Annotated in this window: 48 protein-coding genes, 9 tRNA genes and 6 rRNA genes (2 of these 63 running past the window's edge); 61 read left to right on the top strand and 2 right to left on the bottom strand. The window is 38.6% G+C overall.

From position 1 onward, the window contains the following. The 28 genes from ruvA to tuf form a co-directional block, all read left to right on the top strand. Positions 1–466: the 3' portion of a Holliday junction branch migration protein RuvA gene (ruvA, locus tag AC3B5D_RS04965; protein WP_489841105.1), read on the top strand. 122 nt of this gene lie to the left of the window's left edge; the window shows 466 of its 588 coding nt (coding positions 123–588); its start codon lies off the left edge, out of view; it ends in the stop codon at positions 464–466. Between the two features lie 15 nt (positions 467–481). Next, a complete protein-coding gene (gene ruvB, locus AC3B5D_RS04960; RefSeq protein WP_489841106.1) occupies positions 482–1,489 on the top strand; it encodes a Holliday junction branch migration DNA helicase RuvB in 1,008 nt (335 codons plus the stop codon). A gap of 15 nt (positions 1,490–1,504) precedes the next feature. Beyond that, positions 1,505–2,551: a tRNA preQ1(34) S-adenosylmethionine ribosyltransferase-isomerase QueA gene (gene queA, locus AC3B5D_RS04955; RefSeq protein ID WP_489841107.1), complete on the top strand. Its 1,047-nt coding sequence runs from the start codon at positions 1,505–1,507 to the stop codon at positions 2,549–2,551. 112 nt (positions 2,552–2,663) lie between these two features. After that, positions 2,664–2,735, top strand: a tRNA-Gly gene (locus tag AC3B5D_RS04950). A gap of 178 nt (positions 2,736–2,913) precedes the next feature. Further along, a 16S ribosomal RNA gene (locus AC3B5D_RS04945) occupies positions 2,914–4,488 on the top strand. A gap of 70 nt (positions 4,489–4,558) precedes the next feature. Continuing rightward, a tRNA-Ala gene (locus AC3B5D_RS04940) sits at positions 4,559–4,631 on the top strand. Positions 4,632–4,834: 203 nt separating this feature from the next. Beyond that, positions 4,835–7,750: ribosomal RNA gene (locus AC3B5D_RS04935) — 23S ribosomal RNA — on the top strand. A 74-nt stretch (positions 7,751–7,824) separates the two neighbouring features. After that, positions 7,825–7,941, top strand: a 5S ribosomal RNA gene (rrf, locus tag AC3B5D_RS04930). The 16S, 23S and 5S rRNA genes sit together here with 3 tRNA genes alongside, the layout of an rRNA operon. Positions 7,942–7,945: 4 nt before the next feature. After that, positions 7,946–8,018, top strand: a tRNA-Val gene (locus AC3B5D_RS04925). A 220-nt stretch (positions 8,019–8,238) separates the two neighbouring features. Further along, a complete protein-coding gene (gene tgt / locus AC3B5D_RS04920; protein ID WP_489841108.1) occupies positions 8,239–9,384 on the top strand; it encodes a tRNA guanosine(34) transglycosylase Tgt in 1,146 nt (381 codons plus the stop codon). Positions 9,385–9,418: 34 nt separating this feature from the next. After that, a complete protein-coding gene (gene yajC / locus AC3B5D_RS04915; protein ID WP_489841109.1) occupies positions 9,419–9,814 on the top strand; it encodes a preprotein translocase subunit YajC in 396 nt (131 codons plus the stop codon). Positions 9,815–9,934: 120 nt separating this feature from the next. Then, positions 9,935–11,050 carry a DNA polymerase IV gene (gene dinB / locus AC3B5D_RS04910; protein ID WP_489841110.1) on the top strand — a complete coding sequence of 372 codons (1,116 nt, stop codon included), beginning with the start codon at positions 9,935–9,937 and terminating at the stop codon, positions 11,048–11,050. Positions 11,051–11,158: 108 nt separating this feature from the next. After that, positions 11,159–12,109: a DHH family phosphoesterase gene (locus AC3B5D_RS04905; protein ID WP_489841111.1), complete on the top strand. Its 951-nt coding sequence runs from the start codon at positions 11,159–11,161 to the stop codon at positions 12,107–12,109. Continuing rightward, complete coding sequence (locus AC3B5D_RS04900) at positions 12,109–13,467, top strand: DEAD/DEAH box helicase (protein ID WP_489841112.1); 1,359 nt, start codon at positions 12,109–12,111, stop codon at positions 13,465–13,467. The genes AC3B5D_RS04905 and AC3B5D_RS04900 overlap by 1 nt, the downstream gene beginning before the upstream one ends. A 332-nt stretch (positions 13,468–13,799) precedes the next feature. Continuing rightward, positions 13,800–16,448 (top strand): alanine--tRNA ligase, encoded by a 2,649-nt coding sequence (gene alaS / locus AC3B5D_RS04895; protein ID WP_489841113.1) that lies wholly within the window; start codon positions 13,800–13,802, stop codon positions 16,446–16,448. 42 nt (positions 16,449–16,490) lie between these two features. Continuing rightward, entirely contained in the window at positions 16,491–16,742 is a 252-nt protein-coding gene (locus AC3B5D_RS04890; protein WP_489841114.1) for an IreB family regulatory phosphoprotein, read from the top strand. Between the two features lie 37 nt (positions 16,743–16,779). Continuing rightward, positions 16,780–17,214, top strand: coding sequence for a Holliday junction resolvase RuvX (ruvX, locus tag AC3B5D_RS04885; RefSeq protein ID WP_489841115.1), 435 nt, complete (start codon positions 16,780–16,782; stop codon positions 17,212–17,214). An 11-nt stretch (positions 17,215–17,225) separates the two neighbouring features. Then, positions 17,226–17,510 carry a DUF1292 domain-containing protein gene (locus AC3B5D_RS04880; RefSeq protein ID WP_489841116.1) on the top strand — a complete coding sequence of 95 codons (285 nt, stop codon included), beginning with the start codon at positions 17,226–17,228 and terminating at the stop codon, positions 17,508–17,510. 71 nt (positions 17,511–17,581) lie between these two features. Further along, the gene (locus AC3B5D_RS04875) at positions 17,582–17,854 is read left to right on the top strand and encodes a DUF1292 domain-containing protein (RefSeq protein ID WP_489841117.1); all 273 of its coding nucleotides are present in this window, start codon (positions 17,582–17,584) and stop codon (positions 17,852–17,854) included. A gap of 241 nt (positions 17,855–18,095) precedes the next feature. Next, complete coding sequence (locus tag AC3B5D_RS04870) at positions 18,096–18,779, top strand: helix-hairpin-helix domain-containing protein (RefSeq protein WP_489841118.1); 684 nt, start codon at positions 18,096–18,098, stop codon at positions 18,777–18,779. A gap of 230 nt (positions 18,780–19,009) precedes the next feature. Further along, positions 19,010–20,428: a ComEC/Rec2 family competence protein gene (locus AC3B5D_RS04865; protein ID WP_489841119.1), complete on the top strand. Its 1,419-nt coding sequence runs from the start codon at positions 19,010–19,012 to the stop codon at positions 20,426–20,428. A 17-nt stretch (positions 20,429–20,445) separates the two neighbouring features. Next, positions 20,446–21,024 (top strand): ComEC/Rec2 family competence protein, encoded by a 579-nt coding sequence (locus AC3B5D_RS04860; RefSeq protein ID WP_489841191.1) that lies wholly within the window; start codon positions 20,446–20,448, stop codon positions 21,022–21,024. Between the two features lie 67 nt (positions 21,025–21,091). Further along, positions 21,092–22,117, top strand: a complete 1,026-nt coding sequence (gene holA, locus AC3B5D_RS04855; RefSeq protein WP_489841120.1) for a DNA polymerase III subunit delta — start codon at positions 21,092–21,094, stop codon at positions 22,115–22,117. 133 nt (positions 22,118–22,250) lie between these two features. Continuing rightward, positions 22,251–22,520, top strand: coding sequence for a 30S ribosomal protein S15 (gene rpsO, locus AC3B5D_RS04850; protein WP_489841192.1), 270 nt, complete (start codon positions 22,251–22,253; stop codon positions 22,518–22,520). A gap of 54 nt (positions 22,521–22,574) precedes the next feature. Beyond that, the gene (gene rpsT / locus AC3B5D_RS04845) at positions 22,575–22,829 is read left to right on the top strand and encodes a 30S ribosomal protein S20 (RefSeq protein WP_489841121.1); all 255 of its coding nucleotides are present in this window, start codon (positions 22,575–22,577) and stop codon (positions 22,827–22,829) included. Positions 22,830–23,076: 247 nt separating this feature from the next. Further along, positions 23,077–24,960 carry a ribonuclease J gene (locus AC3B5D_RS04840; protein ID WP_489841122.1) on the top strand — a complete coding sequence of 628 codons (1,884 nt, stop codon included), beginning with the start codon at positions 23,077–23,079 and terminating at the stop codon, positions 24,958–24,960. An 81-nt stretch (positions 24,961–25,041) separates the two neighbouring features. Further along, positions 25,042–25,977, top strand: coding sequence for a hypothetical protein (locus tag AC3B5D_RS04835; protein WP_489841123.1), 936 nt, complete (start codon positions 25,042–25,044; stop codon positions 25,975–25,977). Between the two features lie 191 nt (positions 25,978–26,168). Next, positions 26,169–27,356, top strand: coding sequence for an elongation factor Tu (gene tuf, locus AC3B5D_RS04830; protein ID WP_489841124.1), 1,188 nt, complete (start codon positions 26,169–26,171; stop codon positions 27,354–27,356). Between the two features lie 99 nt (positions 27,357–27,455). Here the strand turns inward: tuf and AC3B5D_RS04825 are convergent, their stop codons facing one another. Further along, entirely contained in the window at positions 27,456–28,790 is a 1,335-nt protein-coding gene (locus AC3B5D_RS04825; RefSeq protein ID WP_489839388.1) for an ISL3 family transposase, read from the bottom strand. Positions 28,791–29,135: 345 nt separating this feature from the next. On the opposite strand from AC3B5D_RS04825, the gene tig reads away from it, so the two are divergent. From tig to AC3B5D_RS04725, 20 genes are all read left to right on the top strand, one after another. Further along, positions 29,136–30,425: a trigger factor gene (tig, locus tag AC3B5D_RS04820; protein WP_489841125.1), complete on the top strand. Its 1,290-nt coding sequence runs from the start codon at positions 29,136–29,138 to the stop codon at positions 30,423–30,425. A 133-nt stretch (positions 30,426–30,558) separates the two neighbouring features. Beyond that, positions 30,559–31,806 carry an ATP-dependent Clp protease ATP-binding subunit ClpX gene (clpX, locus tag AC3B5D_RS04815; protein WP_489841126.1) on the top strand — a complete coding sequence of 416 codons (1,248 nt, stop codon included), beginning with the start codon at positions 30,559–30,561 and terminating at the stop codon, positions 31,804–31,806. A 12-nt stretch (positions 31,807–31,818) separates the two neighbouring features. Then, complete coding sequence (gene yihA / locus AC3B5D_RS04810; protein WP_489841127.1) at positions 31,819–32,445, top strand: ribosome biogenesis GTP-binding protein YihA/YsxC; 627 nt, start codon at positions 31,819–31,821, stop codon at positions 32,443–32,445. 197 nt (positions 32,446–32,642) lie between these two features. Beyond that, positions 32,643–32,873 (top strand): cell division protein ZapA, encoded by a 231-nt coding sequence (gene zapA, locus AC3B5D_RS04805; protein WP_489841128.1) that lies wholly within the window; start codon positions 32,643–32,645, stop codon positions 32,871–32,873. Next, complete coding sequence (locus AC3B5D_RS04800; RefSeq protein ID WP_489841129.1) at positions 32,873–33,412, top strand: CvpA family protein; 540 nt, start codon at positions 32,873–32,875, stop codon at positions 33,410–33,412. Before zapA ends, AC3B5D_RS04800 begins: the two co-directional genes overlap by 1 nt. A gap of 42 nt (positions 33,413–33,454) precedes the next feature. Then, positions 33,455–35,842 carry an endonuclease MutS2 gene (locus tag AC3B5D_RS04795; RefSeq protein WP_489841130.1) on the top strand — a complete coding sequence of 796 codons (2,388 nt, stop codon included), beginning with the start codon at positions 33,455–33,457 and terminating at the stop codon, positions 35,840–35,842. A 69-nt stretch (positions 35,843–35,911) separates the two neighbouring features. Continuing rightward, positions 35,912–36,226, top strand: coding sequence for a thioredoxin (gene trxA, locus AC3B5D_RS04790; RefSeq protein ID WP_489841131.1), 315 nt, complete (start codon positions 35,912–35,914; stop codon positions 36,224–36,226). A gap of 431 nt (positions 36,227–36,657) precedes the next feature. Next, positions 36,658–38,232: ribosomal RNA gene (locus AC3B5D_RS04785) — 16S ribosomal RNA — on the top strand. Between the two features lie 250 nt (positions 38,233–38,482). Next, positions 38,483–41,398, top strand: a 23S ribosomal RNA gene (locus AC3B5D_RS04780). Between the two features lie 74 nt (positions 41,399–41,472). Beyond that, positions 41,473–41,589 (top strand): 5S ribosomal RNA (gene rrf, locus AC3B5D_RS04775). 4 nt (positions 41,590–41,593) lie between these two features. Further along, positions 41,594–41,666: transfer RNA gene (locus AC3B5D_RS04770), tRNA-Val, on the top strand. A 2-nt stretch (positions 41,667–41,668) separates the two neighbouring features. Beyond that, positions 41,669–41,741 (top strand) — tRNA-Lys (locus AC3B5D_RS04765). A 9-nt stretch (positions 41,742–41,750) separates the two neighbouring features. Further along, positions 41,751–41,824 (top strand) — tRNA-Arg (locus tag AC3B5D_RS04760). 44 nt (positions 41,825–41,868) lie between these two features. Continuing rightward, positions 41,869–41,942, top strand: a tRNA-Pro gene (locus tag AC3B5D_RS04755). A gap of 8 nt (positions 41,943–41,950) precedes the next feature. Next, positions 41,951–42,024 (top strand) — tRNA-Met (locus tag AC3B5D_RS04750). A gap of 10 nt (positions 42,025–42,034) precedes the next feature. Further along, positions 42,035–42,106: transfer RNA gene (locus tag AC3B5D_RS04745), tRNA-Gly, on the top strand. Positions 42,107–42,276: 170 nt separating this feature from the next. Then, entirely contained in the window at positions 42,277–42,906 is a 630-nt protein-coding gene (locus AC3B5D_RS04740) for an HAD family hydrolase (RefSeq protein WP_489841132.1), read from the top strand. A gap of 51 nt (positions 42,907–42,957) precedes the next feature. Next, positions 42,958–43,794 carry a glutamate racemase gene (murI, locus tag AC3B5D_RS04735; RefSeq protein ID WP_489841133.1) on the top strand — a complete coding sequence of 279 codons (837 nt, stop codon included), beginning with the start codon at positions 42,958–42,960 and terminating at the stop codon, positions 43,792–43,794. Positions 43,795–43,810: 16 nt separating this feature from the next. Continuing rightward, the gene (locus AC3B5D_RS04730; protein ID WP_489841134.1) at positions 43,811–44,407 is read left to right on the top strand and encodes an XTP/dITP diphosphatase; all 597 of its coding nucleotides are present in this window, start codon (positions 43,811–43,813) and stop codon (positions 44,405–44,407) included. Continuing rightward, complete coding sequence (locus AC3B5D_RS04725) at positions 44,407–44,931, top strand: YfcE family phosphodiesterase (RefSeq protein WP_489841135.1); 525 nt, start codon at positions 44,407–44,409, stop codon at positions 44,929–44,931. Before AC3B5D_RS04730 ends, AC3B5D_RS04725 begins: the two co-directional genes overlap by 1 nt. A 141-nt stretch (positions 44,932–45,072) precedes the next feature. On the opposite strand, the gene AC3B5D_RS04720 is transcribed toward AC3B5D_RS04725, so the two are convergent. Then, positions 45,073–45,684 (bottom strand): DsbA family protein, encoded by a 612-nt coding sequence (locus tag AC3B5D_RS04720; protein ID WP_489841136.1) that lies wholly within the window; start codon positions 45,682–45,684, stop codon positions 45,073–45,075. 372 nt (positions 45,685–46,056) lie between these two features. Here AC3B5D_RS04720 and AC3B5D_RS04715 point away from each other — a divergent pair, with 372 nt between their 5' ends. The 13 genes from AC3B5D_RS04715 to AC3B5D_RS04655 form a co-directional block, all read left to right on the top strand. Continuing rightward, a complete protein-coding gene (locus tag AC3B5D_RS04715; protein ID WP_489841137.1) occupies positions 46,057–46,671 on the top strand; it encodes a GTP pyrophosphokinase in 615 nt (204 codons plus the stop codon). Positions 46,672–46,694: 23 nt separating this feature from the next. Next, positions 46,695–47,513 (top strand): NAD kinase, encoded by an 819-nt coding sequence (locus AC3B5D_RS04710; RefSeq protein ID WP_489841138.1) that lies wholly within the window; start codon positions 46,695–46,697, stop codon positions 47,511–47,513. After that, positions 47,514–48,431, top strand: coding sequence for an RluA family pseudouridine synthase (locus AC3B5D_RS04705; RefSeq protein ID WP_489841139.1), 918 nt, complete (start codon positions 47,514–47,516; stop codon positions 48,429–48,431). It begins immediately after the preceding gene. A gap of 23 nt (positions 48,432–48,454) precedes the next feature. Beyond that, positions 48,455–49,840, top strand: a complete 1,386-nt coding sequence (gene mgtE / locus AC3B5D_RS04700) for a magnesium transporter (RefSeq protein ID WP_489841140.1) — start codon at positions 48,455–48,457, stop codon at positions 49,838–49,840. 158 nt (positions 49,841–49,998) lie between these two features. Beyond that, complete coding sequence (locus AC3B5D_RS04695) at positions 49,999–50,685, top strand: ribosome maturation factor (protein WP_489841141.1); 687 nt, start codon at positions 49,999–50,001, stop codon at positions 50,683–50,685. An 18-nt stretch (positions 50,686–50,703) separates the two neighbouring features. Then, a complete protein-coding gene (gene nusA / locus AC3B5D_RS04690; protein WP_489841142.1) occupies positions 50,704–51,837 on the top strand; it encodes a transcription termination factor NusA in 1,134 nt (377 codons plus the stop codon). 12 nt (positions 51,838–51,849) lie between these two features. Next, the gene (rnpM, locus tag AC3B5D_RS04685; RefSeq protein WP_489841143.1) at positions 51,850–52,149 is read left to right on the top strand and encodes an RNase P modulator RnpM; all 300 of its coding nucleotides are present in this window, start codon (positions 51,850–51,852) and stop codon (positions 52,147–52,149) included. Then, positions 52,139–52,444 carry a L7Ae/L30e/S12e/Gadd45 family ribosomal protein gene (locus AC3B5D_RS04680; RefSeq protein WP_489841144.1) on the top strand — a complete coding sequence of 102 codons (306 nt, stop codon included), beginning with the start codon at positions 52,139–52,141 and terminating at the stop codon, positions 52,442–52,444. Before rnpM ends, AC3B5D_RS04680 begins: the two co-directional genes overlap by 11 nt. A gap of 11 nt (positions 52,445–52,455) precedes the next feature. After that, on the top strand, positions 52,456–54,672 hold the full coding sequence (gene infB / locus AC3B5D_RS04675; RefSeq protein ID WP_489841145.1) for a translation initiation factor IF-2: 2,217 nt from the start codon (positions 52,456–52,458) through the stop codon (positions 54,670–54,672). A 42-nt stretch (positions 54,673–54,714) separates the two neighbouring features. After that, positions 54,715–55,068: a 30S ribosome-binding factor RbfA gene (rbfA, locus tag AC3B5D_RS04670; protein WP_489841146.1), complete on the top strand. Its 354-nt coding sequence runs from the start codon at positions 54,715–54,717 to the stop codon at positions 55,066–55,068. A 108-nt stretch (positions 55,069–55,176) separates the two neighbouring features. Beyond that, positions 55,177–56,088 carry a tRNA pseudouridine(55) synthase TruB gene (gene truB / locus AC3B5D_RS04665; RefSeq protein WP_489841147.1) on the top strand — a complete coding sequence of 304 codons (912 nt, stop codon included), beginning with the start codon at positions 55,177–55,179 and terminating at the stop codon, positions 56,086–56,088. A gap of 65 nt (positions 56,089–56,153) precedes the next feature. Beyond that, positions 56,154–57,104 carry a riboflavin biosynthesis protein RibF gene (gene ribF / locus AC3B5D_RS04660; RefSeq protein WP_489841193.1) on the top strand — a complete coding sequence of 317 codons (951 nt, stop codon included), beginning with the start codon at positions 56,154–56,156 and terminating at the stop codon, positions 57,102–57,104. Positions 57,105–57,106: 2 nt separating this feature from the next. Further along, a protein-coding gene (locus tag AC3B5D_RS04655; protein WP_489841148.1) for an NFACT RNA binding domain-containing protein crosses the window boundary here: on the top strand, positions 57,107–57,671 show its 5' end (the start). Its footprint extends 1,130 nt past the window's final position; only the first 565 of its 1,695 coding nucleotides appear in the window; its start codon is at positions 57,107–57,109; its stop codon lies beyond the right edge, outside the window.

The following is a 57,671-nucleotide window of genomic DNA, read 5'->3' as shown; positions in this document are numbered from 1 at the left end:
AATGACAGTTTATGTTGAACAGATTATTCGTGATAATGATCAAGCATTGTATGGCTTTTTGGATAAAGCCGATAAGAACTTGTTTCAAAAATTGTTAAATGTTTCAGGCATTGGTCCAAAATCAGCGTTAGCAATATTAGCCAACAGTGATCATACTGGGTTAGTAAATGCGATTATGCAAAATGATGTTGGCTTTTTGACCAAGTTTCCAGGCATTGGTAAGAAAACAGCACAGCAAATTATTTTAGATTTACAAAATAAATTGACAGATTTAACAGCGCCAACCAGTGATCCTAAGCCTATACAAACAGATTTAACAAATCCAGCATTAGTGGATGCACTGCTAGCCCTTGAAGCGTTGGGCTATGCAAAAAAAGAGATTAAACGTGTGGAGAAGGCACTATCAAAGAAAGAAAATCTAACGACTGCGGCATATGTGAGTGCTGGTTTGAAATTACTGCAATAGATTGGAGGAGATTAGATGGCAGAGGATGTTTTACATGATATGCATACTGACACTGGTGAACAGTCAATAGAGCAAACACTACGTCCTAGTACATTGCAACAATACATTGGTCAAGAAGACTTAAAACAAAGATTACATGTTTATATTGAAGCAGCAAAGCAACGTTCGGAACCGTTAGACCATATGTTACTTTATGGGCCTCCTGGATTAGGGAAAACAACTTTAGCGATGGTTGTGGCTAATGAGATGGGTGTTGGATTACGAACGACCTCTGGACCAGCTATAGAAAAATCAGGCGATTTATTAGCGTTATTAAATGAATTAGCACCTGGTGATGTTTTATTTATCGATGAAATACACCGAATGCCAAAACAAGTTGAAGAAATGCTTTATTCAGCTATGGAAGATTTTTATGTGGATATCATCGCTGGTGAGGGTCCAACTGCTCATCCCATCCATTTTCCCTTACCACCGTTTACGCTAATTGGTGCGACCACACGAGCCGGTATGTTATCGCAACCTTTACGGGATCGTTTTGGCATCGTTGAGCATATGGCGTATTATACAGCGGAGGAATTAGCAACGATTATTAAGCGATCGGCTAATATTTTTAATATTGAAATTGCTGACGAAGGCGCATTTGAATTAGCAAGGCGTTCTCGAGGGACGCCTAGAATTGCAAATCGTTTGTTAAGACGTGTTCGTGATTTTACAACGGTTAAAGGCTTGCAAACGATTAATGATGAAATGGTCAATTTTTCATTAGCATTATTACAAATAGATAGTCAGGGCCTGGATGAAGTTGATCATAAAATTTTAGAAACGATGATTAATTTTTATCAAGGTGGACCCGTTGGCGTCAATACAATTGCAGCAAATATAGGTGAAGAAGTTGATACCATTGAATCAGTGTACGAACCTTATTTGCTACAAATTGGTTTTTTACAACGTACACCGCGAGGACGAGTTGTCACATTAGCAGCATATGAACATTTACACTTGCCTTTACCTGATAAAAAGTAGTTAGGAGTATAATAAATGACGGAAACATACAATAGTTTGAATGATTTTGATTATAATTTACCACATGAATTAATTGCACAAACACCATTGGAAAAACGAGATGGCTCTCGTTTATTGGAATTGAATGCTGATACAGGTGAAATGCATGATCGTCATTTTTATGACATTATTGATTATTTAAATCCAGGGGATGCTTTGGTGATGAATAATTCGCGTGTTTTACCAGCAAGATTATACGGTGTACGTCCTGAAACAGGCGGACACGTTGAAGTATTGCTATTGCGTCAAGATCATGGTGATGTTTGGGAGACGTTGGTTAAACCAGCTCGTAAATATCCGGTTGGACAGAAAATTGTTTTCGGAGATGGTAAATTAACAGCTGAAGTTATTGAGGAACTCGAACATGGTGGTCGAATGATTGCTTTTCATTATGATGGTATTTTTTTAGAAATTTTAGAAGAACTTGGAGAAATGCCATTACCTCCTTATATTAAAGAGAAACTTGAAGATCAAGAACGTTATCAAACGGTTTATTCAAAAGTTAATGGTTCTGCAGCTGCACCGACTGCCGGCTTACATTGGACACCAGAATTGTTACAAAAAGTAGCTGATAAAGGTATCAAGTTAGTAGAATTGACGCTCCATGTTGGTTTAGGAACTTTTAGACCGGTTGAGGAGGATAATATTGATGATCATAAGATGCACTCTGAATTTTATCAATTAAGTGAGGAAGCAGCACAAACGTTGAACGAAGTACGTGCAAATGGCGGTCGTGTTGTTGCAACAGGAACCACATCAATTCGAACACTTGAAACAATTGGTGCAAAGTTTGATGGTGAATTACATGCTGATTCTGGCTGGACAGATATATTTATTAAACCAGGTTTTGAATGGCGGGTTGTTGATGCATTTATTACGAATTTTCATTTACCTAAATCAACATTAGTGATGTTGGTTGCCGCATTTACTGGTCGTGATAATATTTTGAATGCTTATAAGCATGCTGTGGCAGAAAAATATCGTTTCTTTAGTTTTGGGGATGCAATGTTTATCCATCATTAGTACTGATAGCATTTATTCTTTATTAGAAGTGATACTAGTTGCGTGATAAAAGTGTTGACTTTATTTAGTGATATGTGTATTATATATATTGTTGCTGATAAATAAGCGCTTTGCGGATGTAGTACAATGGCTAGTGCTCCAGCCTTCCAAGCTGGGAATGCGGGTTCGATTCCCGTCGTCCGCTTAACATCTTTGTTGATGTGATGTTGATCATTGAAAACTGAATATCGTTTCGATGAAACAAATGTGTAGGGTCATCAAGCAATTTGCTTGATACAAAAACATTTGCGAAGTCAATTCGCTAATAAATTCGTTTAACTTCTGTTAAACAAATAACAACAATTGAGTGATACTCAAACTTTTAAAATGAGAGTTTGATCCTGGCTCAGGATGAACGCTGGCGGCGTGCCTAATACATGCAAGTCGAACGCTTTGTCTTTAAATGAAATGACGAGCTTGCTCAGATTTGATTTTATCTGACAAAGAGTGGCGAACGGGTGAGTAACACGTGGGTAACCTACCTCTTAGCAGGGGATAACATTTGGAAACAAGTGCTAATACCGTATAATACCAACAACCGCATGGTTGTTGGTTGAAAGATGGTTCTGCTATCACTAAGAGATGGACCCGCGGTGCATTAGCTAGTTGGTAAGGTAAAGGCTTACCAAGGCCATGATGCATAGCCGAGTTGAGAGACTGATCGGCCACAATGGGACTGAGACACGGCCCATACTCCTACGGGAGGCAGCAGTAGGGAATCTTCCACAATGGGCGCAAGCCTGATGGAGCAACGCCGCGTGTGTGATGAAGGGTTTCGGCTCGTAAAACACTGTTATAAGAGAAGAACGGCACTGAGAGTAACTGTTCAGTGTGTGACGGTATCTTACCAGAAAGGAACGGCTAAATACGTGCCAGCAGCCGCGGTAATACGTATGTTCCAAGCGTTATCCGGATTTATTGGGCGTAAAGCGAGCGCAGACGGTTATTTAAGTCTGAAGTGAAAGCCCTCAGCTCAACTGAGGAATGGCTTTGGAAACTGGATGACTTGAGTGCAGTAGAGGAAAGTGGAACTCCATGTGTAGCGGTGAAATGCGTAGATATATGGAAGAACACCAGTGGCGAAGGCGGCTTTCTGGACTGTAACTGACGTTGAGGCTCGAAAGTGTGGGTAGCAAACAGGATTAGATACCCTGGTAGTCCACACCGTAAACGATGAGTGCTAGATGTTCGAGGGTTTCCGCCCTTGAGTGTCGTAGCTAACGCATTAAGCACTCCGCCTGGGGAGTACGACCGCAAGGTTGAAACTCAAAGGAATTGACGGGGACCCGCACAAGCGGTGGAGCATGTGGTTTAATTCGAAGCAACGCGAAGAACCTTACCAGGTCTTGACATCCCTTGCTAATCCTAGAAATAGGATGTTCCCTTCGGGGACAAGGTGACAGGTGGTGCATGGTTGTCGTCAGCTCGTGTCGTGAGATGTTGGGTTAAGTCCCGCAACGAGCGCAACCCTTATTATTAGTTGCCAGCATTCAGTTGGGCACTCTAGTGAGACTGCCGGTGACAAACCGGAGGAAGGTGGGGATGACGTCAAATCATCATGCCCCTTATGACCTGGGCTACACACGTGCTACAATGGCATATACAACGAGTCGCCAACCCGCGAGGGTGCGCTAATCTCTTAAAGTATGTCTCAGTTCGGATTGTAGGCTGCAACTCGCCTACATGAAGTCGGAATCGCTAGTAATCGCGGATCAGCACGCCGCGGTGAATACGTTCCCGGGTCTTGTACACACCGCCCGTCACACCATGAGAGTTTGTAACACCCAAAGCCGGTGGGGTAACCTTTTAGGAGCCAGCCGTCTAAGGTGGGACAGATGATTAGGGTGAAGTCGTAACAAGGTAGCCGTAGGAGAACCTGCGGCTGGATCACCTCCTTTCTAAGGAAAATCGGAAACCTACACAGTCAACGAAACGATATTTAGTTTTGAGTGGTTAACATTCAAATATGGGGAATTAGCTCAGCTGGGAGAGCGCCTGCTTTGCAAGCAGGAGGTCATCGGTTCGATCCCGATATTCTCCATTGCAACCAAACGGTTGCTTATTAGTTCTTTGAAAACTGAATCATAATTGTAAATTTTTTAAATTCATTTCAATTGATATTAATCAATTAAATTGAGCCGAAAAAATACACCGCGTAATTTTTTGAGTTTTTTAAATCAGTTTAAAATCGCTTGTGACCATTGAGTCACAATACTCAAACGAAATCATCAACGAGAGTTGATCGGTTAAGTTATTAAGGGCGCATGGTGAATGCCTTGGCACTAGGAGCCGATGAAGGACGGGACTAACACCGATATGCCTCGGGGAGCTGTAAGTAAGCTATGATCCGGGGATTTCCGAATGGGGGAACCCAACTTGTGATGCAAGTTATCGTTCAATGAATACATAGTTGAACGAAGGTAGACGTTGTGAACTGAAACATCTCATTAGCAACAGGAGAAGAAAGAAAAATCGATTCCGTCAGTAGCGGCGAGCGAACGCGGAGAAGCCCAAACCAGTGTGCTTGCACACTGGGGTTGTAGGACTACCGTTGTGGAGTTACAAATTTGTTTATTAGCAGAAGCAGCTGGGAAGCTGAGCGAAACAGGGTGATAGCCCCGTATGCGAAAGTAAGCAAACTCCCGTGTAGGATCCTGAGTACGGCCGGACACGTGAAATCCGGTCGGAAACTGCGAGGACCATCTCGTAAGGCTAAATACTCCCTAGTGACCGATAGTGAACCAGTACCGTGAGGGAAAGGTGAAAAGCACCCCGGAAGGGGAGTGAAAAAGTTCCTGAAACCATGTGCCTACAACAAGTTAGAGCCCGTTAATGGGTGATAGCGTGCCTTTTGTAGAATGAACCGGCGAGTTACGATAACATGCAAGGTTAAGGTGGAAAGACCGGAGCCGTAGCGAAAGCGAGTCTGAAATGGGCGTTCGAGTATGTTGTTGTAGACCCGAAACCAGGTGACCTACCCATGTCCAGGGTGAAGGTGCGGTAAAACGCACTGGAGGCCCGAACCCGTACATGTTGAAAAATGTTGGGATGAGGTGTGGGTAGCGGTGAAATTCCAATCGAACTTGGAGATAGCTGGTTCTCTCCGAAATAGCTTTAGGGCTAGCCTCGGAAGATAGCGTGTTGGAGGTAGAGCACTGTTTTGGTGCGGGGCCCATCTCGGGTTACTAAATTAAGATAAACTCCGAATGCCAATCACGTATGTCCGGGAGTCAGACAGTGAGTGATAAGATCCATTGTCGAAAGGGGAACAGCCCAGATCGTCAGTTAAGGTCCCTAAGTGTGTGTTAAGTGGAAAAGGATGTGAAGTTGCATAGACAACTAGGATGTTGGCTCAGAAGCAGCCACCATTTAAAGAGTGCGTAATAGCTCACTAGTCGAGTGATTCTGCGCCGAAAATGTACCGGGGCTAAACACACCACCGAAACTACGGGTGCCACATTAGTGGCGCGATAGGAGAGCGTTCTAAGGGCGATGAAGTCAGACCGTGAGGACTGGTGGAGCGCTTAGAAGTGAGAATGCCGGTATGAGTAGCGAAAGACAGGTGAGAATCCTGTCCACCGTATGACTAAGGTTTCCTGGGGAAGGCTCGTCCTCCCAGGGTTAGTCGGGACCTAAGGCGAGGCCGAAAGGCGTAGTCGATGGCTAACAGGTTGAGATTCCTGTACCAGGTGAACATGTTTGAACAATGGAGGGACGCAGAAGGCTAACAGAACCCAGCAGTTGGAAAAGCTGGGTCAAGCAATAAGTCTGAGAGTGAGTCAAATGCTTGCTGTCATAAGGACAAGTTGTGATGAGGACCGAAATCAAGTAGGGAAGTCTGTGATGTCACGCTGCCGAGAAAAGCTTCTAGTTAGTGTTTACCTGCCCGTACCGCAAACCGACACAGGTAGTCGAGGAGAGCATCCTAAGGTGAGCGAGTGAACTCTCGTTAAGGAACTCGGCAAAATGACCCCGTAACTTCGGGAGAAGGGGTGCTCAGCGCAAGCTGAGCCGCAGTGAATAGGCCCAGGCGACTGTTTATCAAAAACACAGGTTTCTGCAAAATCGTAAGATGACGTATAGGGGCTGACGCCTGCCCGGTGCTGGAAGGTTAAAAGGAGTGCTTAGCTTCGGCGAAGGTACGAATTGAAGCCCCAGTAAACGGCGGCCGTAACTATAACGGTCCTAAGGTAGCGAAATTCCTTGTCGGGTAAGTTCCGACCCGCACGAAAGGCGTAACGATCTGGGCGCTGTCTCAACGAGAGACTCGGTGAAATTTAAAGACCCGTGAAGATGCGGGTTACCCGCGACAGGACGGAAAGACCCCATGGAGCTTTACTGTAGCTTGATATTGAGTGTTTGTGCAGCTTGTACAGCATAGGTAGGAGCCGTAGAAATCGGGACGCTAGTTTCGATGGAGGCAAACGTGGGATACTACCCTCGTTGTATGAACACTCTAACTCACACCACTAAGCGTGGTGGAAGACAGTGTCTGGCAGGCAGTTTGACTGGGGCGGTCGCCTCCTAAAAGGTAACGGAGGCGCCCAAAGGTTCCCTCAGAATGGTTGGAAATCATTCGCAGAGTGTAAAGGCACAAGGGAGCTTGACTGTGAGACTTACCAGTCGAGCAGGTACGAAAGTAGGGCTTAGTGATCCGGTGGTTCCGCATGGAAGGGCCATCGCTCAACGGACAAAAGCTACCCTGGGGATAACAGGCTTATCTCCCCCAAGAGTCCACATCGACGGGGAGGTTTGGCACCTCGATGTCGGCTCATCGCATCCTGGGGCTGTAGTCGGTCCCAAGGGTTGGGCTGTTCGCCCATTAAAGCGGTACGCGAGCTGGGTTCAGAACGTCGTGAGACAGTTCGGTCCCTATCCGTCGCGGGCGTAGGAAATTTGAGAGGAGCTGCCCTTAGTACGAGAGGACCGGGGTGGACGTACCACTGGTGTATCAGTTGTTCCGCCAGGAGCATCGCTGAGTAGCTATGTACGGATGAGATAAACGCTGAAAGCATCTAAGTGTGAAACTCGCCTCGAGATGAGATTTCCCATTCAGTAATGAAGTAAGACCCCTCAAAGATGATGAGGTAGATAGGCTAGAAGTGGACGTGCGGTGACGCATGGAGCGGACTAGTACTAATGGTTCGAGGACTTAACCAAGTAGCAAGTGGTGTAAGGCAAAAAAGCAATTATGATTCAGTTTTGAGGGAACTAAGTTCACTCAATTAGAAACGTGTCGTGATGATGGCATTGAGGTCACACCTGTTCCCATACCGAACACAGCAGTTAAGCTCAGTTACGCCGAAAGTAGTTGGAGGATCGCCTCCTGCGAGGATAGGACATTGCGATGCATATGGACGTTTAGCTCAGCTGGGAGAGCACCTGCCTTACAAGCAGGGGGTCACAGGTTCGAACCCTGTAACGTCCATCTTTTTTTAAAGATATACATAATTTTATTAGAAAAGTTACCAAAAATTGGTAACTTTTTATTTTTGTTTATCGTCGTTTCATAAAAAAAGGAACATTTCGTAACGTATTTAAAAAACTAAGCAGTATGATGTACATGTTTCTGATATAATGGATACTAGTTTGTTTATGATAACAAGTTAGTAATATATAATACTAATTGGATCGAAAGGATACTTGATATGTCGGATTATGCAGTGAAGTATGAATTACTCCATGTAGAAAAGCATACAGGTGCGCGATTGGGGAAAATCACGACACCACATGGCGAAGTGATGACACCAATGTTTATGCCAGTAGGTACACAAGCAACAGTTAAAGGTGTGTCACCACGCGAGTTAAAAGAAATTAAATCCCAGTTTATTTTATCAAATACATACCACTTATGGTTAAGACCTGGTGATGACTTGATTGCAAAAGCTGGTGGTTTACATAAATTTATGAATTGGAATGGTCCAATTTTAACAGATTCAGGTGGTTTTCAAGTATGGTCATTGTCGGATCACAATCATATTACAGAAGACGGTGTGACATTTAGAAATCATTTAAATGGTGATGAAATGTTCTTATCACCTGAGGTTGCTATGCGAATTCAGAATAATCTTGGTTCGGATGTGATGATGCAACTTGATGAAGCAATTCCATATTTTGAAACATATGATTATGTCAAAAATTCTGTTGAACGAACTTCTCGATGGGCAGAACGAGCTCAAAAAGCTCATAAACGTGAACAAGATCAAGCTTTATTTGGTATTGTACAGGGAGCAGGATTCCGTGAACTCAGGAAGCAGTCTGCACAGGATTTGGTTTCACTAGATTTGCCTGGTTATGCAATTGGTGGTTTGTCAGTGGGAGAGTCTAAGGAAGAAATGAATCGAGTACTTGATTTTACGGTACCATTACTACCTGAAAATAAACCACGCTATTTGATGGGTGTGGCTGCGCCTGACTCTCTAATTGATGCTTCAATTCGTGGTATTGATATGTTTGACTGTGTGCTACCAACCAGAATTGGACGTAAGGGAACATTGATGACTTCAAATGGTCGAGTTGTTATTAAGAATGCAAAATACAAAGACGATTTTTCATTGATTGACTCTGAAACTGAAGATTATGGTTCACAGCACTTTACAAAAGCTTATCTACATCATCTTTTCAAAACGAACGAATTATATGGACAGACGATTGCGTCTGTGCATAATTTGCGTTACCTGTTAAAGTTAATGGAAGATGTTCGTCAGGCAATTGCTGAAGATCGTTTACTTGAATTTCGTGAGGAAACGTTACGTAAATATGGTTATTTTGAACCAAACGCTAGATTATTTTAAAATTAGTTAATATACTTAAGGAGTTAAATTTATTATGAATGCAAATATACTTATCTTAGTCGTTTTTATTGCCGCAATGTACTTTATTATGATTCGTCCGCAACAAAAGGCGCAAAAAAAGCGACAAGCAATGATAAATAACGTACAAGCAGGTGCAGAGGTTGTTACTATTGGTGGACTACATGGTAAAATTGCATCAGTTGATACAGAGGCACACACATTTGATTTAGACGCTGAAGGTATTATTTTAGTATTTGAATTGTCGGCTATTCGTCAGGTGGTTAAGGAAGCAAATGCACCAAAAACTGAAGTAGAAAGTACATCAGTTGAAACATCAGACGTCAAAGAAGCAACAGCTGAAGATTCACAACATGAAGATGAACCAGAAAACAGTGAATCATCAGAAAATGACGAAAACAAGACACATTAGGCAATAAAAATTTTTCAGAGAAGTTTACTAGTCCAATTTAGAACTGGTAAGTTTCTCTGATTTTTTTTATAAGCTTTTTTATATAGTTAGTAGATAGAAATAAATGAGGTGAGGTGAATAATGGCTAATCTATTAGAAATACCAATCCATTTAAATACAGATCGTCAAATTATTCATATTGATATGGATGCATTTTATGCACAAATTGAAATGCGGGATAATCCGATGTATCGATCAATACCACTTATTTTAGCACATGATCCGAGAAAAACAGGTGGTCGCGGCGTTGTTGCAACTGCCAATTATGTTGCACGTGCGTTAGGTGTTCATTCAGCAATGAGTTCTGCAGAAGCTTTAAAATTAGCACCATCGGCAACTTTTGTGACACCAAATTTTTCGAAATATCGCGCAGTATCACAACAATTACATGAAATTTTTCAACGTTATACTTATAAAGTAGAACCAGTTGCTTTTGATGAGGCTTATTTAGATATCACAACAAATATTCCTAAAATTGAGAATCCAGTTTATTTAGCTCATGAATTACAACAAATAATTTATGAAGAGTTGCATTTAACAAGTTCAGTAGGTATTTCATTCAATAAATTCTTAGCAAAGTTAGCGTCTGAACATAATAAACCAAGTGGCTTAACAATAATTACAAAGGAAGATGTTCGATCATTTTTAGATGAATTACCGATTGAAGATATTCGTGGTGTTGGTGTCAAAACAGCCAAACAAATGATATCACTAGGTATTCACAATGGACGAGATTTGTTTGAAGCAACTCAGACAGAGTTAACAGATGAATTTGGCAAAAGTGGTTATATTTTTTATGAACGTATCAGAGGCGTTGATGATCGCCCTGTTATGTGGCAAAGAGAGCGTAAATCGTTAGGAAAAGAAAAAACTTATGGGCCATTTTTAGATACAGAACAAGCTATCTTAGATGAATTAAGGGACTTATCAAGTCAATTATCACAAACATTGATCAAAGAACAACGACATGGTAAAACACTTGTTTTAAAAATACGTGATGATGATTTTCAAACTGAAACACGACGTGCGACAAATTTAGATTTTTTTCCAAATGATGAAGATGAGTTCTACCGTACGGCTCAAAATATTTTTGATGAGTTGGGTGGCTATCAAAAACCAATACGTTTATTAGGACTAACTATGACAAATTTGGCAGCCTTATCATTTGAAAATGTTACCTTAGATTTATATGATTAGGAAGTTGTCACTGTTTTCTGATATACTTACATGTATTGTCGTTTCAAATTTATCATTAATAAATGATTTTCAAATAATAAAAATTTTCAATAGAATAGAGATTTACTTATGACAGCGCAAACAGCAATTTTGGCGCAAATAAAGGCTGCACATACAATTATTATTCATCGTCATCAACGGCCAGATCCAGATGCTTTTGGGTCACAATTTGGCTTAGCAGAATTAATAAAAACATCATTTCCTGACAAAGAAGTACATGTTGTTGGTAAAACTGTGCCAAGTATGGCTTGGATGGGACAAATGGAAAAAATCCCAAATGAATTATATGATGATGCCTTGGTAATTGTCACAGATACTGCCAATTCACCAAGAGTTGATGATCGGCGATTTGAGTACGGTAAGGTATTAGTCAAAATCGATCATCATCCAAATGATGAACCATACGGTGATTATACTTGGGTTATTGAAAATGCTTCCTCAACTTCGGCAATGATATTTGCCTTTTATGAAGAATTTGCAGATGAACTCAAGCTATCTGATAAAGGTGCATCTTATTTGTACGCAGGTATAGTTGGAGACACAGGTCGTTTTTTGTATGGCACAAGTTCAACAACGATGGAGATTGTTGCTAGATTAATGACTTTTAACTTTGACTGGGTGAAAATTAATCAGGAAATGGATACGATTTCGTTGCCTGCAGCAAAAGCCTCAGGATTTGTTTATGATCATATGATTACAACAGAATATGGTTTTAACTATATTATTTTAACAAATGACATGGTTGATAATTTCAACTTAGGCGATTTTGGAACTGCTTTCATTGTACCTTTATTAGGAAAGGTCAATACTGTTAAGGCATGGGCTGTGTTTGAACAACAAGATGATGGCTATTTCAGAGTACGACTCAGATCACGACAAATCGTTATTAATGAAATAGCCAAGCGCCATGGCGGCGGTGGTCATGAATTTGCTGCTGGTGCAACGGCCAAAAATTTGGAAGAAGTTGATGACATCATTCATGAAGCAAATAAATTATTAAAGGAGCAAACAGAAAAATAATGGCAAAATTTACCGATTATAATTTACGGCCAGAACTATATCAAGCTTTAGAAGCAATTCATTTTGTTCAGCCAACAACGGTACAATCAAGATTAATTCCAGTGGTTTTACAGGGGCGTTCAGTGGTTGGACAATCACAGACTGGTTCAGGGAAAACACATACTTTTTTAATACCTATTTTTCAACAATATCAAATTGATGATCATACAGTTCAAGCAGTTATTACGACACCTTCTCGTGAATTAGCACAGCAAATTTTTGATGCAGCAAAACAAATGGCTAGTGCTTTTTCGGAGGATAAAGCACCATGGATTGGACTATATGTTGGAGGTATGGATAAAAACCGACAAGTTCATCAATTGCAAACTAGACAGCCAGAAATTGTGATTGGTACGCCTGGTCGTATTAAAGATTTGTACCAAGCGGGGGCTTTAGATATTCACACAGCAAAGACATTGGTTGTAGATGAAGCAGATATGACCTTGGATTTAGGATTTTTACCCGATGTTGATGCTATTGCTAGTGCGATGCCGGAAGACTTAAAGATGCTAGTTTTTTCGGCAACAATTCCTCAAAAATTACAACCTTTTTTGAAAAAATATTTATCTAACCCAGTCATTGAAGAAATTCCAGCTGAAACAGTGATTGCACCGACAATTAAAAATATTTTAGTTGGTACAAAAGGTGAATCTAAGGATACGTTGATTTATAATTTATTAACTATGGGTACTCCTTATTTAGCACTAGTTTTTACTAATACAAAAACTAGAGCACATGAACTAACAAAGTCATTGCGCAGTCGTGGCTTAAAAGTGGCAGAGATTCATGGTGGTATTCAACCACGTGAACGTAAAAGAACGATGCAACAGATTCAGCATTTAGATTATCAATATGTCGTGGCAACAGATTTGGCTGCACGTGGTATTGATATTCCAGGTGTGTCATTAGTTATTAATGACGGGATTCCAACTGAATTAGAGTTTTTTATCCATCGTGTTGGTCGTACTGGTCGAAATGGATTGTCTGGGACAGCCATCACTATTTATAATCCAGATGAAGAAAATCGTGTCCAGATGGTAGAGAATATGGGTGTAAAGTTTGAACCAATGACTTATTCTCATGGTGAATTACAAGATGGGTACGATCGTCGTCGTCGTCGTCAACGGACAAAGTCAACCACAAAACTTGATCCAACGATGATTGGAATGGTTAAAAAGAAAAAGAAACACGTGAAACCGGGATATAAACGACAAATAAAGAATAATATTGCACGTGATGCAAAATATAAAAAGCGTGTTGCTGAACGTGAATCCCTACGTACTGCTAAAAAGGCAAAAAAACGTGCGCATGACAAATAATAAATATCGATAATTACAAAATTGTTTCAAGATTTAAAAATTAGAAAAAATAATTAACAGTTATGATATAATACCCACAAGGACATGTTGGCTTTTTTCTTAGAGCAGACAGAAACGTTACGTTTGATGAAAGTAACGCTAAGAGTTATTCAATGCTACCTTAAATAATTGATGTTTACGAAAGTGAACCGCTCGCTAGCGATATCAGCGAATAAAGAGGTAATGATACAGACTGTCATTGCAATCGGAGTGGTACCGCGTGTTAGCGTCTCTGTTATTGCAGTGAAGGTCTGTTTTTATTTAATATTTTTTGAAATGAGGCTTAAATTAAGATGAAAGAATTATCATCGGCTGAGGTTCGTGAGTTGTTTTTGCGTTTCTTTGAGAGTAAAGGACATAAAATTGAACCATCACAATCATTAATTCCCAAAGACGATCCAACACTTTTATGGATTAATTCAGGTGTTGCGACGCTGAAAAAATATTTCGATGGTACAGTCGTTCCGGACAATCATCGTATTACTAACGCGCAAAAATCGATTCGAACAAATGATATTGAAAACGTTGGTCATACAGCCCGTCATCATACTTTGTTTGAAATGATGGGAAATTTTTCAATCGGAGATTACTTTAAAGAAGAAGCTATTCCATGGGCGTGGGAATTGTTAACTAGTCCAGAATGGTTTGGCATGGATCCAGATAAGTTGTATGTCACAGTTTATCCTAATGATGATCAAGCAAAAGATATTTGGCTTAATAAAGTTGGTTTACCAAAAGATCATCTTTATGAAGAACCGGACAACTTTTGGGATATTGGTGAGGGACCTTCAGGACCTGACTCAGAAATTTTCTATGATCGTGGTGAAGAGTTTAATGATGCAGATGCATCAGAAAATTATCCCGGTGGTGAAAATGAACGTTACTTGGAAATTTGGAACTTAGTATTTTCACAATTTAATCATTTACCAGGCTTAACTGATAATAAGGATTACCCAGAGTTACCAACCAAAAATATTGATACAGGTATGGGATTAGAACGTGTCGTTTCTGTATTCCAGCATGCCAAAACAAATTTTGAAACGGATCTCTTTTTACCACTTATTCATAAAACTGAAGAAATGTCTGGTCAGTATAAATATGGCGAGGATGATACAAAAGATATTTCATTCAAAGTTATCGCTGATCATATTCGTGCAGTGACGTTTGCAATTGGGGATGGGGCATTACCTTCAAATGAAGGTCGTGGTTATATTATTCGTCGATTATTACGTCGTGCAGTATTGCATGGTCGGAAGTTAGGAATTGATAAAGTATTTTTGAAAGATTTAGTACCTGTCGTTGGTAAAATTATGGTGTCATACTATCCTGAAGTTTCTGAAAACGCTGATTATATCGCTTCAATAGTTGAAGCTGAAGAAGTTCGTTTTAATAAAACTTTGTCAGCTGGATTATCACTATTAGATGATGTGATTGATAAGGCAAAGGCTGATCAAGGCGTGATTGCTGGTTCAGTTGCCTTTAAACTTTATGATACGTATGGTTTCCCTTATGAACTTACAGATGAGTACGCAACTGATGAAGGATTGACAGTTGATCGTGATGGCTTTGATAAAGAAATGAAAGCGCAACAAGATCGCGCACGTTCAGCTCGTTCTAATAAAGCATCAATGGGTGTTCAAAATGAATTATTAACTAGTTTAAAGACGCCTTCAGAGTATGTCGGCTGGTCTGAATTAACTGTTGAAAAAACAACATTGTCGGATTTGATTGTTGATAATACATTAGTTGACAATGTTACAACTGGAAAAGTGCAAGCTATCTTTGCTAAAACGCCATTCTATGCTGAGATGGGTGGTCAGGTTGCTGACTTGGGTACAATTTATGATGAAGATGGTCAAGTTGTCGCACAAGTAATTGATGTACAAAATGCGCCTAATGGCCAACACTTGCATACACTATCAGTTGTTGCACCACTGCATGTTGGTAATGTTTATAAATTAGATGTGGATCGCGCTTATCATAGTGCTGTATCAAAGAATCATACAGCAACGCACTTGTTGGATCAGACGTTACGCAATGTTTTAGGAGAACATACAACACAAGCAGGATCACTTGTGACAGCAGATGGACTGCGTTATGATTTCACGTATAATGGATCAGTTTCAACAGAAAAATTGCAAGAAGTTGAAGATATTATTAATGAAAAAATTATTGAAAACTTACCAGTGACGTGGATTGAGACTGATATTGAATCAGCTAAAAAACTTGGTGCAGTAGCTGTCTTTACTGAAAAATATGGTGAAAAAGTTCGAGTTGTTTCTATTGGTGATTATAATGCTGAGTTTGATGGTGGGACACATGCAAATTCTACAGCAGAACTAGGCATGTTTAAGATTACTAGTGAGCAAGGGACTGGTGCAGGTGTTCGACGTATTGAAGCAGTTACTGGTGCGGGTGCGATGTCATTATTCAAATTACACGATAGTTGGTTAGCGAAAGCAGCTGAACAAGTGAAAGCACCACAATTATCAGAAATTAATGACAAAATTGCTGGTTTACAATTGTCTCTAAAAGAAGCAGAGCATCAAGCTGCAACATTAGAACAAAAGTTGGCTAATCAGGAAGCTAATGCAGCATTTGCTAACCCACAAAAAGTCAATCATTACACGTTGATTGCAACAGAAATGGCTGTTGAGTCAATGGATGTTTTACGTTCAACGGCTGATAGTTGGAAGCAAACGACACCATCTGATGTTTTAATTTTGGCAGCAAATCTTGGCGAAAAGGTAAATCTACTAGTTGCTGTTTCACCTGAAGCTGTCAAGCAGGGTGTTAAAGCAGGGGATCTTGTAAAAGCGATTGCACCATCAATTGGTGGTGGTGGTGGTGGTCGCCCTGACATGGCACAAGCAGGTGGTAAAAATCCTGCGGGAATTGCAGATGCCTTTAATGCCGCTGTTAACTGGTTAAAAGCAAAGTAGTGGATTTTAATAAGAGAAACTTTAAAGGGAGGTTTGGGTATAATGAGTTCATTAGATAATACAACGGTATTTAATTTTGGCAATAATGAATCACATGATGTTCGAAAGACGTTGGAAATTGTCTATGCGGCGTTAGAAGCTAAGGGATATAATCCAATCAACCAAATTGTTGGTTATTTAATTTCAAATGATCCAGCTTATATTCCACGTGTGAATGATGCGCGGAATTTAATTCGTAAATTTGAACGAGATGAGATTATTGAAGCACTTGTGACAGATTATCTATCAAAATAAAGGTTGATTGTTGTATCACAGAAAGAGGTCAAATGATATGGGACGTATTCTAGGTTTGGATGTTGGTTCACGCACTGTAGGTGTTGCAGTGTCTGATCAATTGGGTTGGACGGCGCAAGGCGTGGAAATCATTCAAATAAATGAAGATGAAAAAGAATTTGGCATCGATCGTATGAAAGAGCTTGTCGCTAAATATAATCCAAGTGGGTTTGTTTTGGGATTACCTAAAAATATGAATAATACATCAGGACCGCGCGTTGATGCTTCTCGTGCATATGGTGAATTATTGCAAGAAACATTTGGACTACCTATTGATTTTCAGGATGAACGGTTAACAACAGTTGAAGCAGAACGAATGTTGATTGAAGAAGCGGACACTTCTAGAAAAAAGCGTAAGAAAGTCATTGATAAATTGGCTGCTGGGCTAATTTTGCAAAATTATTTAGATCGCAAAGGACCGCTAGTGAAATAGGAGGTATAAAAATGGATGAAGAACAAGATATCATTACATTGGTTGATGATAATGGAGATGAGCAACTATTTGAAGTATTGTTTACCTTCAAATCTGAAGAATATAATAAGTCATACATTATTCTTTACCCAGCAGGGTCTGGTGAAGATGAAGAAGTCGAAATGTTAGCGTATATCTTTGATCCAGATGAAACAGAAACTGCAGTTGAAGGTGGCTTAACACCTATTGAAGATGATGCTGAGTGGACGATGGTTGAAGAACATCTTAATCAATATTTAGATGAACAAGATAATTAATTTATCGTTTAAGAACATCTATCCCAATATTTTAGGATAGATGTTCTTTATTTTAATGAAGGAGTAATGAAATGGATGATGCAGAAATATTTATCTTAACCGATGATCAAGGGCAAGAACATGAATATCGAGAATTATTCTCATTTGATTCAGAAGACTTTCACCATTCGTATATTATATTAGAACCGGTATTGCAAGATGAGGCGGAGGTACTTGATTTATTACCATTTGTTTATGATAAAAATGTTGATGAAGGTATGTTACAACCCATCAAAACAACGCAAGAATTTGATATGATCGAAGAAGTAATGAATACCATTTTTAATGATCCAAGTTTACGATAATGAAAGACAATTTGTTACTTGTTGATGAGTATAAATTTGGATAAAAGCAGGTATTTTGTGCAGTAGTTATTGCTATTGATATATTTTAATTAGTCAGTAATCAACCCGTTTTAGTTGGTAGATTACTGGCTTTTAATATATGTCAAAAAATTTAAAAATTAACTGTTACCATGATTAAGTTGTTGGTGTTTTTTGTACAAAATGATTGTCAGTGCGTCTTTCTTGATGAAAGGGGTGGCTTATGATTCGAGTGAAGGCATTGTATTATCGATATCAACATCAATTATGGTTTAGTCTAATATTAATAGGTGTCGGTATGGCATTGTTAATGTGGTGGCAATTATCTCAGAGTAGCGCGGCAGTGTCGCCAAAGGAACTTAGCACAATAACTGCCAATCAAAAAGTATCTGAACAAAAAAAGACATTACAAAAGACAACGGATCATTCAAAAGAGGCACAAGTTGTTATTGATGTGAAAGGTGAGGTTCATCGTCCTGGTGTGTATTATTTTGCAAAAAAGCCAATTGTTGCTGATGTTATTAGTAAGGCTGGTGGTATATTACCTCATGTAGATGGCAACCGCATAAATTTTGCGGCAACATTAGCCAACGGTCAGGTTCTGTTCATTCCTAAGGGAAACGAAGAACCTCCTACTGAATATCCATTACCAGGGCAACCTAATTTGAAAACGCCTGAAATAAACAAGAACAACGAAGTCACAGAAATGGCACAAGATAAAGTGAATCTGAATACGGCAGATGTGAGTACACTACAAAATTTACCAGGTGTTGGCGAAAAACGAGCGCAAGATATTATTACACAACGCAAAAAAATGGGTGGATTTAAGACGATATCAGATTTAAAAGAAGTTAATGGTATTGGTGAAAAGACATTTGCAAAGTTAAAATCATTGGTAACGATATGAAGTCAGGCTATTTATTAATTACTGGTCTATGTCTAGCTTGTATCGATTTAGTAGTTCTTTTTCATATTTGGTGGGTGTTACCACTAGGTGGTTGGTTTCTTGTACTATGCTATCATAAGTTTCCTTACTTCTTTATAAGTACACTGCTGATGATAGTTAGTACCTGTTATTTTTTGGGATGGCAAAATCATATTAATCAATTTCTCAAACAACCGACGGGTTCTATGAACATGAGAATAATAGTTCATCCAGATGAAGTACAATTAAAAGATAATCATTTAACAGGCAGCGCAACAGCAATAACAGGCGAAAAAATTCGAATATTTTTTGATAATGGGGGGAAAACGAACGTTATAAATAAAAATCAATATCATCCGTTATTGGTTGATGTGTCAGGAAAATTAACAACATTTACTGGGAATCGGAATGAATTTTCATTTAATGCAAAGGCTTATTGGCGAAGTCGTGGCATTGTTCATCGACTATTAATTAAAAAAGCAATCGTTATTGATGTGGCTAAGCCAGAAAACTTTTGGCAACTAGTGATTTGGGGGATTCGTAGTTTACATTATCGCTTAGTTTTATGGTTTGAACAATTACCGACAGGATTAAGAGATTATGGTGAAACCTTATTTTTAGGTTATACACGATCAGAATTTTATCAGCAGAACAAGGGAATTCAGTTACTTGGACTAGTACATTTATTTAGTATTTCAGGATTTCAAGTGACGGGTATCTATTATTTATGGCGTTTTATTTCACGAAGATTATTTATACAGCGAGAACGCTCGTTAATTATTGTTCAATTATTATTAGTTAGTTTATGGTTGTTTGCTGGTGGTGTGCAGTCATTGATAAGACCTGTTTTATTAGGTATCTTTCAATCTTGGCGTGAATTACGTTGGTTATCCATCGATGCTAAAGACGCTTGGGGATTGTCATTAATAGGTGGTCTTCTAATTGAACCAGGTGTGCTTCATAATTTAGGCGGTCAATTATCATATTTACTAACTTTTGGATTATTGTGGATTAATCACCGGTCGACAATTTTTCAAACAATTTGGTTGTCTTTTTTGGTATTACCAATATTGATCTGGCACACATTCAGTTGGCACCCCATTAGCCTAGTAGCAAATATTTTGATTATACCTATTTTTACGTGGGTGGTTATACCTGTTACTGGATTAGGTATTTTAACAACAATGTTACATTTAACGATTATTAGAGACATTTGTGAGTTTATTATTCATACGCTACAAATTTGGATTTCTTATGCAGATAAAATACCTGGAGAAATTTTATTTGGTCGTCCGAGCATTATTTTTTGTTTTGCTTTGACAGTTGGACCATTGGTGTTACTAATGATTCCTCAAAAAATTGTTATCATTGGGATGTTTTGTCTATATTTAAGTATTTGGCTCATGCCTCGAATCATGCCAGGTGGCTTTATTACTTTTTTTGATATTGGGCAGGGCGATGCAACGATTCTTCGTCCACAACACTCAAAGGTGACAATGATAGATGTTGGTGGTAAATACCGACAACGACGAAACGAAATAGCACAGTCAACATTGATTAATAACTATCAAGTCGATGAATTAACCCGATTTCTAAAGGGACAAGCTCTATTTGTAAAATTAAACAGTTGATATTGACTCATAAGGATGTGGATCATATTGGCAATCTGGAAAATTTTTTGAGTGCTGTCAAGGTGGAAAAAATATATGTCCCAATGGGGATGCAAACACAAGCATCATTTAAGAAAAAAACAAAAAAGTATCTACAGACAGGTGGCCAAATTATACCTGTTTTAGCTGGTAAAAAAATCACAAAAGATATTCAAGTATGTCATCCAATGAAAGGTGGTCAGGGAGAAAATGATGATTCTATTGCGTTGTATGCTAATTTTAATGGTTTAAATTTAATACTAACAGGTGATTTGTCTAAGGCTGGTGAAGAACAGATTCTCAAAAAATTTCAATTGCCACAAATTAAAATTTTAAAATTTGGTCATCATGGATCAAAAACAAGTACAGCTGACAAGTTTGTAAAGCAATTAAAACCAGAGATTGGGATCGTTTCAGCCGGGTTAAATAATCGTTATGGACACCCGAATAAAGAAACATTACGGACAGCGAATAAATATCATATTCAGGTTTATAATACTGCAGAGCGAGGAATGATTAAAATCAGTTGGTCTTTTTTTAATTGTTATCGTGTACATTGTATGATAGATGCAAAATAATTGGTGGGCAGAACTTGATAGACGTGCTATCTTAGAGTAACAAGATAAAATGAGAGGGGATGTTGTTTTGACCGTAACTTTATCAGATGTCATAAACGATGTACAGACAGGGCAACTACAACCAATTTATTTCATACAAGGCCAAGACCAATACTTGCTTGATTTAGTGAAAAAACAATTTTTGAGCATTATTCAACCGGCAGATCGTACCTTAAATCTAGCCCAATTTGATTTAACAGAAGTGCCATTGAGTTTAGCAATTGATGATGCAAAATCAGTGCCTTTTTTTGGTAATCGCCGGGTAGTTATGATTGATAAACCTTATTTTTTAACGGGCGAACACGTTAAAAGTAATTTAGAACATCATGTTGAGGATTTAGTAGATTATATAAAACAACCGGAACCACAAACCATTTTAATAATTTTTGCACCTTATAATAAGTTAGATAATCGTAAAAAATTAACCAAAATGCTGAAAGAGAAAACAAGGTATCTTTCATTTGTTAATCTAAATGAAAAAGACATTGCTCAGTTTATTAATGGGCACCTACAAAAACAAGGTTATCAGATAACAAATGATGCACAACAAACTTTATTACGATTAACGAACGCATCATTGACCCAAATAATGTCAGAATTAGACAAATTAATGCTCTATACAGTTGACACGAAGCAAATTTTAGTGACAGATGTGAATGCAGTTGTTACGCATACATTAACTGAAAATGTTTTTGATTTAATAGATTGTCTGTTAAAGGGACAGTTAACTCGTGCTGTTAATTTATATCATGAGTTATTAGTTAGTGGTGAGGAACCACTCCGATTACATGGTGCATTAATAGGTCAATTTCGTTTATTGTTGCAAGTTAAATCTAGTTCAAAAAGTGAAAAAGGGACAGCGACAGCATTAAAGGTCCATCCGTATCGTGTAAAGTTGGCACGACAGATTGTGCGAAATTTTAGTTACGTACGATTATCACAGGCTTTTTTGGGATTAGTTAATATGGAAGAACAGTTAAAATCAACAGCTCGGGACCCTGAATTATTATTTGAATTATTTGTTTTGAAATATAAAAAACAAATGATCAATTAAAAAACTTGCATAAGAACAACTATTTTAGTATGATATTAAGAGTGCATTAGCACAGGACCTTTTACTATGTTTGACGCTTCACCGTCGTCATACGTTGTTTAAGGCGACTATTATGAAAGGTGGATATCCAACAATGGCTATTTCTGCAGAACGCAAGAATGAAATCATTAATGAGTTCGCTCGTCACGAAGGTGATACTGGTTCAGTTGAAGTTCAAGTAGCAGTATTAACTGCTGATATTAACGAATTGAACGCACACATGTCAGAACACAAGCATGACTTTCACTCACAACGTGGCTTGATGAAGAAAATCGGTCACCGTCGTAACTTATTACGTTACCTACGTAACAATGATGTACAACGTTACCGTGAATTGATTCAGAAGCTTGGTTTGCGTCGTTAATATAAACTATTAGAGACGTTTGTTATTTGACATTTATCATCGGAGGGAAAAGCGATGCCAATTATTGAGTCATCAATCCAACGTGCCCGATTGAATAAGGTGCAACGTGAACGTAATATTTCACAATTAAGTGCATACCGTACTGAAGTGAAAAAGTTCCGTGTTGCTGCTGAAGCTGGTCAAGATAACTTGCAAGAGTTATTTGCATCAGCCTCATCAGCAATTGATCGTGCCGCATCAAAGGGCTTGATTGCTAAGAATAAGGCTTCACGTGATAAGTCACGTTTGGCTTCATTGTTGAACAAGTAATATTTATTACAAATTAGACAATATAAAAAGAGCTAGTAGCATATTGCTGCTGGCTCTTTTTGCCTATATAATAATTATTCATATTATAAATGTGTATCGTATGGCAAAAAACAATTAATAATATTTAAAAATAATGATAAATGACTTACTGGTTTTCTAGCAAGGTCTTATGTGGTAGTATTGTATTAAACATTTAAACGTTGGGTGTATCACTAAACCCGTGAAATACAATGAGAATAGGAAGATTATGGCAACTACATTAGACATTATGCCGTTTGGTGGTGTACGTGAAAATGGAATGAACATGTACGCTGTGACGGTTGATGAAGATATATTTATTTTGGATGCAGGGTTAAAATACCCGGAGAGTGATTTGTTAGGGGTTGACGTAGTCATCCCGGATTATGCTTATTTAGTTGAACATGCTGACAATGTGGCAGGTATTTTTTTGACACACGGTCATGCTGATGCTATTGGTGCATTACCCTATTTGTTATCAGAATTACGTGTACCAGTGTTTGGTTCTGAATTGACTATTGAATTAGCAAAGTTAGCAGTTCATAACGAAACAAAACTAAAAGACTATGATGATTACCATGTCGTACGCGGTAACTCTGAAGTACGCTTTGGTAACGTAACCGTTTCTTTTTTTGAAACAACGCACACTATTCCTGAATCTTTAGGTATTGTTCTTGAAACATCCGTTGGACAAGTTGTTTATACGGGTGATTTTAAATTTGATACAACAGCTTTGCCATATTATCGCACAGACTTAATGCGGTTAGCAGAAATTGGGCAAAAGGGTATCGTCGCTTTGTTAGCAGATGCAGCTGGTACAGCCAATTTTGGTATGCCAGATCATGAATCAGACTTGGGTGACTATATTTTAGAGAATTTTCATCTTCACCAATCAGGTCGTATTATTGTTGCAGCAGTCGCATCAAATATACAGCGTATTCAACAAGTGATTGATGCAGCATATAAGGTTGGTCGCAAAGTCGTTATTTCAGGAAATGATTTAGAACGGGTTGTTCGAACAGCACTACGTTTGAAAAAGCTTATTTTACCAATCCCTGAAAATGAGATGTTTGTTTCACTTAAGAATCTATCTAAATTACCTGCAGATGAGACGGTTATTTTAGAAACTGGTCGAATGGGAGAACCAATTAGACATCTGCAACGGATTGCGCATGGTGATGATCGTAATATTAAAATTCAACCGGGTGACCTCGTGTTTATTACAACCACACCATCAACAGCGATGGAAGGTTACGTCGCAAGAACACGTGATATGTTATTCCGTGCGGGTGCAACGGTAAAACAAATTTCAACAGATAAAAAATCATCGGGACATGGCTCAAAAGAAGATTTTCAATTACTCTTAAATCTACTGAAGCCACAAAATGTTATCCCTATACAAGGTGAATACCGTGTTTTAAATGCTGCATATCATGCTGCAGAGCAAGTTGGATATGATGATGATCATGTATTTTTACTTGCTAAAGGCGATAGACTACGATGGAATGGTGAAAAATTCTATTTGGGTGGCTCAATTCAAGTGACCTCAACAATGATTGATGGTTCTGGCATCGGAGATATTGGTTCGATTGTTTTGAATGATCGGCGTATCCTATCGGAAGACGGGGTCTTTATCGCAGTCATTACCATTGATCGTAAGAAGAAAAAGGTTATTGCTCCTGCCAAAGTTGACTCTCGCGGATTTGTCTACATTAAGGCATCACGTGATTTAATGCATGAGGCAGCTGAATTAGTTGAACAAACTGTCACTGATGGTGTGAAGAATTCAAAAGATTTTGATTGGGGTAATCTAAAAAATGCTGTTCGGGATGCTTTAGGCAAATTCTTGTTTGAAAAAACACGACGTAAACCAGTTATTTTACCGGTTATTATGGAGGCAAATCAAAATGGTCGTCGGCGTCGGCGAACAACAGCGCACCAAGGTAATAAATCAAAAATAACTGGTGTTAAACCTGCAAAAAAGCAAAATAATAAAAAGAAATCTGTTAAGCATACAGAAACTAAAACTGTGACAAATAAGTCAGATCATCAAAGAAAAAGAAAAAATAATGGTCAGGATAAACACGCTCATAAGCAGGTAGAAGTGAAATAGATTTTTAGATAGTTAGGGATTCTTTTTTGTTTAACAATGGTTAAACGAATCAGAATCTTTTGTTGTTTCAGAGGAAATAATATGACAGATGAATTTAATCAACAGCAGCAATATACAATGCTTGTTAAGCAAGCAAAAAAATATATGAATGATCAATCAATAGACCAAGCAATTAGTCGTTTGATGGCAGCTTATAAAATAAGGCAAACAAGTGAGATTAATCATTTAATTGTGACGTTATTAATTGCACAAGGGCAATATCAAGAAGCACAACTGTATGCTGATGAATATGTAGAGACATATACTAACGAACAAAAAGATGTCGAATTATACTTGAATTTAACATTGCATAATCAGTATTTTTTAGTGGCTAGAGAATTTTTAACAAATTTGTCAATTGACAAGCAGCCACATTTCAAACAAAAAATCATAGACTCTGAAGAGATATACCGATTAAAACAACAAAAAACAATGGCAACAATTGCGCGTCAGTTTTACCATCTAGGTGATGGTAATATGGCAGAACAACAAAAAACACTGTTATTAGCCAATAAATTACCATTAACCGAGTATTTAACTGGTGCTAAATTTGTTTTACAAGATCCATTTTTAGCACAAATTTCAAGGACGACCGTATTAGATCAGTTGAGAAGACTAGCGATTGCTGAAGAAGTTGTCATGCTTAATTTGGATGGCAAATTAAAAACATATGTACCAGTTGATTTATTAGCTCTTGAGAAAAGTAATATTTATCAAAATATTGTTAACAAATTGTATGACCAAGCGAAACAAATTGGTTCAGATATGGTTTATGGACTAATTGAGCAAGCACGGTTGATGTTAATGATGGCCTATCCCGACTTAGATTTGGTTGTTAAGGATATTGATAGTTGGGTTGCAGGTTTAATTGCAACAACATTTGGTAATCCAATGCCATCAGAACCGCAAAATCAGGCAGATTGGCGTAATAAACTCCAAAATAAGTTGCTTGAGAGCTTTAGTGAGCAAAAAAATTAATACAAGAATAAAAATAAGTAAAAAATATTTACAAAAATAGGGAAGTTATATATAATAATTTCAGTCTCATAAATAGAGAATTAAAAAGATTTTCGTATCTTATTGTTTAAGTTACTGAGTATATGTAGTATACTTATACTAAGCAATGAGGTTGATATTAATCAACATGCGAATAATAGGAGGACAAGCTTTTGGCTAAGGAAAATTACGAGCGCACTAAGCCGCACGTTAATATTGGAACTATTGGACACGTCGACCATGGTAAGACTACGTTGACTGCCGCTATCTCAAAGGTACTATCAGATAAGGGATTGGCTAAGCAAGAAGACTTTGCTTCAATCGATGCTGCTCCTGAAGAGCGTGAACGTGGAATTACGATCAACACTGCTCACATTGAGTATGAGACAGAAGCACGTCACTATGCTCACATCGATGCACCTGGTCACGCGGACTACGTTAAGAACATGATTACTGGTGCTGCTCAAATGGATGGTGCTATCTTGGTTGTTGCTGCAACTGATGGTCCTATGCCACAAACTCGTGAGCACATTTTGTTGGCTCGCCAAGTTGGTGTTAACTACCTTGTAGTATTCTTGAACAAGACTGACCTAGTTGATGATGATGAATTGATCGACCTTGTTGAGATGGAAGTTCGTGAATTGTTGTCAGAATACGATTTCCCTGGGGATGATATTCCAGTTATCCGTGGTTCAGCTTTGAAGGCTTTGGAAGGTGATCCTGAACAAGTTAAGGTTATCGAAGAGTTAATGGATACTGTTGACTCATACATTCCAACACCAGTTCGTGATACTGACAAGCCATTCTTGATGCCAGTTGAAGACGTATTTACGATTACAGGTCGTGGTACTGTTGCTTCAGGTCGTATCGATCGTGGAACTATTAAGTTGAATGAAGAAGTTGAAATTGTTGGTTTGAAGGAAGATGTTCGTAAGACAGTTGTTACTGGTATCGAAATGTTCCGTAAGACTATGCAACAAGGTGAAGCCGGTGATAACATTGGTGCATTGTTGCGTGGTGTTGATCGTAAAGAAATTGAGCGTGGTCAAGTTTTGGCTAAGCCTGGTTCAATTCAAACACACACGAAGTTCTTGGCCGAAGTTTATGTTTTGACCAAAGAAGAAGGTGGTCGTCATACACCATTCTTTACTAACTACCGTCCACAATTCTACTTCCACACAACTGATGTTACTGGTGTTGTTGAATTACCTGAAGGTGTTGAGATGGTTATGCCTGGTGATAACGTCACATTCGATATCGAATTGATTGCACCAGTTGCCATTGAAAAGGGATTGAAGTTTACTGTTCGTGAAGGTGGCCGTACTGTTGGTGCCGGAACAGTTTCAGAAATCATCGACTAATTTTAATTAGTGTTTGGTTTATGTATCAAAAAGAGAGTTATTTCGGTTATTGGTCAAATTGTACTGATAGCAGAATTATTTAATTAAATAGCTTAAACATTAAGCAGCTGAATTTTTCATAAATTTAGTTGCTTTTTGTCTGTAGCTTTGCGAATAAAAACTATCTTTGAAGGCAATTAATATGCGCAAACGAAACATTTTAAAGTTTCGAAAACCATAGGCAGTCCGTTTAATGGCTTTAATTTTGTTATTAGCCCCTTCAACGGGACCGTTTGAGAACGGGTAAATAAAACTGTTTTTAATTTCTGGTAGGTGCTTACGCAAGGTCCGTTGGGCCTTTTTCATAGTTTCTGGCAAATGTTGGAAACGAGTTTCTTGCGTATTTGTTGTAACAGCTATTTGCAGTTGTTCAAAATCTTTATATCGTACGGCGTAAAGGATGTCTTGATAAAAATTATAAGCTGAACGTAGCTCTGGTGATAAGGTTAATAATCGATCGATGACCTCTTGATCGGTTAAATAAGCATAACGATAGTTTCGACGCTTTCGAAAATCAGTATAATTCAAAGTGGTTTCATCTTTCAAAAGCAGTTTCCAATATCGCTTTAACTGGCGATAAGCTCGTGAATCTGTACCATAGGATTTCATCGTTTGGATACGTGTTTGGTTTAATGCACGGTAAACTTGTGTGACAACATGAAATCTGTCGGCGATGATTTGAGCGTGTGGAAACAAGTCATGAATTATATTGCGATAAGGACTAAATAAATCAACGGTAATGGTTTTAACAGCAGCACGCGCTGCTGCTGAATATTGCTCAAAGTAATGGCGAAGACTATGATCGCCACGTTCACGCATGATATCTAATACGCGGTAGGTTGTACTGTCCATTAAAATCATGCTCATACCACTATTTTCCGCAAAGTTACCAGACTTAAAATCATCAAAAGCAATATGCTGAGGTAGATAATGAAAACTTGTTTTGTTGTAAGTAAAGAGTCCTTGCGCTTGACGCATCACAGTGTGTGATGAAATGTTATAGGCTTGGGCGATATGTTTTTGGCTAACATTTTCACTTAACTCCATGGCAGCTGCTTGTTTAACATTCGTCATGATATGATCACCTGATTTAATATCAGAAAATTCAGCTAGTGCTGTTCGATGACATTGTGGGCAGATGTATTTTTGTTTGCGAATCGCTAGCTGATTAAATATATTGGCAGCACGAGAGGCGATATGTTGGACGAATTTCATGCCATTCTTATTCATTAAACAAGCACAATGTGGACAATAATTATCATAAGATAATTTCAAATGCCAAATTTGTTGTCGAACGCCATTTTTTAAGACCGTGGTCATCACCTCCGAGGCTTGATCATCTAATTCAATACGTGTGTCTTTAATTCCGAGTAAAATCTTGATATACTTATCCATGTTAGAGGTCCTTTCAAAGGGATTTTGTGAGACAGACTAGTGGCTGCTGGTCTGTTTTTTTGTGTTTATAAATGAATTATACAAAAACAACAAAAAAAGCACTAATGACTAATCTGTCAGATTAGCTATCAGTACCAAATATTGTAGAACCGTTATTTCATCTTTGATGTGATAACTCTCTTTTTTGAATTTTAGACATAAATCTTATATAATTTACAATGAGATACTTTGTGGTGAAGGAATATTTTATTGTCAAAATAATGGCTTTCCGATATACTTATTAGGTATGTAAAGATAATTTAAGTCGTAAATAGTGTTTAACTAACGACTATTGGAGGAATAAACATGGCAAATGCAGTTTTCACTAAGGGTGAAGGCAACAAGGGAACAATTAAATTTGAAGTTCCTGTTGATGTATACGAAAAGGGAATTGATGCGGCATTTAATGATGTGAAGAAACAAATCAGTGTTCCTGGTTTTCGTAAAGGTAAGATGCCTAAGCAGGTATTTTTCCAAATGTATGGTGAAGAGTCATTGTACCAAGATGCTCTGAACAAAGTTTTGCCAGATGTTTATGGTGAGGCTGTTTCAGAAACTGGTGCAATTACTGTTGGACAACCTAAAATTGAAGCACAATCAATGAATAAGGGTGAAACTTGGGTCTTGACAGCCGAAGTTGAATTAGCTCCTGAAATTGAACTAGGTCAATATAAGGGTGTTGAAGTACCTGCATCTGATACATCAGTTTCTGATGCGGATGTTGACGAAGAACTTGCCAATATGCAACAAGGTCAATCTGAACTTGTATTAGTTGATGAAGCTGCTAAGAATGGTGATACTGTTGTTATTGATTTTGATGGTTCAGTTGACGGTGTACATTTCGATGGTGGTAAAGCCGATAACTATTCATTAGAATTAGGTTCAGGTTCATTTATTCCTGGCTTTGAAGAACAATTGGTTGGTGCAAAAGCTGAAGATAAAATCGATGTTAAAGTTACTTTCCCAGAAGATTATCAGGCAGCTGATTTAGCTGGTAAAGAAGCTATCTTTGAAGTAACTGTTCATGAAGTTAAGACAAAAGAAGTGCCTGCACTTGATGATGAATTTGCTAAGGATGTTGATGAAGAAGTTGAAACTTTGGCTGAATTAAAGGACAAAGTTAAGACTCGTTTGGCAGATCAAAAAGCAACTGCGGCAAAGGAAGCAAAAGAAGATGCTGCCGTTGCTGCCGCAGTAGATAATGCCAAAGTTGTTGGTGATGAAATTCCAGCATCAATGATTGATGAAGATGTTCACCGTCAAATGAATCAAATGTTTGCTTCAATGCAACAACAAGGTATTTCTCCAGAGCTATACTACCAAATCACAGGTACTTCTGAAGATGATCTTCACAAGCAATATGAGGAAGGTGCAGAGCGTCGTGTAAAGACAAACTTAGTATTAGAAGCTATTGTTAAGGCAGAAGATATTAAGCCATCTGCTGAAGATATTGCAGCTGAGGTTAAGTCATTAGCTGAAGCTTACAATATGGAAGAGGATGCTGTCCGTAACGCCTTGTCAGATGATATGTTGGCACATGATATTGCAATTAAATCAGTCGTTGACTTAATTGTCGCTGAAGCAGTTGAAGCCTAAATAGTCGTTTTAACAAAAAAAGGTTAGACTTCTTTTGAAGTCTAACCTTTTTAGCTTTTTCCAGTAACGGAATTTTGATACAATATTTACTGTATGATAACTATAACGAATATAATTTTTAGGAGGTTGGACAGTGTTTAATACAACTGACAGCTCGAATGGCATTGCATACTGTTCATTTTGTGGCAAGCCCTCTACTGAGGTAAAAAAGTTGATTGCAGGGCCAGGCGTGTATATTTGTAATGAATGTGTTGCACTAGCCCAAGATATTATCAACGAAGATATGCAACAAGATGCGATGGCACGGACGTTGACACTTAAGACGCCACGTGAAATAGTTGATAATTTAAATGAGTATGTTATTGGACAAAATGATGCCAAGCATACATTAGCAGTAGCCGTTTATAATCATTATAAACGTGTTAATGCAAAATTAACCGGTGATACGGGTATAGAGGGTGTTGATCTTCAAAAATCAAATATTGCCGTCATTGGACCAACTGGTTCAGGAAAGACATACATTGCACAATCAATGGCCAAGTTATTGAATGTGCCATTTGCAATTGCAGATGCGACCACACTGACTGAAGCAGGTTATGTTGGAGAAGATGTTGAAAATATTTTATTGAAGCTTATTCAAGCTGCGGATTATGATGTTGAGCGTGCTGAAACCGGAATTATTTATATTGATGAAATAGATAAGATCGCTAAAAAAGCTGAAAATGTTTCAATTACACGCGATGTTTCTGGTGAAGGGGTCCAACAAGCTTTGTTAAAGATGTTGGAAGGAACAATTGCCAATGTACCACCTCAAGGTGGGCGTAAGCATCCAAATCAAGAATTTATTCAAATTGATACGACAAATATTCTATTTATTGTTGGTGGCGCCTTTGCAGGTATTGAACAGATGGTTAAAGAGCGTTTGGGTGCAAAAGTGATTGGTTTTGGGACAGATGCCAAAACGCAGAAATTACAAAAGTCAGATAAATCAATCATGCAACAAGTGTTACCGGAAGATTTAATGAATTTCGGTTTGATACCGGAGTTTATTGGTCGTTTACCAATATTAACAGCGTTAGAAGAGTTAACAGAAGCTGATTTGGTTCGTATCCTAACAGAGCCTAAAAATGCTTTAGTTAAACAATACCAGGCATTAATGGCGTTAGAGGGTGTTGATCTGAAGTTTACTGAAGATGCATTAAAGGCAATGGCACACCTAGCCATTGAACGAGAAACAGGTGCTCGTGGTCTACGTTCAATTATTGAAGAAGTTATGCGTGATGTGATGTTCGACATACCTTCACGTGATGAAGTAACTGGTGTTGTGATCAATGAAGGGGCTGTCCTTCGTCATGAAGAACCAGAATTAATAATAGAATAGTTGAGGAAAAAGATGGAAGTTCATCAAGTTGAAATGGTGATGTCAGCTGTACGTGAAGCACAATACCCAACCGATGGCTTGCCTGAGGTAGCGTTTGTTGGTCGTTCAAATGTTGGTAAGTCGTCATTAACCAACGTTCTAATCAATCGTAAAGCTTTTGCTCGTACATCTTCACAACCTGGTAAGACGCAAACGCTGAACTTTTATAAAGTTGAAAACCAAATATTCTTTGTCGATGTCCCTGGTTATGGCTATGCGAAAGTGTCAAAAAAGGCACGTGAAGACTTTGCAATAATGATAGGTGAGTATTTACGAAAAAGGCAACCTTTAGAGGGCATTATCCAACTCGTTGATGCGCGACATTTACCTTCAAAAGAAGATGTTGAAATGTATAATTGGCTAATTTCTGACGATATTGGTTTACCCGTATTGGTTGTTGCAACAAAGGCAGATAAAATTTCACGTGGTAAGTGGAATAAAGTTGAGGCAGATATTAAGCGTAGTTTGCAATTTAATGAAGAATTATCTGACTTTGAAATTTTTTCAGCAGAAACAAAATTTGGTAAAGAAAATATTTGGGATTGGTTAGAGGCACGAATGCTAGATGGAAGTGATTTTAACCCAGATGATTTTGAATAATTAAACAACAGGTACTAAGTTTAATCATAAACAGGGAGAATTGATGTCGTTTCTCAGTTAATGGTAAAATTTAAGGCCTGTTTTTTATTAACAGGTTATTTTATCTATGATGTTATTAATTGATTAAGCATAAGCTGAATACCAAATTTATTTTTGATATACTAAGAAATAATAATATTTAAATGGAGGTTACAAAGATGGCTGCGAAAACACGCTTTAAAGGAACTATTTTAGGTAAGGACTTAACAATTACATCAAATGAATCACAGGCTCATATGAAGGCAGTTTTTGATTTGGCAAACTCACAATTAGAGAAGATGCAAGAAGCTGCACCAAAGTTAGATAATGATCAATTATTGATGTTATTAGCGATTAATGCACTATCAGATCAGTTAACGATGCAGATTAAAAAGGATGCGAAGGATTAATGATATTTTTTTCTTGGATCATCATTGGATTATTAGCCTTAGCAATGGTACATGGATACCGTCTGGGATTAGTTCGTAGTTTGACAATGTTGGTTGGTAGAATAGTTGTCTATACATTCGCAATCCTATTGGCACATAGATTTGGTAGTTGGCTCTATAATGCGTTTGTTAATGGTTTTTCGGTAAGCTGGACCGCAACTGATGTACCTGCTAGTGCGACAAACCAGCCAGGAGAATTTTTAGCTTCAGGGATTGCATTTACCATTATAATTTTATTAGGTATGTCAGTTGTTAAAGCAATTGAACGGAGTTTACGATTCATTAATAAAGTGCCGATACTGAGCACAGTAAATCGATTAGGTGGTTTAATTGTTTTTGGATTAATTGTTTATGTAGAAATTTTTTTCTTTCTACAATTCACACAAACATTAAATATTCCTTGGTATACAGAAAGTATGTCTAATTCAACAATTGCACAGCTAATATTAAATGATACGCCATATCTTTCTAATGCGGTCTATGATTGGTGGTTAATGTAAATAGAAAATTTTTAGTATGGAAGTGGGTAATTAAAATAACAAATGAATACAAAAATTTTAAAAACACTTGAGTATGATACGGTCAAAAATCAAATACGTCCTTTTTTATCGACCGTGGCAGGTGAACATGAATTATCAGCGTTGTTACCAACTGATAATGCTGGTACAATGCGTCAGTGGCTGGCCGAGACTGCTGATGCCAGTCGAGTGTTACGTTGGCAAGGTGGTATTCGTATTCCAAAGTTAGCAGATGTGAAACCACATCTACAACGATTGCGTATTGATGCTGCGTTAAGTGGTACAGAATTAGCACAAGTAGGTCGTGTTCTATTTACGACAGGTCAGATTAAAGTTTTTTTTGAGAATATTGTTGCTGATCGACAGGAAACGTTACCTGCCTTGGAAGTCTATTATAATCGGTTAGTTTTGTTACCAGAATTAACGAAACGTGTTAACACTGCGATTGATGGTGACGGTCGATTAACTGATGAAGCATCACCTGAATTACATCGTATTCGTCAATCAATCACAGGCACTGAAAATGCGATACGACAAAAGATGCAAGAATATACACGCGGAAAAACAGCACAGTATCTATCAGATCCGATTGTTACTATTCGCAATGATCGATATGTATTACCAGTAAAAGCAACGTATCGTCAAAAGTTTGGTGGTGTGGTCCATGATCAATCACAAACTGGGCAGACGCTTTATATTGAACCGGCTGATGTTGTCGACATGAATAACCGGTTACGTGAACATTATTTGAAGGAACGACAAGAAGAAGAACGGGTCTTGTTAGAAATTTCTTCATTACTGAAACCAGAAGTGGAGAATATTGAAAATAATGCTAAGGTACTGGGACATTTGGATTTTTTAAATGCTAAAGCACGTTACGCAGTTGAAATAAAAGCAATTGAGCCAGAATTTAGTTCTGAAAATCATGTTCGCTTGCTTAAAGCAAGACATCCATTGTTGAACTCTGAGAAAGTTGTGCCTAATGATATTATTATTGGTGAGGATTATAGTGCAATTATTGTCACTGGTCCAAATACAGGTGGAAAGACCATCACACTAAAAACATTGGGCTTGTTGCAGTTAATGGCACAGTCTGGCTTATTTATTCCAACTGCTGAGTATTCTACCGTTGGTATTTTCAAAGAAATTTATGCTGATATTGGGGATGAACAATCTATTGAACAATCACTGTCGACTTTTTCGTCTCATATGGTGAATACTATTGATATTTTGTCAGGTATTGATAAAGACTCATTAGTTTTATTTGATGAATTAGGTGCTGGAACTGATCCACAAGAAGGTGCAGCATTAGCGATGGCAATTTTAGATGCTGTTGGTGAAACGGGCGCTTATTCAGTTGCTACAACGCATTATCCAGAATTAAAAGTTTATGGATATAATCGATCAGATACTATTAATGCATCAATGGAATTTGATATTGATTCACTACGACCAACTTATAAATTCATGATTGGTGTGCCTGGTCGTTCAAATGCACTTGAAATTGCAAAAAGATTAGGATTGAGTAAACAGATTATTGATAATGCAGCAGCATTAACAACTGATGATTCGCAAGAATTGAATGATATGATTGCGGACTTGGTTTCTAGACGAAATGCAGTGTTAAAGCAGCAAGTTGAACTAACACAACAAATTGTTGAAAATCGACAATTGAAGAATGAGTATGAAGATAAATTCGATGCCATTGAACAGCAACGTGTCAAGTCAATAGATGATGCTAAAAAAGAAGCAAATCATATTGTTGCAGAAGCTCGACGTAAAACAGAAAAGATAATTGCTGATTTACACAGAATGGCTAGAGATGGTGCAACGATTAAAGAAAATAAAATTATGGATGCTAAGGGTGCCTTAAATGCGATGCATGAAGAACCTTCGGCAGCCAATAATAGAATTTTGCGTAAAGCTAAAAAGGCTAAACAGGAAGCATTATCAGTGGGTGATACTGTACTTGTACGTGAATATGGTCAACAAGGTACAATTATACGAAAAATGAAGGATGGTAAGTTTGAAGTCCAGCTTGGTATTTTAAAAATGGTTCTTTCAAATGACGAAATAGAAAAACAACAAACTGTTTTGTCTAGCAGTAATGTGGCACATCATCATAAAAAAAGTAAGAAATCACATATCAATACAAATAAGGCGATTAATCGTTCAGAAGCATCAGCTACATTAGATTTACGTGGTATTAGGTATGAACCAGCTATGGCTGAATTAGATCGTTTTATTGATAAGGCATTATTGAATAATTTATCTTCGGTCGAAATTATCCACGGTAAAGGTACTGGCGCTATTCGAAAAGGTGTGCAAGAATATTTGCGTTCGCATCGTCAAGTGCAATCGTTTAAATTTACAGGTCCAGACCAAGGGGCAACCTATGTTCAGTTAAGTTAGATATATCGACAAATTAACTTGTAAAGGTTATACTAACTATAAATAAGGAATTAGAGGGAGATGTTTTTTATGGCAGTTGTAGATATTAATGATGATAATTTTGTGTCAGAAACGGATAAGGGAGTGACTTTAACTGACTTCTGGGCTACTTGGTGTGGTCCTTGTCGTATGCAATCACCAGTTGTTGAAACTGTGTCAGAAAAGATGAATGATGTGAAGTTCACAAAAATGGACGTTGATGAAAACCCGGCGACGGCTCAAGAATTTGGTATTATGGCAATTCCAACTTTGTTAGTAAAAAAGGATGGTGAGGTTGTCGAACGCTTAACTGGATTTACACCAGCTCATCAACTTGAAGCTATCTTGGCAAAACATTTAGATTAAGTTTAGGAACTACTAATTAAACCCTAATGGTTAAATTAGTAGTTTTTTAATGATATGATTATTAGTGTTATTTGAAATAATATGATCTTATCGAATTTTATATTTATAGTTATTATCAACTGACCATTGACTTTGTTACTAAACATGTGTATTATAAATCGAGTTGGCAACAATATAATGGAAACATATTTGTTAATAAGTTTTATATAAAAAATTGTTGACAAATTGGTATGTTGTCTGTAATATAGATTAGGTTATCAGTAAGATAACGAAATGTTGATCATTGAAAACTGAATATCGTTTCGATGAAACAAATGTGTAGGGTCATCAAGCAATTTGCTTGATACAAAAACATTTGCGAAGTCAATTCGCTAATAAATTCGTTTAACTTCTGTTAAACAACAAAAAACAATGAGTTATACTCAAGCTTTTAAAATGAGAGTTTGATCCTGGCTCAGGATGAACGCTGGCGGCGTGCCTAATACATGCAAGTCGAACGCTTTGTCTTTAAATGAAATGACGAGCTTGCTCAGATTTGATTTTATCTGACAAAGAGTGGCGAACGGGTGAGTAACACGTGGGTAACCTACCTCTTAGCAGGGGATAACATTTGGAAACAAGTGCTAATACCGTATAATACCAACAACCGCATGGTTGTTGGTTGAAAGATGGTTCTGCTATCACTAAGAGATGGACCCGCGGTGCATTAGCTAGTTGGTAAGGTAAAGGCTTACCAAGGCCATGATGCATAGCCGAGTTGAGAGACTGATCGGCCACAATGGGACTGAGACACGGCCCATACTCCTACGGGAGGCAGCAGTAGGGAATCTTCCACAATGGGCGCAAGCCTGATGGAGCAACGCCGCGTGTGTGATGAAGGGTTTCGGCTCGTAAAACACTGTTATAAGAGAAGAACGGCACTGAGAGTAACTATTCAGTGTGTGACGGTATCTTACCAGAAAGGAACGGCTAAATACGTGCCAGCAGCCGCGGTAATACGTATGTTCCAAGCGTTATCCGGATTTATTGGGCGTAAAGCGAGCGCAGACGGTTATTTAAGTCTGAAGTGAAAGCCCTCAGCTCAACTGAGGAATGGCTTTGGAAACTGGATGACTTGAGTGCAGTAGAGGAAAGTGGAACTCCATGTGTAGCGGTGAAATGCGTAGATATATGGAAGAACACCAGTGGCGAAGGCGGCTTTCTGGACTGTAACTGACGTTGAGGCTCGAAAGTGTGGGTAGCAAACAGGATTAGATACCCTGGTAGTCCACACCGTAAACGATGAGTGCTAGATGTTCGAGGGTTTCCGCCCTTGAGTGTCGCAGCTAACGCATTAAGCACTCCGCCTGGGGAGTACGACCGCAAGGTTGAAACTCAAAGGAATTGACGGGGACCCGCACAAGCGGTGGAGCATGTGGTTTAATTCGAAGCAACGCGAAGAACCTTACCAGGTCTTGACATCCCTTGCTAATCCTAGAAATAGGATGTTCCCTTCGGGGACAAGGTGACAGGTGGTGCATGGTTGTCGTCAGCTCGTGTCGTGAGATGTTGGGTTAAGTCCCGCAACGAGCGCAACCCTTATTATTAGTTGCCAGCATTCAGTTGGGCACTCTAGTGAGACTGCCGGTGACAAACCGGAGGAAGGTGGGGATGACGTCAAATCATCATGCCCCTTATGACCTGGGCTACACACGTGCTACAATGGCATATACAACGAGTCGCCAACCCGCGAGGGTGCGCTAATCTCTTAAAGTATGTCTCAGTTCGGATTGTAGGCTGCAACTCGCCTACATGAAGTCGGAATCGCTAGTAATCGCGGATCAGCACGCCGCGGTGAATACGTTCCCGGGTCTTGTACACACCGCCCGTCACACCATGAGAGTTTGTAACACCCAAAGCCGGTGGGGTAACCTTTTAGGAGCCAGCCGTCTAAGGTGGGACAGATGATTAGGGTGAAGTCGTAACAAGGTAGCCGTAGGAGAACCTGCGGCTGGATCACCTCCTTTCTAAGGAAAATCGGAAACCTACACAATCAACGAAACGATATTTAGTTTTGAGTGATTAACACTCAATATTAGTTCTTTGAAAACTGAATCATAATTGTAAATTTTTAAATTCATTTCAATTGATATTAATCAATTAAATTGAGCCGAAAAAAATACACCGCGTAATTTTTTGAGTTTTTTAAATCAGTTTAAAATCGCTTGTGACCATTGAGTCACAATACTCAAACGAAATCATCAACGAGAGTTGATCGGTTAAGTTATTAAGGGCGCATGGTGAATGCCTTGGCACTAGGAGCCGATGAAGGACGGGACTAACACCGATATGCCTCGGGGAGCTGTAAGTAAGCTATGATCCGGGGATTTCCGAATGGGGGAACCCAACTTGTGATGCAAGTTATCGTTCAATGAATACATAGTTGAACGAAGGTAGACGTTGTGAACTGAAACATCTCATTAGCAACAGGAGAAGAAAGAAAAATCGATTCCGTCAGTAGCGGCGAGCGAACGCGGAGGAGCCCAAACCAGTGTGCTTGCACACTGGGGTTGTAGGACTACCGTTGTGGAGTTACAAATTTGTTTATTAGCAGAAGCAGCTGGGAAGCTGAGCGAAACAGGGTGATAGCCCCGTATGCGAAAGTAAGCAAACTCCCGTGTAGGATCCTGAGTACGGCCGGACACGTGAAATCCGGTCGGAAACTGCGAGGACCATCTCGTAAGGCTAAATACTCCCTAGTGACCGATAGTGAACCAGTACCGTGAGGGAAAGGTGAAAAGCACCCCGGAAGGGGAGTGAAAAAGTTCCTGAAACCATGTGCCTACAACAAGTTAGAGCCCGTTAATGGGTGATAGCGTGCCTTTTGTAGAATGAACCGGCGAGTTACGATAACATGCAAGGTTAAGGTGGAAAGACCGGAGCCGTAGCGAAAGCGAGTCTGAAATGGGCGTTCGAGTATGTTGTTGTAGACCCGAAACCAGGTGACCTACCCATGTCCAGGGTGAAGGTGCGGTAAAACGCACTGGAGGCCCGAACCCGTACATGTTGAAAAATGTTGGGATGAGGTGTGGGTAGCGGTGAAATTCCAATCGAACTTGGAGATAGCTGGTTCTCTCCGAAATAGCTTTAGGGCTAGCCTCGGAAGATAGCGTGTTGGAGGTAGAGCACTGTTTTGGTGCGGGGCCCATCTCGGGTTACTAAATTAAGATAAACTCCGAATGCCAATCACGTATGTCCGGGAGTCAGACAGTGAGTGATAAGATCCATTGTCGAAAGGGGAACAGCCCAGATCGTCAGTTAAGGTCCCTAAGTGTGTGTTAAGTGGAAAAGGATGTGAAGTTGCATAGACAACTAGGATGTTGGCTCAGAAGCAGCCACCATTTAAAGAGTGCGTAATAGCTCACTAGTCGAGTGATTCTGCGCCGAAAATGTACCGGGGCTAAACACACCACCGAAACTACGGGTGCCACATTAGTGGCGCGATAGGAGAGCGTTCTAAGGGCGATGAAGTCAGACCGTGAGGACTGGTGGAGCACTTAGAAGTGAGAATGCCGGTATGAGTAGCGAAAGACAGGTGAGAATCCTGTCCACCGTATGACTAAGGTTTCCTGGGGAAGGCTCGTCCTCCCAGGGTTAGTCGGGACCTAAGGCGAGGCCGAAAGGCGTAGTCGATGGCTAACAGGTTGAGATTCCTGTACCAGGTGAACATGTTTGAACAATGGAGGGACGCAGAAGGCTAACAGAACCCAGCAGTTGGAAAAGCTGGGTCAAGCAATAAGTCTGAGAGTGAGTCAAATGCTTGCTGTCATAAGGACAAGTTGTGATGAGGACCGAAATCAAGTAGGGAAGTCTGTGATGTCACGCTGCCGAGAAAAGCTTCTAGTTAGTGTTTACCTGCCCGTACCGCAAACCGACACAGGTAGTCGAGGAGAGCATCCTAAGGTGAGCGAGTGAACTCTCGTTAAGGAACTCGGCAAAATGACCCCGTAACTTCGGGAGAAGGGGTGCTCAGCGCAAGCTGAGCCGCAGTGAATAGGCCCAGGCGACTGTTTATCAAAAACACAGGTTTCTGCAAAATCGTAAGATGACGTATAGGGGCTGACGCCTGCCCGGTGCTGGAAGGTTAAAAGGAGTGCTTAGCTTCGGCGAAGGTACGAATTGAAGCCCCAGTAAACGGCGGCCGTAACTATAACGGTCCTAAGGTAGCGAAATTCCTTGTCGGGTAAGTTCCGACCCGCACGAAAGGCGTAACGATCTGGGCGCTGTCTCAACGAGAGACTCGGTGAAATTTAAAGACCCGTGAAGATGCGGGTTACCCGCGACAGGACGGAAAGACCCCATGGAGCTTTACTGTAGCTTGATATTGAGTGTTTGTGCAGCTTGTACAGCATAGGTAGGAGCCGTAGAAATCGGGACGCTAGTTTCGATGGAGGCAAACGTGGGATACTACCCTCGTTGTATGAACACTCTAACTCACACCACTAAGCGTGGTGGAAGACAGTGTCTGGCAGGCAGTTTGACTGGGGCGGTCGCCTCCTAAAAGGTAACGGAGGCGCCCAAAGGTTCCCTCAGAATGGTTGGAAATCATTCGCAGAGTGTAAAGGCACAAGGGAGCTTGACTGTGAGACTTACCAGTCGAGCAGGTACGAAAGTAGGGCTTAGTGATCCGGTGGTTCCGCATGGAAGGGCCATCGCTCAACGGACAAAAGCTACCCTGGGGATAACAGGCTTATCTCCCCCAAGAGTCCACATCGACGGGGAGGTTTGGCACCTCGATGTCGGCTCATCGCATCCTGGGGCTGTAGTCGGTCCCAAGGGTTGGGCTGTTCGCCCATTAAAGCGGTACGCGAGCTGGGTTCAGAACGTCGTGAGACAGTTCGGTCCCTATCCGTCGCGGGCGTAGGAAATTTGAGAGGAGCTGCCCTTAGTACGAGAGGACCGGGGTGGACGTACCACTGGTGTATCAGTTGTTCCGCCAGGAGCATCGCTGAGTAGCTATGTACGGATGAGATAAACGCTGAAAGCATCTAAGTGTGAAACTCGCCTCGAGATGAGATTTCCCATTCAGTAATGAAGTAAGACCCCTCAAAGATGATGAGGTAGATAGGCTAGAAGTGGACGTGCGGTGACGCATGGAGCGGACTAGTACTAATGGTTCGAGGACTTAACCAAGTAGCAAGTGGTGTAAGGCAAAAAAGCAATTATGATTCAGTTTTGAGGGAACTAAGTTCACTCAATTAGAAACGTGTCGTGATGATGGCATTGAGGTCACACCTGTTCCCATACCGAACACAGCAGTTAAGCTCAGTTACGCCGAAAGTAGTTGGAGGATCGCCTCCTGCGAGGATAGGACATTGCGATGCATATGGACGTTTAGCTCAGCTGGGAGAGCACCTGCCTTACAAGCAGGGGGTCACAGGTTCGAACCCTGTAACGTCCATTGGGTCGTTAGCTCAGTTGGCAGAGCAGTGGACTTTTAATCCATGGGTCCTGGGTTCGAGCCCCAGACGACCCATTTTAATATGCACCTATAGCGCAACTGGATAGAGTGTCTGACTACGAATCAGAAGGTTGAAGGTTCGAATCCTTCTAGGTGCATTGCAAATAATGATTTGCTTTTTAGTATTGTTTAGTCATATATTCGGGACGTAGCTCAGTTTGGTAGAGCACCTGGTTTGGGACCAGGGGGTCGCAGGTTCGAATCCTGTCGTCCCGATATTAGTTCGCGGTGTAGCTCAGCTGGCTAGAGCGTCCGGTTCATACCCGGGAGGTCGAGGGTTCGATTCCCCCCGCCGCGATTGTTCTTATGCGGATGTAGTACAATGGCTAGTGCTCCAGCCTTCCAAGCTGGGAATGCGGGTTCGATTCCCGTCGTCCGCTTCATTTAAGCTAAAGTCTCTAAAATCCTCTTGAAAAAGAAGGACTTTGGGGACTTTTTATTATCTATGATTAATATTTGCATTTAATACTGTGAGTGATTAATGAGAGTGGATGCGTGAAATTTATGAGTGTTATATAATGGGTGATATAAATCTTTTTAGGGGAAAATTATGAAGACGATTATATTTGATGTAGATGGTACTTTATTAAGTACGGAAAGTATGTATATGCAGTCGTTGATTCAAACATTTCGGGATAGAGGTATTGAAAAATCTTATGAAGATGTCTACAAAATTTTTGGATTACCCTCACTTGATGGTCTGATTAAATTGGGAGTTGAAAATCCCAAAGAAATGCAACTAGCTTGGCAAAGCCATTATCATGATTTTTGGCATGAAGTGAAATTGTTTGACGGTGTGACACAAATGCTTTCACAGTTGCAATCAAAAGGTATATCATTGGGAATTGTTACTTCAAATACACCGGCTGAATTTAAAAATCATAGTAAAAATTTTGATTTTGTAAAATATTTTAGCGACTTTGTATTTGCAGGGGACACACCACTAATGAAACCAGCAGCAGATCCCATCTTAAAATCCTTGATGAACTTAAATACAAGTGCAGATGCGGCAATGTATATTGGTGATTCTGTTCATGACATGCAAGCGGCACATAATGCAGCAGTTAAATTCGGTATGGCGGCTTGGGGTGTTCGAGATGAATCAGTTTTCAATAATCAAGCGGATGTTATTTTTAGAACACCAACTGAATTAGCATCGTATGTATTAGATCAAAAATAAATGAGTTATTAGTTTAAAATTTATATTAAGATTTCGAAAGAAGTGATAATAATGGATAATCGTGCAATAGGATATTTAGATTCAGGTATAGGTGGATTGTCTGTTGTTAAACAAGCGTTGAAAGATTTACCGAATGAGCAAGTTTATTATATTGGTGATACTGCTCGTATGCCATATGGCACTCGGCAACCTGAAGAAGTTAAAAAATTGACATGGCAACTAGTGAATTTTCTAATGAGTAAAGATATTAAATTATTGGTGATTGCTTGTAACACGGCTACAGCAGCAGCTTTAGATGATCTTACCCAAAAGTTAACAATACCGGTTATTGGTGTGATCCAGCCTGGTGTTGATGCAGCAAGTCAAGCGACAACGACAAATAAAATTGGTGTTATTGCAACACAAGGAACAGTAAACTCACTGGCTTATTATCAGGGAATTAAAAAAATCAACTCCCATTATCAGGTGTTACAATTAGCTGCACCAACGCTTGTAAGACTTGCTGAAAATCCAGTAGCTGATGAACAACTAATGCAACAAACAGTGACACAAATTTTAAAACCAATAAAGAATAGTGATATTGATACCCTGGTTTTGGGGTGTACACACTTTCCATTACTGTCCCATTATATTCAACAAGCGCTTGCTTCTAATATCAAAATAATTGATGCAGGTGCTTCGGCAGTGACTGTTGTCAAACACACTTTAAATGAAATGCATTTGAATCATGAAATAACGACAGCACCATCAAAAAAAACCGATGAGTATTTTACGACGGGAAATTCAGATATTTTTAATGAATTAGCTCAGTCTTGGTTAGGCGTTTCTAATTTAAATGTGAAACATTTAAATATTAAAGATAATCAACTAGTAAATGAAAGTGAATAAGAAATGTAGGTGGCAAATGACTAGATTAATTTTTGCATCAAAAAATAAGGGTAAAATTCGCGAATTTCGTGATTTCTTAAAGCCATTTGGGGTGGAGGTCATTTCACTAAATGATTTAGATAACGTACCAGTAATTGATGAAAATGGTTTGGATTTTTCAGATAACGCAACAATTAAAGCAAAGGTAATTTCAGATGCTTACCAGATACCAGTGGTTGCAGATGATTCTGGTTTGAGTGTAGACGCCTTGCATGGCGCACCAGGTGTTCACTCTGCAAGATATGCTGGAGATCATGATGATTTAGCAAATAATAACAAATTATTGAAAGAATTGGTAAATGTTGCTGCACCAGATAGAACAGCGACATTCCATACAGTTATTGTTGGCTTAAAGCCTAATGGTGAAAAGATTATGGCTGATGGTGAGGTTCATGGTCATATTTTGTTTGAACCACAAGGAGATGATGGGTTTGGTTATGATCCATTATTTTACTATGATCCCTATGGCAAAACCTTTGCTGAATTGACGCCTGTAGAAAAAAATGCAATTTCACATCGTGGTAATGCATTAAGAAAATTTATGACGCTTTTTAAAGAATGGTGGGAGGACTAATGATGGATTATTTGATTATATCTGATGCACATGGTGATCGTAAAATTTTATCTGATATTGTTGCACATTATAAGGGACATGTTCGTGCAATGTTTTACAATGGTGATTCTGAGTTACAACGTTCTGATGAACTATTTGATACGTTATTGCCTGTTATTGGCAATATGGATGACGACCCAATGTTCCCTGATGATCGCAATTATGAAGATGAAATAATTAAGGTATACCAAACACATGGTCATCTTGTACACACTGAAGTTTCACTAAATCAATTAAGAGAAGTTGTTTCACAAAAGGATGTTGATATTGTGACATCTGGTCATACACATGTATTAGGTGCAGAAATGATCGATAGTAAACTATTTATTAATCCTGGATCGATATCCTTACCAAAAGGGCCTTATGCCTATTTGAAGGGAACGTATGCGATTTTATCGGTGACTCCTGAAAAGTTTTCTGTTCAGTTTTATACACGCAATATGCAACCTGTAGCGGGGTTAAAATTTGAGTTTTCACGTAAATAAGTGGTATAAAGAACCATTTGAAGCCACTTGTAACATTGTTTCAGTTCAACTTCAACTTTTTAGAGCATAGTTAAAGGCCGTGAATCTACCAGATCAAAAGTGGTTAGATTCACGGCCTTTGTTGAGTATAACAAATTTTTATTAGTTACTACCTTCCTCATAATCAATCAAATGAAGTTTTGAGTTAACAGGCTGTTGTTCGGATTGATTAAATATAGTTGTCAGATTTTTTTCTGTAAAATCTGCTGTTTGCAAAGCATAGTTGCCTTGACTGGAATCATAGACGACCATTGTTGGATAACGTACCACTGACATTTCTGCTGCCATGTTTTGGTCATCTTTCAGTGAAGACAAAGTTAAGCTAGTATTATAATCTTCTAAAAAGAGATTAACGTCTAAATTAAGTTTTGAAATAGTGGCTAACACTAAGTCTTTGGAATAAGGGATATTCGCCAAAAGCTGTTCTTGCATATTCAAAAAGAACATTCTAGCAGCTTTTCTACCTTGAGATTGAATAGCCTTTGTATCCAGCGCTAACTGTGAAATACTGGTTGCGACTGTTGTATAGTCCATATCAATATGATAATCATTTTTTAATTCATGATACGTATTTCTAACAGATTGCATGGTTACAACTGGGATCATACGATAAGAAACAAATTTTTTCATTTGTTTAAAGTAATCAGTCACTTTTTTTTCTGACACGATACTTTCGGCAGAAAGTGGCGTGACGAAGTGGTACACTTCTAACATAACAAGCGACAACCTCCAAAAAAACATTTTTATACATACCAGTTAATGGTACGCCACTATAATTGATGTGTCTATATGTGTTTATTCTTATAACAAAATCAAGGATAACCCTTTTAACAAAAAATTGCTTAATTAAAGTTTTTAATATGGATTAATTCTTAAATAAGGCTGGAAAGAAATTCATAGTAATTGTAAAATTAAAGCATTGTGTTGTTTGTTATATCAAGCTAACTTGATTATATAATTTTTACGCGTATGACAACAATTTTTTGCTTGTCGACGGTATGCTAATGTTGGCGTGTTGTGGATGATGCAATGATTAAACACAGAAGAACTATTTATATGTAAAAATTTGTTTTTTGGGGGATCAAGATGACACATAATGAGTGGGAAAAACTGCTACAACCTTATGTTCAAACAGTTGATGAATTAAAGGTTAAATTACGTGGGATGCGTCCAGAATTTGAATTGTTGGGTGTACAAACACCTGTTGAATTTGTTACCGGTCGAGTAAAAACAATTCCAGCAATTGAAGAAAAATTGACTCGACGTCATATTAGTTTAGATCGAATCGAACAAGATATGGAAGATCTGGCAGGTGTTCGTATTATGACGCAGTTTACTGAAGATATTTACAAAGTTGTTGATATACTACGACAACGTAAGGATATGGTCATTCTAGAGGAACGTGATTACGTGACAAATGAAAAGCCATCTGGTTACCGGTCGTATCATATTGTTATTGAATATCCTGTACAATTAATTGACGGTGAAAAAAAGGTATTAGCTGAAATTCAAGTCCGGACGATGCAAATGAATGTTTGGGCAACAATTGAACACGCAATTAATTATAAATTCGATGGTGAATACACCGCTGAAATGAAGGAAAAATTGAAAAATGCAGCAGCATTGAGTATTAAAGTCGATGAGTTGTTTTCTGAGTTACATAGTGGTTTGGCTGAAAAAGCAAAAGTTGACGACAATTAGAAAAGAAAAAGGAAGGCCATCAGATGAAAATTGCTGTATATAGTAATAATGTGCCACATTCTCGCGCTGTCGTATCCTTATTAAAAGAGAAGTTAATTGCTCGTAGCAATGGTCACGTAATATTTGATAATGAGCATCCGGAAGTTGTGATTACAGTTGGTGGGGATGGTACATTACTTGGTGCTTTTCATCATTATACAAATCAATTAGCTAAAATCCGTTTTATTGGTGTTCATACTGGTCATCTTGGATTTTATGCGGATTGGCAGTACTTTGAACTCGATGAGTTGGTGGAAAGTTTAGTCAATTCAGAAACGACTGCTCGCACTGTTAAGTATCCGCTCTTAGATGTGAAAATACATTATACGGATGGACATGAAGAAAATGTTTTGGCATTAAACGAAGCAGCTATTAAACGACCATTAGGGACGTTGGTTGCAGATGTATATATTCAAAATGAACTATTTGAACGATTTAGGGGCGATGGGTTAACGGCATCTACGCCTACGGGCTCAACAGCCTATAATAAAGCGATTGGTGGTGCAGTTATGCATCCAAGTTTACAAGCTATCCAATTGGCAGAAATTGCATCTATTAACAGCCGTGTATTTCGTACCTTAGGATCACCATTGATTATTGGTAATCATGAAGTTATCAAAATACAATTGGAAAATGATGGGTCTGCAGTGACGTTTAGTTATGATCATTTAAATAAAATTTCTTCTAATATTGATTGGATTTCATTTAAAGTGTCAGAACAAAAAATTCAATTTGCAGAGTATCGTCATATGCATTTTTGGCATCGTGTGCAAACAAGCTTTATAGGTACGGAGGTAAGATAGTTGGCGCATTTTAGTTGGAAAAATCAAAGTGACGATACCTTACGTATCAAATCATTTTTAGCGCAACGTGGTGTTTCACATCGTATGTTTGCAATTATTAAACGCGGTGGTGGTCAAGTCCTTTTGAATCGAAAACCAGTTAGAACTTTGGATGATGTTCATCCAGGGGATTTGGTTGAAGTTAACATGCCACCAGAACAGTCAAATGCAGTTGTTGCAGCATCAAATCTGCCAATTACGATTCTATATGAAGATGAAAACTGGTTGGTTGTTGATAAAGAGGCTGGAATAACTTCTGTACCCGGTAAAGCTGATCGTGAAACAACCATGGTTAATCGTGTAAAAGGGTACTTGATATCAGAAGGAGCAACGGATTTGGTACCACATGTTGTGACACGCTTAGACCGCTTTACGTCAGGAGTTGCTTTATTGGCCAAGCATCGCTTTGCACATGGCCTATTAGATAAGCAATTACAAACACATACCGTTGATAAGCGATATTACGCAATTGTTGATGGTATTGTTGCGGATGATCACGGTATGATTGATGCACCGATTGGTCGTAAAGATGGCGATTTTATTCGTCGTGAGGTGCGTGACGATGGTCGACCTTCTCGAACCGAATTTTGGGTCGTGAAACGTATGTCAAATCAAACCTTAGTGAGAGTGCAATTACATACTGGTCGTACGCATCAAATCAGAGTTCATTTTAGTCATATCGGTCATCCTTTGATTGGTGATGAAATCTATGGGGGACCTTTAGATCGAGGCATGACACGTCAGGCTTTACATGCCTATTGGTTAGAATTTTATGATCCATTTGCGGAAACGAAAAGGCATATTGAAAGTCCTTTACCGGAAGATTTAAAGCAAATCCTAGATGATAATATAATTGGACTTGCCAAAAATAAACTGTAGATAAATATTTTGGTGTAGTAAAAATGAAAGAAAATTTGCAAGAAATGACTGATGAGATGCGAGATGAGTTATCAGATCAAGCGCACCATTTAGTTTTTTATATCGAAAATAATGAAAAGAATGCTTTCTTAGACGGTTTTGATGAATTACATACGTATGATCAAGCAATTTTCTATGTTTCATTAACCACCCAATTAAGACGACAAATTATTGATTGGCTAAAACCGGTAGAATTAGCAGATATTTTCGATGAAATTGATCCTGAAGATGTTGATTTTAATGATTTATTGTCGGAAATGTCACCACATTATGCTGCTGAGATGTTAGCAGAAATGTATACTGACAATGCTGTTGATTTAATGTCGGATTTAGATGCCAAACATCTGGCATTATATTTGTCATTGATGCCTGCCAAAAGTTCTGAGGAAATTAAACGTTTCCTGAAATATGAGGATGATACTGCTGGTTCTTTGATGAGTACGGAATTCATTGCTATTAACCAACAATTAACAATTGGCGAGGCAATGATTGCTGTGAAGCAAGCTGCTCAAGAAGCAGAACAAATTAATTATATTTATATTAACGATAATGATGGATTATTAGTTGGTGTCATCTCACTGAAGTCTCTAATTATTTGGCCAGATGCTGCTAAGGTATCTGAAGTGATGGATACGAATTTAATTACTGTGAATCCAAGTGATGATCAAGAAGAAGTTGCTAAAATTATGGCTGATTATAATTTCGTTTCGATTCCAGTTGTGGCTAAACAGCAGATGATCGGCATGATTACAGTTGATGATATTGTTGATGTTATCGATGCAGAAGCAGCCGAGGACTATTCAAGACTGGCTGGTGTCGACGTTGTTACATTGGAAGACAATCCAATGAAGTCAGCGTTAAAGCGTTTGCCATGGTTAATTGGACTAATCTTTTTAGGTATGGGGACAGCTTCCGTCATTGATGGCTATGATTATTTAGTTGCGCAGACATCGATTTTGGCAGTGTTTATTTCGTTGATTACTGGAACTGCTGGTAATGCAGGAACCCAATCATTAGCGGTAGCTGTCAGACGAATTGCTTTACAAGAGAAAAAGTCAGTTGCAAAATCCTTGTTGGTAGAAATTTTAATTGGTGCCATGATTGGTATTTTAGCTGGTATAACTATTTTTCTTGTTATTTTAATCTGGAAGAAAAATTTATTGTTAGGTATTGCGGTTGGTGTCGCAATGGCTGTTGCGATACTAGTAGCCAATGTCGCAGGGGCATTTATCCCATTGATTATGGACCGAATGGGTGTAGATCCTGCGGTTGCATCAGGTCCCTTTATTTCAACATTATCTGATTTAACTTCAGTTATTATTTATTTTAATGTTGCGCAATTTTTTATTAATCATTTTGCGATGCATTGAGATTGAATGGGTGTCTTCACTTGCTTACGTTGGTAATTCGTGATAATATAGAGTTTGTTAATGAATATACTCTTAATTGAGTGGCCGGATTTTTCTCGGCCGCTCATTTTTTTCAGGAATTTATTAAATAAATACCATTGTATGGAGGGAGGTTTAGAATGGCAAAAGTTATAGAAGATGTTCAAGCAATTTTAAAACCGGTATTAGATACGCAAGGTTTTGATTTATGGGATGTTCTCTATGAAAAACAAGATAGTGATTTTGTTCTTCGTGTGCTTGTTGACCGTGTTGATGGTGAAATTAATATGGATGATCTGGTCATGTTAACTGAAATTATTAGTAACGAATTGGATAAAATTACACCGGATCCTTTCCCACAAGCATATCTTCTTGATGTTTCATCTCCTGGTGCTGACAGATTATTAAAGGAATCACAAAACTTTAAATGGGCTCTTGGAAAGTTTATTGAAGTAACCTTACAGCAACCAGTTGCTGACTTAGATCAATTTGTTGGTCAATTGGTTTCAATTGTAGATAATAAACTAACAATAGATGTACCAGTAAAGGCAAAACACCAATTAATTGAAATTAACCTTGAAAATGTGAAAGAGGCAAAATTATCAGTTAATCAAGATCGCATTTTATCTACGGATGAAGATTATGAATGGGCCCTTCATAAATTGGTACATGTTTCAACCTATCAAAAAATTAATGGGTATAAGGAATTCTCAGGTGAGTTAAATGATGTCACATCAGAAGAATTAGTTATAACCAGTGAATCAGATGAAAAATTGATAATCCCTCGTCGTATGGTAGCACAAGCACGACAATCAAATGATTTTTAATAATATGGAGAAACAATAATGAGTAAGGAATTAGTATCAGCCCTTGATGCATTAGAAGAAGAAAAGGGTATTAAAGCAGAAGTCTTAATCGCTGCTCTTGAAGAGGCTCTTAAAAAGGCCTATGAAAAAAATTATGATGAGTCACAAAACGTTGACGTCCAATTTGATAAGAAAAAGGGTAGTATTAAAGTTTATGCAGTTAAAACAGTTGTCGAAGATGTTGATGAACCATATGAACAAATTAGCTTAGAAGAGGCGCTTGAATTAAATAAAGCCTATGAAATTGGTGATGAAATTCGTTTTGAGGTAACACCAAAGGATTTTGGACGGTTGGCTGCGCAAACTGCTAAGCAAATTATTATGCAAAAAGTGCGTGAAGCTGAACGTGGCGTTGTCTATGATAATTTTGTTGGTTATGAAGATGAAATTGTTACGGGAGAAGTTGAACGTGAAGATTCAAGATACTTGTATATCATCTTACCTGGTAACCAAATGGCAGCAATGAAACCAAATGATCAAATGCCTAGTGAAACATATCGTATGGGTGATAAAATAAAGGTTTTGGTTTCACAAGTTCAAAACGAACAAAAAGGACCACAAGTCTTTGTGTCACGTACGCATCCGGATTTGGTTAAACGCTTATTTGAGGCGGAAGTACCTGAAGTATTTGATGGTACTGTAGAAATCAAATCAATTGCTCGTGAAGCAGGTGATCGTTCAAAAATAGCAGTTTATTCCCATAACGAAAACCTTGATGCTGTTGGGACAATGGTCGGTCAACGTGGTGCACGTGTACAAACTGTTGTTACTGAATTATCAGGTGAAAATATGGATATTGTTGAATGGACAGAAGATCCAGCGGAATTCATAAAAAATTCTCTAAATCCAGCTGAAGTTGTTGAAGTTATTTTTGATCCAAATAATGATCGTGCAGCAACAGTATTGGTTCCTGATTATCAATTGTCGTTAGCAATTGGTAAACGTGGTCAAAATGCACGTTTGGCAGCACGTTTAACTGGTTTTAAGATTGATATTAAGCCAGAATCAGCACGTGAAGAAGTTGTTGCTGAATTAGCAGCACGTGAATCAATGTCAGAAAATGACGCAGTAACAGATGAAACAGTAACATTTGAAGATCATTCTGAAGAATAGGAGGTAACGCTCATGAAACCACGTAAGATTCCAATGCGTAAAGACATTGTTACCGGAGAAATGGTACCAAAAAAGGAACTTGTTCGTATTGTTCGGACGCCAGAGGGTGAAGTTATCTTGGATCCAACAAACCGAGCAAATGGTCGTGGTGCGTACATCTCTCTATCCGTTGATGTGGCAGAATCTGCCAAAGAAAAACGTATTTTTGATAAAGTATTCGCAATAAAACTTGATGATCAGTTTTATGATGATTTAATAGCATATGTTGATCATCAAGCAGCACGTAAGGAGCTTTTTGGGGATGCAAAATAAACAAAAATTATTAAACTTATTAGGACTTGCTAGACGTGCAGGAAAATTAATCACAGGTGAAGCATTAGTTTTAAATGCTATTCGTTCTGGCAAAGTGAGTTTAGTTTTTTTTGCATCCGATGGTGGTCAGACCAGTAAAAAAAAGTTTATGGATAAAACAACCAGTTATAGAGTTGCGCTTTCTATGGATTTAACACGTCAAGAATTAGCAGATGCAACTGGATTAGCACGGACAGTTATTGGTGTTGCTGATCGTGGATTTGCTAAAAAAATGCAAGAATACTTAGATAATTAGGAGGAAGTTATATGACCAAGCGAGTATATGAGTTGGCTAAAGATTTAAACATTTCATCAAAGGATCTAGTGTCAATTGCAATTAAAGCAAACATGCCAGTAAAAAACCATATGTCTACATTAGATGATAAGGCAGTTAAAACTTTGACAAATACAATAAAAAATAATAAACAATCAGCAAAGCCAGCTGAAAAAAAGGCTGTAAAGAAAGACGTTAATCATAAGAAAAATGAGAAACACGCTGAGGGTCAAGCGTCTCATTCACAGCGTCAAAAGACAAATGCACAACACCAAAACACGAATAATAAAGAGAGTAATGGTGGTCACAATAACCACAGTTCACAAAATAAGAACCGCCGTTTTAATAACAACGGGAATAACCGTAATAATCGTCGCGGTAAAAAGGGACCTGGTCGGAATCGTAACAATAATGAGCACCGTCCAGCACCAACAGTGCGTAAAGACCAACCATTACCAGAAACATTAGTTTATTCTATTGGTATGAATGTACAAGATATTGCAAAATTGATTCATCGTGATGCAACAGAAATTATTAAAAAATTATTTATGTTGGGAATCATGGTTAATCAAAATCAATCATTGGATGCTGATACGATTGAACTTTTAGCAGCTGATTATGGGATTAATGCTGAACAAAAAGTTGAAGTTGACATTGCCGATTTAGATAAATTCTTTGAAGATGACGAGGATGATAGTGAAAACATGGCGCCTCGTGCACCTGTCGTAACAATTATGGGACACGTTGATCATGGAAAGACAACCTTGCTGGATTATTTGCGTAATTCACATGTTACGGAAGGTGAAGCTGGTGGTATTACACAGCATATTGGTGCCTACCAAACAAAGCTAAATAATCGACTTGTTACCTTCTTAGATACACCTGGTCACGCGGCCTTTACAGCGATGCGTGCTCGTGGTGCAGATATTACAGATATTACTGTTTTAGTTGTTGCTGCTGATGATGGGGTTATGCCACAAACAGTAGAAGCGATTAATCACGCAAAGGCTGCTGGGACACCAATCATTGTTGCTGTTAATAAGATTGATAAGCCAGGAGCAAATCCAGAAAATGTCATCAATCAATTAATGCAATATGAATTAGTACCGGAAGAGTTCGGTGGTGATACCATTTTTGTTAATATTTCAGCAAAGTTTGGTCAAAATATTGATGAACTATTAGAAATGATTCTATTAACAGCTGATGTGTTGGAATTAAAGGCAAATCCAAACAAACGTGCAGCTGGTTCAGTTGTTGAGGCCCGTCTTGATAAAGGTCGTGGAACAGTCGCAACTGTTTTGGTACAACAAGGAACAATGCACGTTGGGGATCCAATTGTTGTCGGAAACACGTATGGTCGTGTTCGTACAATGACTAATGATCGTGGACGTCGGGTTAAAGAAGCTCTGCCTTCTACACCAGTTGAAATTACTGGCTTAAATGAAGTACCATCTGCTGGGGATCGATTTGTTGTCTTTGAGGATGAAAAGACAGCTCGTGCAGCTGGGGAAGAACGTGCAAAGCGTGCGGTTATTGCTGAAAGAAATCGTAATAATATTGTTTCGGTTTCAGACCTATTTAACAAAATGGCCGAAAAACAAATGAAATCAGTACCTGTTATTATCAAGGCGGATGTTCAAGGTTCTGTTGAAGCGTTAGCTGGTTCGTTTAGAAAAATTGATGTTGAAGGTGTTAAAGTTGATATCATTCATACTGCCGTCGGTGCAATTAACGAATCTGATGTGACTCTTGCTGAAGCCTCAGGTGCAATTATTATTGGTTTTAATGTTCGTCCAACACCACAAGCAAAGCAACAAGCTGACACAGATAAAGTGGAAATTCGTCTACACAGTGTGATTTACAATGCAATTGATGAAATTGAAGCAGCAATGAAGGGACAACTAGATCCTGAATTCGAGGAAAAAGTTGTTGGAACTGCAGAAGTTCGTGATTTGTTTAAGGTATCGAAGGTTGGTACTATTGTTGGTGGTATGGTTATGTCAGGTAAAATTACTAGCAACGCATCTGTACGCTTGATTCGTGATGGTATTGTTATTTTTGATGGTAAAATTGGCTCATTGCGTCGTTATAAAGATGATGTCAAAGAAGTTAAAAACGGTTATGATTTCGGACTAACGATTGAAAAGTACAATGATGAAAAGGTTGGCGATGTCATTGAGGCTTATGAAATGGTTGAAATGCCACGCTAAAATTTTTATTAGTCGTATAATCATTGATAGGAGGAAACTAATATGGCACAACAAAATTTTCGAGTTGGTCGACTAGAGCAAGAGATTCAGCGAGAAATTAATGATCTATTGCTTAAGCGCATTCGTGATCCACGTATTGAAGGGGTAACAGTAACTGGTGTGGAAGTAACTGGCGATTTGCAACAAGCTAAGATATATTACAGTGTGTTGTCTGAATTGGCTTCTGTTAATAAAAAGGCTGCAGATGGACTAGATGCAGCGACTGGATTGATTCGCAAAGAATTAGGTTCACGGTTACGTATTTACAAAACACCTGAATTAAAATTTGTTAAAGATGAGTCGATTCAATATGGTAATAAAATTGATGATTTAATACGTCAATTACATAAAGACTAGTATAATTTATCAATAATCATTAATGGAAGGGCCTTTCTTTACCAGTATATTTTGGTACGAAAGACCTTTTTATATACATATCTAAAATAAAAATCAAAGGTGAACAATATGGACGGAATTTTACCAATTTATAAAACGGCAGGGATGACTTCGCATGATGTTGTTTTTAAGTTACGACGCATTTTAAAAATGAAAAAAATAGGCCATGCTGGGACACTTGATCCAAATGTTGATGGTGTGTTGCCAGTTGCACTTGGCAAAGCAACTAAAACTATTGAATTTTTGCAGGAAACTGGTAAAACGTACACAGGCGCGATTACTTTTGGTATAGCGACAACGACTGAAGATATGGATGGTAATATCATTGACACTCAAAAGATTGAACAACCATTTACCATCAGTCAAATTAATCAGGCGATGCAGTCGTTGATTGGCGATATCATTCAGATACCGCCAATGTACTCGGCTGTCAAAGTTAATGGGCGGCGATTATATGACTATGCTCGTGCTGGTGAGACTGTTGAGCGACCAAAAAGGGAAGCGACTATTTATGACTTTAAAATGACAAGTAATCCGATATTTAATGAGGCAGAGGGAACGCAAACATGTCAATTTATTGCAAAAGTATCTAAAGGAACATATATTAGAACACTAGCTTTCGATTTAGGAAAAAAGTTAAATGTACCGTCAGTTATGAGCCAGTTAACCAGGGTTAGCGCAGGTGGTTATGACCTCACTGAGGCACATACTTTGAATGATATTGCGGAGCGATTCGAACAGGAAGGTTCATTGGGAGAATGGTTACAACCATTAGCAACAGCGGTGAAACAATACCCACATATCGAATTGCAAGCTAGCCAATGGGAAAAGGTGAAACATGGGGTTGGTCAACCGGCTAGTTTATTAGAACCAGTTCAGGATAAAATTGTGTTGACGTATCATGGTGATATCAAATCAGTTTTTTCATGGCGAGATGATAAGCAACAATATCGTGCCTATCGCACATTTTCAATTGAATAAATCACGCAGTCTTCACGTATGTTATGATTGAAACACTGACTATAAAGAAAAGAAGGACTTAAATGATGGAAGTTATTTATTTACACCATCCATACAAGCCAACGCAAATCAAGAGTGACCCAATTGTTTTAGCAATGGGATTTTTTGATGGTGTCCATGCAGGACATCGGATGGTCATAAAACGAGCAGCTGCAGAGGCCCATAAGCGAGGAATCAAGCTAGCTGTGCTGACATATGATCACCATCCATCGATTGCATTTAAAACGTACGTTAAACCATTAACTTATTTAACAACTTTACCAAGAAAACTAGAATTATTAACAGAGCTTGGTGTGGACCTAACATATGTCGTTAATTTCACTTCAGAATTCGCACAATTAGCACCACAACAGTTTGTTGATCAATATATAGTTGCTTTACACGCCGTTGCAGTCGTTGCTGGATTTGACCATACTTATGGTCCTAAAGATGCAGACATGAAACATTTACCAATATATGCTAAAAACAACTTTGATGTTATTGAAGTGAAACAAGTTAATGTTGATGGTTTTGAAAGTGCATCTACAAGAGCACGTCAAATGGTTGATGAAGGACGTATGGATGAATTGCGTCACATATTAGTACAATCATACGAGACAACTGGTTTAGTCGTTCATGGTGAGGCTAGGGGACGTGAATTAGGTTATCCAACAGCGAATATTGAAACGACACCAGGTGAAAGGTTGCCGGGTATTGGTATTTACGTGGTTGAAATGAAAATTGGCACACACTGGTACCCTGGTATGGCTTCAATAGGTTATAATGTGACATTTGGGAATAATCGTCCAAAGACAGTAGAGATTAATTTATTTAACTTTCATCGCATCATCTACGGTGAAAATGTTCATATCAGATGGCATCATTATTTACGTGGTGAAGTCAAATTTGTGAATCGACAAGCATTGATCGATCAACTAGCGGAAGATGAACGACAAGCAAAGCAATTTTTACTTACTTCACTGAAAGGAGATGAATAAAAATGTCATTTGATGGCCTTTTTACACATGCGATGGTGCAGGAACTAAATAAAACATTGTCTGGTGGTCGAATTATGAAAATTCATCAACCGTACTCAAATGAAATTTTTTTAATTATTCGTCATAATCGCCAAAATTATCCCGTTTTATTAAGTGCTCATCCATCTTTTGCGCGTGCACAGATTTCAAGGATTAAGTATACGAATCCACAAACTGCGCCAAATTTCGCGATGATGTTACGGAAACATTTAGAAGGTTCAAAATTAATTAAAATTGAGCAAGTTGAAAATGATCGTATTATCAGATTTGTTACTTCGGGACGTGATGAATTAGGGGATGAAGAACAAACGACTTTAATTCTTGAGATGATGGGGAGACATTCAAATCTGTTCTTAGTGGATGAGGCTTCACAACGCATTATTGATTTAATCAAACACGTACCAGCGGACCAAAATCGGGTGCGTACACTAATGCCTGGGGGAAGCTATACTTTACCACCAAAACAAAATGTCATTAATCCAATGCACTCATTAGATGGGTTAGCTAATATTATTTTAGATAATCCTA

It is taken from the genome of Weissella sp. ESL1177, assembly GCF_058107185.1.
This window is presented reverse-complemented; position numbering and strand designations above follow the sequence as displayed.

Coding starts and splice junctions, on each gene's coding strand:
- infB (WP_489841145.1), top strand. CDS start 52,456: ATGACCAAGCGAGTATATGAGTTGGCTAAAGATTTAAACATTTCATCA.
- AC3B5D_RS04870 (WP_489841118.1), top strand. CDS start 18,096: ATGATTCGAGTGAAGGCATTGTATTATCGATATCAACATCAATTATGG.
- AC3B5D_RS04835 (WP_489841123.1), top strand. CDS start 25,042: ATGACAGATGAATTTAATCAACAGCAGCAATATACAATGCTTGTTAAG.
- AC3B5D_RS04740 (WP_489841132.1), top strand. CDS start 42,277: ATGAAGACGATTATATTTGATGTAGATGGTACTTTATTAAGTACGGAA.
- murI (WP_489841133.1), top strand. CDS start 42,958: ATGGATAATCGTGCAATAGGATATTTAGATTCAGGTATAGGTGGATTG.
- AC3B5D_RS04905 (WP_489841111.1), top strand. CDS start 11,159: ATGACAGCGCAAACAGCAATTTTGGCGCAAATAAAGGCTGCACATACA.
- truB (WP_489841147.1), top strand. CDS start 55,177: ATGGACGGAATTTTACCAATTTATAAAACGGCAGGGATGACTTCGCAT.
- rpsO (WP_489841192.1), top strand. CDS start 22,251: ATGGCTATTTCTGCAGAACGCAAGAATGAAATCATTAATGAGTTCGCT.
- rpsT (WP_489841121.1), top strand. CDS start 22,575: ATGCCAATTATTGAGTCATCAATCCAACGTGCCCGATTGAATAAGGTG.
- AC3B5D_RS04710 (WP_489841138.1), top strand. CDS start 46,695: ATGAAAATTGCTGTATATAGTAATAATGTGCCACATTCTCGCGCTGTC.
- AC3B5D_RS04875 (WP_489841117.1), top strand. CDS start 17,582: ATGGATGATGCAGAAATATTTATCTTAACCGATGATCAAGGGCAAGAA.
- AC3B5D_RS04890 (WP_489841114.1), top strand. CDS start 16,491: ATGAGTTCATTAGATAATACAACGGTATTTAATTTTGGCAATAATGAA.
- AC3B5D_RS04680 (WP_489841144.1), top strand. CDS start 52,139: ATGCAAAATAAACAAAAATTATTAAACTTATTAGGACTTGCTAGACGT.
- AC3B5D_RS04865 (WP_489841119.1), top strand. CDS start 19,010: ATGAGAATAATAGTTCATCCAGATGAAGTACAATTAAAAGATAATCAT.
- rbfA (WP_489841146.1), top strand. CDS start 54,715: ATGGCACAACAAAATTTTCGAGTTGGTCGACTAGAGCAAGAGATTCAG.
- tgt (WP_489841108.1), top strand. CDS start 8,239: ATGTCGGATTATGCAGTGAAGTATGAATTACTCCATGTAGAAAAGCAT.
- mgtE (WP_489841140.1), top strand. CDS start 48,455: ATGAAAGAAAATTTGCAAGAAATGACTGATGAGATGCGAGATGAGTTA.
- tig (WP_489841125.1), top strand. CDS start 29,136: ATGGCAAATGCAGTTTTCACTAAGGGTGAAGGCAACAAGGGAACAATT.
- AC3B5D_RS04900 (WP_489841112.1), top strand. CDS start 12,109: ATGGCAAAATTTACCGATTATAATTTACGGCCAGAACTATATCAAGCT.
- AC3B5D_RS04720 (WP_489841136.1), bottom strand. CDS start 45,684: ATGTTAGAAGTGTACCACTTCGTCACGCCACTTTCTGCCGAAAGTATC.
- AC3B5D_RS04840 (WP_489841122.1), top strand. CDS start 23,077: ATGGCAACTACATTAGACATTATGCCGTTTGGTGGTGTACGTGAAAAT.
- AC3B5D_RS04715 (WP_489841137.1), top strand. CDS start 46,057: ATGACACATAATGAGTGGGAAAAACTGCTACAACCTTATGTTCAAACA.
- ribF (WP_489841193.1), top strand. CDS start 56,154: ATGGAAGTTATTTATTTACACCATCCATACAAGCCAACGCAAATCAAG.
- yajC (WP_489841109.1), top strand. CDS start 9,419: ATGAATGCAAATATACTTATCTTAGTCGTTTTTATTGCCGCAATGTAC.
- dinB (WP_489841110.1), top strand. CDS start 9,935: ATGGCTAATCTATTAGAAATACCAATCCATTTAAATACAGATCGTCAA.
- AC3B5D_RS04825 (WP_489839388.1), bottom strand. CDS start 28,790: ATGGATAAGTATATCAAGATTTTACTCGGAATTAAAGACACACGTATT.
- queA (WP_489841107.1), top strand. CDS start 1,505: ATGACGGAAACATACAATAGTTTGAATGATTTTGATTATAATTTACCA.
- ruvX (WP_489841115.1), top strand. CDS start 16,780: ATGGGACGTATTCTAGGTTTGGATGTTGGTTCACGCACTGTAGGTGTT.
- ruvB (WP_489841106.1), top strand. CDS start 482: ATGGCAGAGGATGTTTTACATGATATGCATACTGACACTGGTGAACAG.
- alaS (WP_489841113.1), top strand. CDS start 13,800: ATGAAAGAATTATCATCGGCTGAGGTTCGTGAGTTGTTTTTGCGTTTC.
- nusA (WP_489841142.1), top strand. CDS start 50,704: ATGAGTAAGGAATTAGTATCAGCCCTTGATGCATTAGAAGAAGAAAAG.
- AC3B5D_RS04800 (WP_489841129.1), top strand. CDS start 32,873: ATGATATTTTTTTCTTGGATCATCATTGGATTATTAGCCTTAGCAATG.
- AC3B5D_RS04880 (WP_489841116.1), top strand. CDS start 17,226: ATGGATGAAGAACAAGATATCATTACATTGGTTGATGATAATGGAGAT.
- AC3B5D_RS04730 (WP_489841134.1), top strand. CDS start 43,811: ATGACTAGATTAATTTTTGCATCAAAAAATAAGGGTAAAATTCGCGAA.
- yihA (WP_489841127.1), top strand. CDS start 31,819: ATGGAAGTTCATCAAGTTGAAATGGTGATGTCAGCTGTACGTGAAGCA.
- AC3B5D_RS04695 (WP_489841141.1), top strand. CDS start 49,999: ATGGCAAAAGTTATAGAAGATGTTCAAGCAATTTTAAAACCGGTATTA.
- rnpM (WP_489841143.1), top strand. CDS start 51,850: ATGAAACCACGTAAGATTCCAATGCGTAAAGACATTGTTACCGGAGAA.
- trxA (WP_489841131.1), top strand. CDS start 35,912: ATGGCAGTTGTAGATATTAATGATGATAATTTTGTGTCAGAAACGGAT.
- AC3B5D_RS04725 (WP_489841135.1), top strand. CDS start 44,407: ATGATGGATTATTTGATTATATCTGATGCACATGGTGATCGTAAAATT.
- AC3B5D_RS04795 (WP_489841130.1), top strand. CDS start 33,455: ATGAATACAAAAATTTTAAAAACACTTGAGTATGATACGGTCAAAAAT.
- zapA (WP_489841128.1), top strand. CDS start 32,643: ATGGCTGCGAAAACACGCTTTAAAGGAACTATTTTAGGTAAGGACTTA.